We start from the raw sequence: 55009 nt of genomic DNA on the forward strand, positions 1-55009 counted from the left end.
CAAGAGCGGCGCAAACCTGGCCGGCCTGCAGGCGGTGAACATGATCCTGAAATTCACCGGCGACGGCCGCCCGGTCGAGATCCGGCAGGTCAAATACCTGAACAACATCCTTGAACAGGATCACCGCTTCATCAAGCGCATTGCCCGCACGATGATGGGCTTCAATGAGCTCTGATGATGTGACCGTCCGCCTTTGTGGATCATCGCAGACCCACCTTGGCACATCGATGCCGTCGGGGGGCGGTCACATCATCAGAGCTTCTGTCAGGGATCAACCGCTCTTGTGTGCTCGGCACCGGCAGCTTGGCCAGCGGCATCTTGCGCAGGTCGTCGAAATCACGCCGGGACCAGTCGCGGCCTGACATTTTCAGCGGAGCGGCGGCCTTGACGCGAAACTGGCTGAGGCTGAATTGCCCTGATCCCGCCGGATAAGTGTATAGGACGAGCATCCATGGTCTCCTGTATGTGTGATTGTGCAGACCCTATCCGTTCTTGATGACAAAAACTGACATCAAGCCTATGCTAGACAGCAGGATGTCCCGAACTGCGCGCCTCTTTCAGTTGATGCAATGTCTGCGCAGCGGTGCGCCGCCACACACGGCGCACTCTCTGGCGCAGGACCTGAATATTTCGCCGCGCACCGTGCACCGAGATATTGATACGCTGCGCGGTTTGGGTGCGGTGATCGATGGCGCCGCGGGGTTCGGGTTCACCCTGATCGAGGATGCCACCTTGCCACCGCTCGGGTTCGAAAATGACGAGCTGGAAGCGCTGGTGCTGGGCTTGCGCGAGGTTGAACAGATCGGCGATCCGGATCTGGTTGCTGCCGCACGGTCGGCATTGAACAAGCTCCAGGCGCGTTTGCCATCCCGCCAATCGCATCGGTTGGCCCACGCGGTTCTCGCGGCGCGTCGTTTTTCCCGACCGGAAGCGCCTGCAATTGCCGTTTCGGAATTACGGCGGGCGACATGGGATGAGACCGCTGTCGAGTTTGCCTATTGCGACGCGCAGGGGGCGAGAACGCGCCGGCGTGTCGATCCGCTCGGCATAACCTATCTGGATCGCTCGACGATGCTGGTTGCATGGTGCCATTTGCGCCAGGATTTTCGGGCGTTCCGGTTGGACCGGATGCGTGACCTCGTCGTGACCGAGCAGAGCTTTCGTCCGCGGCGCATTCCATTGTTGCGCGAGGCGATTGCGCGGTTCCAGCAGCAGGACCGGACCTGCCAGGAGGGTGTGACCGGCGCCTGACGCAGAGCGGTCTGTCTTGTCATCTGTCGGGATCGATCCCCCCGCCGGCGTGTTTTCGCGCATTGGCCATTTCCCGCAGGACGGGAGAATGCCCCTGTTCCGGTATCCGGATTCGCGATAGTATCGGGCCAGAGCAGAACAAGAAAACCGGGGCAAAAACGATGTGCAACTGGAGGATCGCCGGGGTTCTTACCCTGGCCATGACAGGCGGCGTTCACGCGGGAACACAACAGGAGAGCGTCCGACCGGAAGGCAGACCGCAGGCCGAGGTGACGCGACTGGCAACCGCGAGCCTGACCTATTCGCTGCGCCCGACGGCGCGGCCGCAGACCATCAAGGCAAAGGAAACCCCCGTGCAGGAGAACACGTCGAACGGGGATTTTCAGATTTGGTTGCGCGAGTTCCGTACGCGCGCAATCGCGCAGGGGATCACGCCGCATGTTCTTGACGCCGCGTTTGACGGCGTGACCTATGATGCCGACATCATCCGGCGCGACCGCAACCAATCCGAGTTTTCCAAGGCGATCTGGGAATATCTCGACAGTGCAGTATCGGACACACGGTTGCGCAACGGCAAATCGGCGCTGAACCAGCACCGTGCCACGCTCGAAGCCATCGAGGCGCGCTATGGAGTGGAGAAAGAAGTCGTGGTTGCGGTCTGGGGCCTTGAAAGCGCCTATGGCAGCTATCGCGGCAGCACAGATATCGTCCGCGCGCTGGCGACGCTGGCATATGACGCCCGCCGCAGCGCGTTTTTCGAAGAGCAATTGATTGCGGCGTTGAAAATCCTGCAATCGGGTGACACGACGGCGCGCAAGATGACCGGCAGCTGGGCAGGGGCGATGGGTCATACTCAGTTCATGCCGACATCCTATCTGGATTACGCGGTGGATTTCACCGGGGATGGCAAACGCGATATCTGGTCGGATGATCCCAGCGATGCGCTGGCGTCCACGGCGGCTTATCTCGCCCGGTTCGGCTGGACCAGTGGCCAACCCTGGGGCGTGGAAGTGACGCTTCCACAAGGGTTCGATTTCCGGCTGGCGGATCGCAAGATCAGGAAACCTGTTTCCCACTGGGCGCGCATGGGTGTGGCGGGCGTCAACGGCGCGATCGCGGATCACGGGCCGGCATCGCTGTTGCTGCCCGCAGGGGGCAAGGGCCCAGCATTTCTGATCTTCCAGAATTTCGCGGTGATCGAACGTTACAATTCCGCCGATGCCTACGTGATCGGTGTCGGACATCTGTCTGACCGTATCGCCGGGAGACCGCCCATTCAGGCGAACTGGCCGCGCAGCGATCGTGCGCTGACCCTGAGCGAACGCAAGGAAATGCAACAACGGCTGACCGACAAGGGGTTTGATACGCAGGGCGTGGATGGCCGCATCGGGCCGCTGACCATCGATGCGGTCCGGGCCTATCAGGTGGCTTCGGGGCTGACGCCTGATGGATATGCGTCAATGAACCTGCTGAAACGTCTGCGCTGACAGCCAAAGAAACAAATCGGGCCGCGCAATGCGGCCCGAAAAGCTATTGCGCAAGAGGTTCGGACCTCGTGTCAAACCGGACTCATCCCGCGCAGACGTTCCGAGCGGCGACGGAGCAGTTCAACAACCGTCAGCAGGGCGATCGACACCACCACGAGGATCGTCGCAACCGCGAGGATCGTCGGGCTGATCTGTTCGCGCAGACCCGTGAACATCTGCCAGGGCAGCGTCTTTTGCCCGGCAGAGCCGACAAAGAGCACGACGACGACTTCATCAAACGAAGTGATGAACGCAAAGAGCCCGCCCGAAATCACCCCCGGCAGGATGAGGGGCATCTGTACGCGGAAAAACGTCGTGACCGGGTTGGCCCCCATATTTGCCGCAGCCCGCGTCAGCGACCGGTCAAACCCGACCAGGGTGGCGGTGACGGTGATGATGACAAAGGGAATGCCCAGAGCGGCATGGGCCAGCACGACACCAAGATAGGTGCCCTGCAACCCGATGCGCGAGTAGAAGAAGTACATGCCGGCCGCCGAGATGATCAGCGGCACGATCATCGGTGAAATCAGGATCGCCATGATCGCGCGCCGGAACGGCACATGCGGTTGGCTGAGGCCGATAGCGGCGAGCGTGCCGAAGCTGACCGAGAGGAATGTCGCGACCGGCGCAATCAGCAACGAGTTGCGCAGCGCGTTCTGCCAATCGGAATTGGTAAAGAAGTCTTCGTAATGCTTGAGCGAATATCCCGCAGGATCAAAGCGCAGCATTTCCGGGGTGAAGGTAAAGAAGTTTTCGGCGTTGAAGCTGAGCGGTATGACCACGAGGATCGGCGTGATCAGGAAAACGAAGATCGCGCCGCAGATCACGCGGAAGGCAAAATGCCACAGGACCTGGCCGGGCGTGAGGTAGGGTGCGATCTTGGCGCGATAGCGTCCCTCGAATAGCCAGAAGGTAAACCATCCGAAGAACCAGCCGAACAGCGCCCCGATCACCGCGCCCGGGATGCCGCCAATCGCAAACCCGGCGAGAAGCATCAGTATGACGAGACCCCAACGGGATGCCTTTTCCTGCCCGATGACGCTGGTCATCAGGAAGGCGACCGCCGCCATCAGGGCCGCGCCCAGGACGATGCCGAGAAGCGAATTGTCCTGTGCCGTGCCCACCAGAAGCCCCGCGAACGCGCCGGTCAGCGCCACGACAGGGACATAGAAGGAGGCGGGGGTCCGTGAAATTGGTGTCAGAGCGGCCATCGCCTCAACCTCCCAGCTTGACGTTATCGATGCCGACGATCTTGTCGTAGACGTAATAGAGCAGCAGGACCACGGCCAGCAGGATCGCCCCGAGCGCCGCCGCCAGACCCCAGTTCAGCGAACTCGAGATGTGATAGGCGATACGGTTCGAAATGAACGTACCGGTATTGCCGCCCACGATTTCCGGCGTGATATAATATCCGATGGACAGGATGAAGACGAGGATCGAGCCGGCGCCGATGCCGGGCACCGATTGCGGGAAGTAGACCCGCCAGAACGCGGTCCAGTTGGTCGCCCCCATGGACTTGGCCGCGCGCAGATAGCTTGGCTGGATTGTCTGCATCACCGAATACATCGGCAGGATCATGAAGGGCAGCAGGATATGCGTCATCGCAACGATCGTGCCGAACTGGTTGTTGATCATCACCAGCCGCGCGTCATCTGCAACCAGCCCGAGCCACACCAGGGTGTCATTTATCACCCCCTGTTGCTGCAACATGACTTTCCACGCCGATGTCCGCACCAGCAGCGACGTCCAGAAGGGCAGCAACACGAGGATCATCAGCAGGTTCGATGTGCGCGTCGGAAGGTTGGCCAGAAGCCAGGCGACCGGGTATCCCAGTATGATGCAGGACATCGTGATCACCAGGCTCATGAACAGGGTGCGGCCGAACAGCATCATGTAAATCTGCTGGTTCTCCGGGCGCGCCTCGGGTCCGTCGGGGCCTTTGCGCATGTCAACGGCGTTCAGGAAATAACCGTTGGTATATTTGGGAGAGTAGGTCTGGATCGTCTCCCAGATCGCAACCTCGCCCCATTTCCGGTCGATATCGGAAAACGCTTCCTTGAACGACGTGTCGCTTTCCAAATCCATGCGCTTAACCTTGCGCCCGCTCTTGCGGAACAGCGAGGATGCGCCGGTCAATTCATAATTCAGGCGCGAACCCAGCCTGGTGTGCGTCTTGTCTTCGACCGCGACCTTCAGGTCGGCGGCGAGCGCCCTGTATACGGCTTCGTCGGGAGCCTCGCCGGTGGTCGGATCCCAGTCGGCGAGCGCCACGACAGTTTGCGGCAGGGTTTCGGAGACAATCTGGTTTTCGACCGAGCGGAACAGCATGTCCGCGATCGGGGCGATGAAGGTGATCAGAACGAACAGCAGCAAGGGCGCGATCAATGCAAGTGCGCGCATCTTCTGAAGTCTGAGCGCTCGTGCCAGGCTGCGTTTGAGGGGTGTGGCGTCAGCGGCGAGTACCGGACCGGAAGTCGATTGATCGCTCATGGTAATGTTCCTTGCTGGGCGGCCGTCGGGCGTGCGCGACACGCCAGGCACCGGTCCGAGGGCGGGATACCGCCCCCGGAAGAGGTTTCAGGTCAGCGGCTTACTTGGCCAGCCATGCCTGGAACTTGGCGTCGATGTCGTCGCGGTAGTCGGCCCAGAACTCATAGTTGTAGAGGAATGTGTTCTTGGCATTTGCCGGATCGGTCGGCATGTGCGGCGCCATGTCGATGCCGAGTTCGGCATGTTGCCCGACCAGCGGTGCCGAAGATGCGCGTGCGGGACCGTAGCTGATATACTTGGCCTGATCCGCGAGACGCTGCGTGTCTGTCGCGAACATGATGTAGTCCAGAGCCCGGGCCAGACGCTCTTCGGAAAGACCAGTGGGAATGATCCAGCCGTCAAGATCGAACACCTGCGCATCCCAGAGCATCGCAACCGGTTGCTTTTGCTCTTCGATCACGCTGAACAGGCGGCCGTTATAGGTCGAACCCATGACAACTTCGCCATCGGCGAGAAGCTGGGGCGTGTCGGCCCCCGCAGACCACCAGATCACGTCGTCCTTGATGGTGTCGAGCTTGGCAAGCGCCTGTTCCTGGCCTTCCGCGGTGGCGAGCACGTCATAGACGTCTTCCTTGGCTACGCCGTCACACAGCAGCGCCCATTCCATATTGTTGATCGGACGCTTTTCCAGCGAACGCTTGCCGGGATAGGTTTCGGTGTCGAAGACATCACAGATGTCATCCGGAGGCGTGTCACCGACAAGATCGGTGCGATAGCCAAAGGCCGTGGAATAGACGATCTGGGGGATGAAGCACTCGGAAACCAGCAGGTTGCCGAAATCATCCGCAGCGGACGTACCATCCGGCGCGGCGGCAAGTTGTGTGTCCGGGTCGATTTCCATCGCCAGGCCTTCATCGCAAAGACGGATGGCATCCGAGGCCACGACGTCGACGACATCCCATGTCACGTTACCCGCTTCGTTCATCGCGCGCAGCTTGGCCACCGCTTCGGCCGAGCTTTCGTCATTGATGATCTTGACGCCGGTCTTTTCCATGTAAGGCTCGTGATAGGCCTTTTGCTGCGAGTTGGAATAGGCTCCGCCCCAACTGACGATGGTCATCTCGTCGACCATGTCCTGAGCGCTCGCCATGCCGCCAGCAAGGGCCAGCGCCGTGGTCGCCATGAGTAGGTTCATAGGTTTCATTCGTGATTTCTCCCTGTGGTTTTCCTGTGGTTGGGGTGGATTGGGTCGGTGTAGCAAGCCCGCGCCCACCCGATTGCATCGCCACAATGATCACGGCGACGCCTCTGTCCGCTACGCATCAAGCGCACGGCAATCCTGGGGCAGCCAGCCGATTTCGATCTGGGTGCCCGGTTGGAGCCGGACCTGGTCCGGCGCGTTCCGGGTCTTGATGATGAACTCATCATTCCCGGCAACCTTGAGCCGGGTCCGGAAAATGTCACCCATATAGATGAACTCCATGACCTCGGCCTTGAGGGTGTGAACGCCTTCCTGAAGGCGCTCCTTGTTGTATTCCACACGTTCCGGTCGGATCGACACGCGGGTCCGCTCGCCCGGTTTGCTGACATTGACCGGTTTGCAGTCGATCAATTCGCCATCATCCAGCCGGACGAGTGCGACGTCGCCGTTGATCTCCTTGACGACACCTTCCAGAGTGTTGTTTTCGCCGATGAACTGCGCGACAAAGCTGTTTTCGGGCTGTTCATAAAGCGTGTCGGGCGGCGCGAGCTGCTGAATGCGCCCGTCATCGAAAACCGCTACGCGGTCAGACATCGTCAGTGCTTCGGTCTGATCGTGGGTCACGTAGACGACGGTGATCCCGAGATTGTCGGCAATCCGCTTGATTTCGAACTGCATGTGTTCGCGCAACTGCTTGTCGAGCGCGCCCAGCGGTTCGTCCATCAGGACCAGTTCGGCTTCGAAAACCAGCGCCCGCGCAAGCGCGATACGCTGTTGCTGTCCGCCCGAGAGCTGTGCGGGGCGACGGCCGCCAAACTCACCCATCTGTACCATGTCGAGCACGCGCTTGACCTTGGCTTCGCGCTCGGATTTTCCCATCTTGCGCACTTCCAGCGGAAAGCTCAGATTTTCGGCGACCGTCATATGCGGGAACAGGGCGTAATTCTGGAATACCATCCCGATGCCGCGTTTATGCGGCGGGATGTTGTTGATCGACTCACCGTCCAGCCGGATGTCGCCATGAGTGGCAGTTTCGAACCCGGCCAGCATCATGAGGCATGTCGTCTTGCCGGATCCCGACGGGCCGAGCATGGTCAGAAACTCACCCTTGGGCATGACAAGGTTCAAATCCTTGACGACGAGATTCTCGCCGTCATAGCTCTTTTGGACGCGTTCAAACTCAACGAACGCGTCAGACGAATGTGTGTTGGCCAAATTGGCTCCCCTTGGACTTCCCGCAGATTGTTCTGCTGTTTTCTGGAAAAAAGTTAAACACAGAGCATGCCGGTCATGCAACCAATTCGCCCAAGAATACGGTTTTGGTCGTAAATTCATGGGGAAGCGCAGCAACAATGAGCGCATTTGCGCGGGAATTGACCGGCAAATTGACTTGTTGTTCATATCTGTTTGGATAGGCTTGATTGAGACCGGAGCGCGCGATCATGACTGACATTACCGGCTTGGCGGTTGCCGCCGTACAGACCGTTTCGCCAGAATGCCGATGAAAAAGCATCTTGGGGAAACCCTCCGGTATCTGGAGCGGCTGGTATCCTATCCGACCGTTTCCTCCGACAGCAACCGCCTGATGGTCGCCGATCTCGCCGCACGGCTGGAGGATGCGGGTGCGCGGGTCGAACTGCTTGAAACACCGGACGGGAAAAAGGCAAATCTGTTCGCAACACTTGGCCCGGATGTACCCGGCGGTATCGTGTTGTCCGGTCATACCGATGTTGTTCCCGTGGCGGATCAGGACTGGACCAGCGATCCGTTCGAGTTGCGCGAAGTCGGCGGAGCGTTGTTTGGCCGCGGCACCTGCGACATGAAAGGTTTCATCGCAGCAGCGACTGTGCTGGCACCAGAGTTCGCGAAACAACAGTTGCGGCGACCGGTCCATTTCGCCTTTACCTATGACGAAGAGGTCGGTTGCCTGGGCGCGCGTGCCCTTGTCCCGGCGTTGCAGGAACGCGGCATCAGGCCGGCAATGGCGATCATCGGCGAGCCGACGGGCATGCAGGTGATCGAGGGGCACAAGGGATGTTGCGAATATACGGTGCGTTTCAGCGGCCTGGAAGGACATGGCTCTGCACCGCATCGCGGAGTCAACGCGGTGGAATACGCGGTGCGATATGTGGCCGAACTGATGCAGTTGCGCGGCGAACTGATGATGCGCGCCCCGGAGGACAGCCGGTTCGAGCCGCCCTGGACCACGATCAACGTTGGGCGGATCACAGGTGGCGTCGCCCATAACGTGATTGCGGGCAAGGCCGAGGTGGATTGGGAAATGCGCCCGGTTCAGGATGGCGATGCGGCGTTCGTCAAGACGGCGATGCAGCGGGTTGTCGATACCGAACTGCTGCCGATGATGCGCACGATCCGTCCGGAGGCAGATATCGTCACAGAGGTGGTGGGCGAGGTGGCCGGTCTGCAGGTGATGGCAGAGAACGCCGCGCGTGACCTGCTGGCGTCACTGCTCGGAGCCAACGGCGCGGATGTGGTTCCGTTCGGCACCGAAGCCGGTCTGTTTCAGCAGATGGGTATGTCGGTCGCGGTCTGTGGCCCCGGTTCAATCGAGCAGGCCCACAAACCGGATGAATTCCTGCGCATCGAGCAACTCGAGAAATGCCTGGACATGCTTCTCGGCCTCGCCCGTTCGCGGGTGCTGCTGCAGGACCCTCGGTGAAAGCAGGCAGTGGGGGCGACCCGATGATCCGCCCCCCGGAACCAGATCAGGACGCCGGTTTAAGCAGCCCCTGTTCCTTGATTTCGGCATGGCACTCATCCAGCGCGCGTTTCGCGCGCGTGATCAGCGTGTCAATTTCGTCCGGTGTGATGACCAGCGGCGGCGATACCACCATCCGATCGCCCACATGGCGCATCACCAGGTTATTGGCGAAACACCGTTCGCGACAGATCAGCCCGACGCTGCCCTCGTCCGCAGCGAACCTGGCCCGGCTCTCCTTGTTCGGGGTCAACGCGATAGAACCCATCAGCCCGACCATCCGGGCGTCGCCGACAATCGGGTGCTCTCCCAACGTGGCCCATTTCTCCTGCATGTAGGGTGCGGCCACGTCACGGACGTGTTCGATCAGGTTCTCCTCTTCGAGGATGCGCAGGTTCTCCAGCGCGATGGCGGATGCAACGGGATGCCCGGAATAGGTATAGCCGTGATTGAATTCGCCGCTGCCAATGACATTGGCCACCTCGTCGCTGACGATCGATCCGCCGATCGGCGCATAGCCCGAGCTCAACCCCTTGGCGACGGTCATGATGTCGGGACGAATGCCCAGCGTTTCGCTGCCGAACCAGTTGCCCGTGCGACCAAAACCGCAAATCACCTCGTCGGCGATGAGCAGGATCTCGTGTTTGTCGCAAATCCGCTGGATCTCGGGCCAATAGGTTTCGGGCGGAATGATCACGCCACCGGCGCCCTGGATCGGCTCGGCTATGAAGGCTGCGACGCGATCCTCGCCAAGTTCGTTGATGGCGCTTTCCAGCTCGCGGGCGCGGGCAAGGCCGAACTCTTCGGGCGTGCTGTCGCCGCCTTCCGCCCACCAGTGCGGCTGGTTTATATGGTGAATGTCGGGGATCGGCATGCCGCCCTGCGCGTGCATATATGTCATTCCGCCCAGGCTGCCGCTGCCCACCGACGAGCCGTGATAGGCGTTCTTGCGACTGATGATGATCGATTTCGACGGCTTCCCCTTCATTGCCCAGTAGGTGCGCACCATGCGGATGTTCGTGTCATTCGCTTCGGAACCGGACCCGGCAAAAAACACGTGGTTCAGATCGCCCGGTGCAAGCTCCGCCAGCTTGTTGGCGAGTGCGATGGCGGGCACATGGGTGGTTTGAAAAAACGTGTTGTAATAGGGCAATTCGCGGATTTGCCGCGCCGCCGCCTCGGCCAGTTCCTCGCGGCCATAGCCGACATTCACGCACCAGAGGCCAGCCATCCCGTCGAGGATCTCGTTGCCCTCGCTGTCGGTGAGAGTCACGCCCTTGGCCCGGGTGATGACCCTGGCGCCCTTTTCAGCCAGTTCGCCGCCGGCAGTGAACGGGTGCATGTGATGAGCGGCGTCAAGCGCCTGCAACTCGGCCGTTGGCAGATGATTCGTTATGGCGTTCATGGCGCTGTCTCCCGAAATTAGGTCTGAATTCAAAATATGATCAAATTTCGCGCTGTCAATCGAATCAGTTGTCTTCCGCCAGTACCGCGGCAACCTTTTCCATGCCCTGCGCGATGTCCTGAACCAATGCGTTCGCCACGTCATCGGCATCGCCACTGCGCAGCGCGGTCAGGATGTCCTTGTGTCGGTCCGGCAGACTCTGGGTGCCGAACCAGCCGCAGACCACGCGCAGCGAGGGCCCGAAACGCAGCCACAACCGGTCGGCGATCTCGGCCATGACAGGTGCGTCGGCAAAGGCATAGAGTGTCGAATGAAACTGGTAATTTCCCCGCAGGTAACCGGCGATGTCGCCACTGGAAATGGCATGGTCCAGGGCTGTATCAATGGCGGCCAGATGATTGATGTCTGCGACCGAAATATTCTTGACAGCCCGTCGTGATAGCTCTTTCTCTACTGTTTTTCTTACGAAAATTATCTGTTCCGCGTCTTCGGCCCTTAGCCTCGGAACACTTACCCGGCGATTTCCCTGAAACACGAGGGCGCCCTCGGAGATCAGCCTGCGAATCGCTTCTCGTACCGGCGTCATCCCGGCGCCAAGTGACGCCGTCAGCCCCTGAATGGTGACCGCCTGACCGGGAGCCATTTCGCCGAACAGGATCTGTTCGCGCAATTGCTGATAGACGAGCTCATGCGCCGGAATTTGCGCGGGTCTGACCGGCGCCCGGCTTGCTGTGTTTTTCACCATCGTTCCCCGCCCGTTTCATGTGCATGCCGGGAATTCTTGCACCTTTCATTGTGGCATGAAAGCATATCTATGATTGCCAAAGAAGGAAAAACTTGATCAAATGTTGCAGGTCGGAGGCAATCCGGCAGTCCAAGGGGAGATATTCATGATAATGCGAACGGTGACACTCACTGCGGTTCTGGCACTTGGCGCCAATGCGCTCATGGCCGACGAGGTCCGGGTCTACAACTGGTCAGACTATATCGACGAAGAACTGTTGACCAAGTTCGAGGAAGAAACCGGGATCGACCTGATCTACGACGTCTTTGACAGCAACGAGGTTCTGGAAACCAAGATGCTCGCGGGCGGCTCGGGCTATGATGTCGTGGTGCCATCGGGCACGTTCCTGCAGCGGCAGATCGCGGCGGGCGCGTTCCAGAAACTCGATCCGGAAAAGCTCCCCAATCTCGAAAACATGTGGAACGTGGTGTCCGAGCGGACCGAGCAATACGACCCCGAGAACGCCTATTCCATCAACTATATGTGGGGAACGACCGGAATTGGCGTGAATATCGGCAAGGTTCGCGAATTGCTTGGCGACGATGCGCCGGTGAATTCGCTGGAGCTGGTCTTCAACCCCGCGAACATGGAAAAGCTGTCGGAGTGCGGGGTGCACTTTCTCGATGCGCCGGCGGAAATGATTCCGATGGCGTTGAAATATCTGGGCGAGGACCCCGACAGCCATGACCCGGATGTGATCCAGCGCGCCGAAGAGGTATTTGCACCGGTTCGTCCCTACATCCAGAAATTCCACAGCTCGGAATACGTGAACGCGCTGGCCAATGGCGACATTTGCGTCGCGGTCGGCTGGTCCGGTGACATCCTTCAGTCGCGCGATCGGGCAGCCGAGGCGGATAACGGCGTTGAAATCGAATATCACGCGGCCAAGGAAGGCGCGCAGATGTGGTTCGACCAGATGGCGATCCCGGTGGACGCGCCGAATCCTGACGCTGCGCACGTCTTCCTGAACTTCATCATGGACGCCGAGAACATGGCGGCCGCGTCGAACTATGTTTACTACGCGAACGGCAACAAGGCGTCGCAGGACTTCCTGATCGAGGATGTGATCGGCGATCCGGCGATCTATCCGGACGAGGCGACCCTGTCGAACCTGTTCACCACCACGCCTTACCCCGCCAAGGTTCAGCGTGTGGTGACCCGCCTCTGGACCAAGATCAAGTCGGGCACCTGAATCCGATACCAGCGAGGCGGGTCATCTGACCCGCCTTTTTTGTGAACTCTCGATCCGGGGGAGGGCAACCTTGCAAGCCATCGAATTTGAACCGTGGGACGATCCGCAGCAGAAGCCGCTGATCCGCTTTCAGAATGTCACCAAACGTTTTGGCGATTTTACCGCCATTGACGATCTGTCACTTGATATCTTCGAGAAGGAATTCTTTGCGCTCCTTGGGCCGTCCGGATGTGGCAAGACCACGATGATGCGGATGCTGGGCGGGTTCGAGACCCCCACGAAGGGTCGCATCGAACTGGCGGGCAAGGATATCGGGCCGGTGCCGCCCAACAAGCGCGCGGTCAACATGATGTTCCAATCCTATGCGCTGTTTCCGCATCTCTCGATCTGGGACAACATCGCATTCGGGCTGCGGCGCGACAAGAAGCCCAAGGACGAGATAGACCGCCGCGTCGAAGAAATGCTCAAGTTGACGCGGCTGGAGAAATTCGCCCGTCGCAAACCGCACCAGATTTCGGGCGGCCAGCGCCAGCGCGTGGCGCTGGCCCGTTCGCTGGCCAAGGCGCCGAAATTGCTGCTGCTGGATGAACCGCTGGGCGCGCTCGACAAGAAGCTGCGACAGGACACCCAGTTCGAGCTGATGGACATTCAGGAAACCACCGGCACAACATTTGTCATCGTTACCCATGACCAGGAAGAGGCGATGACGGTGGCCAGCCGGGTTGCCGTGATGGACGAAGGCCGGTTGATCCAGGTTGAGACGCCCGCGCGGATCTATGAAACCCCGAACAGTGTCTATGTCGCGGATTTCATCGGTGATGTGAACATCATCAACGGCGAGGCAACCGCCATTGGCGAAGAGCGGTATCGTATCACATGGGGCGATGCTCTGCCGCCGCTGGTGGCGACCTCTGCCAAGCCGTTTTCCGATGGGCAGACCTGTCATCTGGCGATCCGCCCGGAAAAGGTGACGATTTCAACCGAGAAACCGCAAGAGGCGGATAACGCGGTTCAGGGCAAGGTGCTGGACATTGCCTATCTGGGCAACCTCTCGACATACCATGTCGAGTTGCCGACCGGCACAATCATCAAGGCGCAGACCGCGAATACCCGGCGGATTGCGCGGCGTAACATCACATGGGAAGACCCGGTCTGGCTGTCCTGGACGGCGACGGCCGGTGTCATGCTGGCGGAATGATGCGCCGGTTTGCCCTGATCGCGGTCCCGTACCTGTGGCTGTTGCTGCTGTTTCTGGTGCCCTTTGTCATCGTCCTGAAAATCTCGCTTTCGGACACTGCGCTGGCGATTCCGCCCTATACCCCGACGCTTGACTGGGCCGAGGGTCTTGGCACGTTCTTCAGCCAACTGGATGTCGAGAACTTCATCTGGCTGACCCAGGATGACCTGTATTGGCGGGCCTATCTGAGCAGCCTCGTGATTGCCGTGGTGTCGACGGCGCTGACCCTGATGATCGGCTATCCGATGGCCTATGGCATGGCCCGCGCGCCAGAGGAATGGCGTCCGACGCTGATGATGCTGGTGATCCTGCCGTTCTGGACCAGCTTTCTGATCCGGGTCTATGCTTGGATGGGTATCCTGAGCAACGAGGGATTCCTCAACCAGTTCCTGTTGTGGATCGGCATGATCGACACGCCGCTGACCATCCTGAACACCAATACCGCCGTCTATATCGGGATCGTCTATACCTATCTGCCGTTCATGATCCTGCCGATCTATGCGGCACTCGACCGGATGGACGGATCGCTGATCGAGGCGGCCGAGGATCTGGGATGTTCGCGCCTGTCGGCGTTCTGGCTGGTCACCGTGCCGCTGTCTCGCAACGGGATCATCGCGGGGTGCTTTCTGGTGTTCATCCCGGCGCTTGGCGAATTCGTGATCCCGTCGCTCCTGGGCGGTTCTGGCACGCTGATGATCGGCAAGGTTCTTTGGGAAGAGTTTTTCTCGAATCGTGACTGGCCGGTGGCGTCCGCGGTCGCGGTGGTGTTGCTGCTGATCCTCGTGGTGCCGATCGTGCTGTTCCAGCGCAACCAGCAAAAACAGTCGGAGGCAGAAACATGATGCGCCTTAGCTGGTTCAACGTGGTGTCGCTGACACTTGGCTTCGTTTTTCTCTACCTGCCGATGGTCATCCTCGTGATCTTCAGCTTCAACGAAAGCAAGCTGGTCACCGTCTGGGCGGGTTTCTCGACCAAGTGGTATGGCGAACTGTTGCAGAACGAAGCCTTTCTGAACGCCGCCTGGGTCACGCTCAAGGTGGCCGTGATGTCTTCCACACTTGCCACGGCGCTTGGAACGATGGCCGCCTATGTTCTTGTGCGGGGTGGGCGGTTCTTTGGGCGCACCCTGTTCTCTGGCATGATCTATGCGCCGCTCGTCATGCCCGAGGTCATCACCGGCCTGTCGCTTCTGCTGCTGTTCATCGGCATCGGGCTGGACAGGGGCGTCATGACCATCGTGCTCGCGCATACGACGTTTTCGATGTGCTATGTCTCGGTGGTGGTGTCCTCGCGGCTCGTCACCTTCGATCGTTCGCTCGAAGAGGCGGCGCTCGATCTCGGCTGTTCCCCTGCCGAGGCGTTTCGGCTGGTGACGCTGCCGATCATCGCTCCGGCTGTGATCTCCGGCTGGCTGCTGGCGTTCACCCTGTCGCTGGATGATCTGGTGATTGCCTCTTTCACATCCGGCCCGTCGGCGACAACGCTTCCGATCAAGATTTTCTCGGCTGTCCGGTTGGGAGTCAGTCCGGAGATCAACGCGCTGTCGACCCTGATGATCGGGATCGTCACCGTCGGTGTCATCGCGGCGTCGCTGGTTTCCAAGCAAAGCATGATCCGGCAAAAGCGTGAAGAGCAGCAGGCCGCGCGCGCACAATGAGGCGGATTTTTCCGGCTTTTACCTATGGTCCGGGCCCGCGAAACGGATGCTGGTGGGATGAAACCATCGCAGCGCCCGACTGGCCCGTGCTGGAGCAGGATGGAAGGGTCGATGTGGCGATTGTCGGCGGCGGGTTCACTGGCGTGTCGGCGGCCTATCATCTGGCGCGGGAGGGAGCCGCCGTTGCCGTTCTCGAAGCGGAAACCCCCGGATGGGGCGCCTCGGGGCGGAACGGCGGGTTCTGCTGTCTTGGCGGGGCGAAAACGTCGGACGCGGCGCTGACGCGGCAATTCGGAGAGCACGGCGCACGGAGCTACCGCGATGCAGAATACGCGGCTGTCAGATTGGTCGATCAACTGATCGAGACACTGGGCATCGACGTGGATCGGCATTCGCAGGGCGAGACCCTGCTGGCGCATCGCCCGCGCGACATGGAGCGCATGAAGCGCGAGGCCGGCGACCTGACGCGCGACGGCGATCCGGAACCCATCCTGATCGAAGCGGCCGATCTGGCCGATCACGGCATGAACGGGCCGTTTCACGGCGCGCTGACGACCCCGGTGGGTTTTGCCCTGAACCCGCGAAAATACCTGTTCGGGCTGGCGGATGCCGCGCAGAGGCAAGGGGCGCATCTGTATCAGAAAAGTCCGGTCACCGATTTGCGGCGCGAGGGCTCCGCGTGGCACGTGAAGACGCCGCGGGGCGTCCTTGCCGCCGATACGGTGATCGTCGCAACCAACGGATACTCCAGCGAGGACATACCGCACTGGATGACGGGCCGATACCTGCCCAGTCAGTCCAACGTGATCGTGACGCGCCCGCTCACCGACGCCGAACTTGCGGCACAAGGCTGGCACAGCGGCCAGATGGCCTATGACACGCGCAATCTGCTGCATTATTTCCGCCTGATGCCGGATCGGCGCTTTCTTTTTGGTCTGCGTGGCGGCCTGCGGTCTTCTCCATCGGCAGAGGCGCAGGCGCGGCGGCGCAACCGGCGTGATTTCGAGCGGATGTTTCCCGCGTGGAAAGAGGTGCCTTCGGTGCATCAATGGTCCGGTCTGGTCTGCCTGTCGCGCCGGCGTGTGCCGTTCGTCGGGGCGATTCCGGAACAGAGCGGGCTGCTCGCGGGATTTGCCTATCATGGCAACGGTGTCGCAATGGGCAGCTATGTGGGCCGCCTGCTGGCCGACCTCGCGCTGTCGAAGCGGTCCGAACTGCCATATTCCACTGCCATGTCCGCATTGCCACCGCGCTTTCCGCTGGGTGGGTTGCGACGGCTTCTGATGCCTGCCGCTTATCTGTATTACGGGATTTGCGATCTCTGAGAGGTGCGGGCAACGCGTTGACAGACGTGGCGGGAGTGTTCATGACCCGCACGATATCTGAATGGGGCGAGCTTCATGAAAATTGCGATGGTTGGAACCGGGTATGTCGGGCTGGTGTCCGGTGTCTGCCTGTCGGACTTTGGCCACGAGGTCGTTTGTGTCGACAAGGATCCCGCAAAGGTCGCGATCCTGAAGCAGGGCGAGGTTCCGATTTACGAGCCGGGACTGGCCGATCTCATGGCCAAGAATGTCGCGGCGGGCCGCCTGTCGTTTACCGATGATCTTGCCGGTGCGATCGACGGAGCGGCGGCGATTTTCATCGCCGTGGGCACCCCGACCCGGCGTGGCGACGGTCATGCCGACCTGCGGTATGTGATGGATGCGGCGCGCGAGATTGCCGGTGCCCTGACCGGATACGCCGTGGTGGTCACGAAATCGACCGTTCCGGTGGGGACAAACCGGCAGGTCAAACAGGTCATTGCCAAGGCCAACCCGGATGCCGAATTCGACGTGGCATCAAACCCGGAATTCCTGCGCGAGGGGGCCGCGATCGATGATTTCATGCGCCCGGACCGTGTCGTGGTCGGGGTTCAGCATGACAGGGCCGCCGAAGTGATGGCCGAGGTCTACCGCCCGCTTTACCTGCGCGATTTTCCAATTCTGACCACCGATCTGGAAAGCGCCGAGATGATCAAATACGCGGCCAATGCCTTTCTGGCGACCAAGATCACCTTTATCAACGAAATTGCGTCGCTCTGCGAGAGGACCGGGGCGGATATCAAGCATGTCAGCCACGGAATGGGTCTGGACGGGCGCATCGGAGCCAAGTTTCTGCACGCGGGGCCCGGCTTTGGCGGATCGTGTTTTCCCAAGGACACCAAGGCGCTGGCCCGGATCGGTCAGGAACACGGTCTGCCCATGCAGATCACCGAAACGGTGATCAAGGTGAATGACGAGCTGCGCCGGCGCATGGTCGAGAAGATCGTGGACATGCTGGACGGTGCGGTGGCGGGCAAGACCATCGCCGTGCTCGGGGTGACCTTCAAGCCGAACACCGATGACATGCGCGAAGCCCCCGCGCTGACCGTGGTGCCCGCCCTGATCGGCGCCGGAGCCAAGGTGCGCGTCGTCGATCCGCAGGGTCGCCGCGAGGGCGAGGATCTGTTGCCCGGTGTCCACTGGATCGACGATGCCTACAAGGCGGCGCGGAATGCCGACGCGGTCGTGATCCTGACGGAATGGAATGAATTCCGGGCGCTCGATTTGAAGCGGATTGCCAGGCACATGAACTTTCCGGCCATGGCCGACCTGCGCAATATCTACTCGCCACAGGATGCCCGGCGGGCGGGTTTTACGCGCTATGTCTCGGTCGGGCGCCGGGATCTCGATACCACCGAATAGGGGGCGTTCGGGATCTGAACGCTCGTCCGGGCGGCGGGCGCATATGCGTCGGCAACTCTCGAAATCGCGGTCGGTGGCGGGGAAACCGACGCGGCATCAACCGTTATAGACACATGAATGTGCTGCGGTTTCACTGGAACTCGTGTAGAATGCCCGGATAATGCCTGACCCATCGTCATACCGCGTGAACAAGGATAATCCGATGAGATTGACCCGAAGAAGCACTTTTATCCTGTGCGCAGGGGCTGCGGCGGGTGCGGGCCTGGGCTTTGGGTCCGCATCGGCATCCGCGCTTGCGGATGAAATCGAGCGGTTCACCGGCGGATCGGACGTGACAACAGGCCTGGTCAGCCTGACAGCGCCGGAAATCGCCGAGAATGGCAATACGGTTCCGATCAGGATCGCAGCCCCCGGGGCCTTGGCGGTTGCAGTATTCGCCGAGGGCAACCCGCTGCTCCGGGTCGCGACATTCCGTTTCGGCGCCCTGAACCCCAAAGGTGTTGCATCGACGCGTATACGTCTTGCCAAGACCCAGAACGTCATCGCGATTGCCGAAATGGCGGACGGCACGTTCCGCCAGGCATCGGCCTTCGTCAAGGTCACGGTCGGCGGGTGTGGTGGATAGTCAGGAGGACAAGGCATGACAACCGGCGTAAAACCCCGCGTAAAGGTTCCCAAGGCGGCCACTGTGGGCGAGGTGATCACGGTCAAGACCCTGATCAGCCACAGGATGGAAAGCGGGCTGCGCAAGGATGAGGTCGACACCATCATCCCGCGGTCGATCATCAATCGCTTTGTGGCCGAATTCAACGATCAGCTTGTGATCGAGGTGGCGATGGAGCCGGGCATATCCAGCAATCCGTATTTCCAGTTCGAGTCCGTGGTGCCCGAGGCCGGCACATTCAGGTTCACGTGGTATGACGACGATGGCTCGATCTATGAGACATCCAAAGAGATCACGATCGCGTCGTGACCGCGCGGGGTCGACGCATGATCTCGCGGCGTGACTTTCTGCAGATCGGAATGGCCGCGTCGTCGTTTGTCGGGGCGGGGGGCTTGGGAAACTGGTCGCGTCTTGCCGCGCAGCAACGCCTGACACAGGACCAACTCCTGCAGTTTGAAGCCTTTGGCAATGTGACCCTGATTCATGTGACCGATATTCACGCCCAGATGGTGCCGATCTTTTATCGTGAACCATCGGTGAATATCGGTGTTGGTGCCAACCGGGGTCTGGTGCCGCATCTCACCGGTGCCGATTTTCGCAAATTCTATGGCATCGCGGATGGCGGCCACAGCCATTATGCGCTCAGTTCTGACGACTTTAGCGCGCTTGCGCGTGCTTATGGCAAGGTGGGTGGGCTTGATCGTGTGGCCACCGTGGTCAATGCCATTCACGCCGACCGCCCCGATGCAATTCTGCTGGACGGTGGCGATACCTGGCACGGTTCCTATACCTGCCATCAGACCGCCGGGCAGGACATGGTCAACGTGATGAACGCCCTCAAGCCCGATGCGATGACATTCCATTGGGAATTCACGCTGGGCAGCGCGCGCGTGATGGAACTCGTCAGCCGGTTGCCCTATGCCGCCCTTGCCCAGAACGTCTTTGATGCCGAATGGGATGAGCCGAGCGACCTTTTCCAACCCTATCGCATGTTCGAACGGGGCGGGGCGCAGATCGCGGTGATCGGACAGGCCTTTCCCTACACGCCGATTGCAAACCCCGCGTGGATGTTTCCTGAATATGCGTTCGGGCTGCGCCTTGAACGGATGCAGCGGCTGGTCGAAGAGGTACGCGCGGCGGGGGCGGCTTGTGTCGTCCTGCTGTCGCATAACGGTTTTGACGTCGACAAGAAGATGGCTGGCCAGGTTTCGGGGCTTGATGTCATCCTGTCGGGGCATACGCATGACGCCTTGCCCGAACCTGTGCTGGTGGGCCAGACAATCATACTCGCCTCGGGGTCAAACGGCAAATTCGTCACCCGTGTCGATCTGGATGTCCGCGACGGGCGCGTGATGGGCTATCGCACGCGGTTGATCCCGATCCTGTCGGACGTGATTGCGCCCGATGCCGCGATGGCGGCCCTGATCGCACGCCAGCGTGCGCCGTATATGGCGCAGCTGACCGAGGTTGTCGGCGAGGCGGGTTCGCTTTTGTTTCGCAGGGGCAGTTTCAACGGCAGTTGGGATGACCTGATATGCGATGCGTTGCTGTCCTGGCATGACGCCGAGATTGCGTTGAGCCCGGGCGTGCGCTGGGGGCCCTCGCTGCTGCCGGGCCAGCAGATCACTCGCGAGGACATCTGGAATGTCACCGCGATGAGCTATGGTGCGACCTATCGTACGGAAATGAGCGGCGAGACGCTGTCGATGTTGCTCGAGGATGTCGCTGACAATATCTTCAACCCCGATCCCTATTATCAGCAGGGGGGCGACATGGTGCGCACTGGCGGGTTGAGCTATCGCATCGACCTGTCACAACCCCCGGGCCATCGGATCACTGACATGCGCCTTCTCGCCTCGGGAGAACGGATTGACCCTTCCAGAAGCTATGCGGTCGCCGGATGGGCTTCGGTCAGCGAAGGCGCGGATGGGCCGCCGATCTGGGACGTGGTCGAGCGCCATGTCCGCGAGCAAGGCACCGTCATGGTACCCCCGCGCGACCACGTTCGGGTCATTCTTCGATAGACATTACAGAAGCAGAGGCAGGCCGGTCTGGAACGAAAAGGTGGTGTACGGATGATCCTTTGCTGCGGTTCGATCCGGGTCGATGGGAAATCGGTATGCTTTGCGAGCGCCCAGCCTACGGATAACATGGGCCAAGTCGCTCCCTGTCCGGATCGGCAGGCAATCAGAACAGTCCGGCTTCGCGCGCAATCAGCGCCGCGCGTGTTCTGTTGGCTGCACCGATCTTGCGATAGAGGTTCTTCATATGCAGCTTTACCGTCGGTTCCTGAATGTTCAGGCCACGGGCGATTTCCTTGTTGGTCTTGCCCTCCGTCAGTCCCTTCAGCATCTGCAATTCGCGACGTGACAGTTTTTCTGCCAATGGATTGCTGGTAGAGAGCTCGGACGTGGTCATGAAATCGACTGGTGCATATTGTTCACCGCTGGCCATGAAGCGAACCGCGTTTACCATGGATTTCGCGGGCATCGATTTGGGGATGAACCCCGCCGCACCGGCATTCAGGGCCTGTTCCGCGATGTTGCGGGTTGCTTCGCCGGAAATCAGCGCGACCCGCTGCCCGCCGCCAAGATTCATCGTGCGCGTCAGCCCGGCCAGACCGTTCATACCCGGCATGTTGAAGTCGAGAATGATCAGATCATAGGGGTCATCTTTTTGGATACACGCGCAAACCTCGTCAACCGAACCAGCGGTTTTGACATCGATGTCTCCGGCATTTTGCAGGAACAGCACAAGCGCGTCGCGCATCAATTCGTGGTCATCTGCAATCAGAACGCGCACTGGGCAATCTCCATCTTTTAAAAACCTGATTATAAACCAAAGCTGTCATCTTTAAGGAATTTTTTTTGCGCATGGTCCTTCCCCGGCATCCGCAGGGCCAGTCTTTTCGCGCCGGAAACGAGCGGCCCTTCACGGTTGGGGGTAAAGGCTTGCAAATCTGCGAGATTTGTCACCGGCAGCAGCAACCAATTCCTTACGACTGACAAGGCGGCTTTGCCAGGGAGTGACGGGTCACGACCCTGGTCTCGATACAGATCGACCTCCCTTCCGATTTACCTTCTACGATGGCTGTAAGTTCACATGCTGCCTTGCGTCCCATTTCACGGTGAGGAACATGAACGGTGGTCAGGGTCGGGGTGACGATCTCGGCCAGTTCAATATCGTCGAACCCGGTTACCGAAACCTGCTCCGGCACCCGAATACCCTGTCTGTGTGCTTCGCGCAGAGCGCCCGCTGCCAGCACATCGTTGCCGCACATCACAACTGTCGGGCGCGGTGTCAAGGCCATCAGCCGCCCAAAGGCCTCGGCGCCCTTTTCGATTTCGTAAGCGGTCTCGATCAGCGTCAGGCTGCCGGAGTTCAGTCCGCTTGCCTCCATCGCCTGCCTGACGCCCTTCACCCGGCTTTGCGCCCGGTCGTTGCCCTGTGTCGTGCCGGAGATCATGGCAATCCGCCGATGGCCGGCCGAAATCACGTGGTGCGCCAGTTCGCACATGGCATCTGCGTTTCTGAAACCGACAGACGGCCGCTGCGCCGCCGGGTCATACGACCAGGCTACCAGCGAGGGAACCTGATGGCGGTCCAGATACTCGTAGATTTCCGCATCGCGCGCGTGCCCGATCAGCAGCAGGCCGTCGGCACCGCGTGCAACGAGGGTGCGGATTTGTTCGCGTTCCGCTTCCGGACTGTAGGCAGAGCTGGAGACCAGCAGCGTAAAGCCGTTCTCATGCAGCTGATCCTGGAAAGCCTGTAAACCGCGCGCAAAAATCGCGTTGTCCATGGTTGGAATAATGGCGCCGATGGTAAAGCTGCGCCTGGCTGCCATGACCCTGGCCGCAAAATTCGGCGTATAGCCGAGCGATTCGACTGCCTGCAAGACCCGCCGCCGTGTGGTTTCGATCACTCGATCGGGCGAGTTCAGACAGCGCGACACCGTGGCCGTCGAAACGCCTGCTGCCTTTGCAACATCGTTAAGTGTCGGAGCTGAACGGGTTTTTCCCATGTGATGCCTGCGATGTCCCTGTCCCTTCTCATAACACAAAACACGGCCTTTGCCATCCACCAATGTAAGCGCTTGCATTTATGATGTAAGCGCTTACAAATGGGTTTGAGATCGTAATCCGGGATCGTGCAATGTTTCTCTATGCTGCTGTTGCCGTTTTTGCCGTGTTCTTCGCCAATGTTGCCCTGGGCGCGTTCGGCGGCGGTGGATTCCTGAGCGATGTCGGAGAAATGCTCGTCCTGTTTGCCGCCTCGATCCTGTTTGTGGCGGCGATTCTCAAGCGCGAGGCTAAACACAAGAACAAGAACGGCAGATGACGAATTTCCAAGGGAGGAAGACGATGACGCATGGCAAGAATGGCCTCGAATCTGCAGAGCGCCGGAATTTTATGAAACTGGCCTCGGCCGGCTCTTTCACCGCGGCGCTGGTCGCGGGCGCTGGCGGGATGTTGTGGTCGTCGGAGGCCGCCGCACAGACCGCCAGGGAAGAGAAAGAGCGCGAGCGTGCGGCAGAGCATATCATGACGGTCGCCACGGCCTATGTGTTGGGGGCGTCACGCAGTTATCCGATCATGCAACTGGACCTGAAAGAGAACATCCAGAACGCCACCAACGGCAAGATCTATGTCAAGCTTGCGCCCGGCGGTCAGTTGGGCGCGGGCGGCGCTCTGGTGCAGAAGGTGCAGGGCGGCACCATTCAGGCTGCGCAGCATTCGCTGTCGAATTTCGCCCCCTTCGCATCCACCGTCGATCTTATCAACATGCCCTATCTTTGCGGTTCCAACCAGAGGTTCACAAACCTGGTGAATTCCGATTTCTGGAAATCCGAAGTGCATCCCAAGGTAGAGGCCAACGGTTTCAAGGCGCTGCTATACGTGAACATCGATCCCCGCGTGGTGGCCGTTCGCAAGGGCGGCAACGCGGTGATGTCGCCGGGCGATATGGCTGGTGTGAAATTCCGGGTCCCGGGTTCGAAGATGCTGCAGCAGTATTACCGCATGGTTGGTGCCAACCCGACGCCGGTGGCCTGGGGCGAAACGCCGTCGGCGATCAAGCAGGGCGTGGCGGATGCGCTCGATCCCTCCGTCGGGGCGCTTTATGTCTTTGGCTTCAAGGATATTCTCAGCCACGTGACCTTTACCCAGGCGGTCCCGGACAGCCAAGTTTACTCCTGCAATCTGGAGTGGTTCAATTCACTGCCTGCCGACGTGCAGGAGGGTGTGATGTGGGGGGCGGAGATGACCGCGCACCAGAACCTGTCCAAGGTGCCTTCTGCCCGCGCCTACGCGATGGCCGAACTGACCAAGGCCGGGGTCGAATTCCATGCGCTGAATGATGATCAGCTGGATGAGTGGAAAGAGGCCGGCGGCTACCAGCGCAGCGAATGGGATGCCTTCAAGACAGAACTGGCAGGGTCGATGGACAGCTTTGCAAAGTTGGAAGAGGCTGCGGGCACTCAGGGCAAATACTTCGTCCACGACGCCTGAGGCGCGATAGGCCGGAGCATGACAGACTGGCGCCCGGCCTTTTTTCAACAGCCATCTTCGCAACAGCCCTCGGGGGTGTGCCTGAGATATGGGAGCGGTTATGAACATCCTGCGAACCATCGACAAGAATGCAGAGCGCTGGCTGCTCCTGGTATTCTATGTGATGTTGGTTATCACCATGGCAATCGAGGTGATCCGGCGCGAGCTTTTCGCCTTTTCCTCGATCTGGGGCGAGGAGATCGTCCGCTATTCCTTCATCTACCTGGCCTGGATTGGCGCTGCCGCAGCGGTCAAGGAGCGCGCCCATATCCGTATCGACGTGATCCTGCACTACCTCGGCCCGCGGGCCAAGGCGCTGATCTACATGTTCGGCGATCTGGTGATGTTCATCGTGGCGCTGGTGGCGTTGTACTGGTCTTTCGAGACCGTGCTGGTCTCGGCCAAGTTCGGATCGGTCAGCCACGGGCTGAGGGTGTCGATGGTCTGGTTCCTGATGGCGGTGCCGGCAGGGTTCGCGCTGATGATCTGGCGCCTGCTGCAATCCTTTCTGAGAGATTACCGAAGCCTTCGCGACGGCACCCCCGTCTTTGAAGGCGACAAGCTGTTTGATTGAGGAAGGCGAGACATGCTGTGGAATTCACTCAATCAAACGGTCGAACTGGGCTGGGATTTCTACCTGCCGGTGATCATGTTCGTGGCTTTGATCGCGCTGGCGGTGCCGGTCTGGGCGGCCATCGGTGCCGCAGCCATCACCATGCTGGTGATGTCGGGCGATCTCCCGCTCAGCGCCATCGGCGAGAGCCTGTTCACCGGCATCGACGCTTTCGCGCTGACTGCGGTGCCGCTGTTCATATTGACCGGCGATGTGCTGGTGCGAACCGGGCTCAGCAAGAAATTTCTGGATGTGGCAGAGGCGCTGACCCGCTGGACACGCGGTGGCTTCGGATCGGCCACGGTGCTGGTGTGCGGCATGTTCGCGGCAATCTCCGGCTCTGACGCCGCCGGCGCTGCGGCGGTCGGCCGCATGACCATCGCCCGGCTGGTCGAAAGCGGCTATCCGCGCCCTTATGCCTGCGCGCTGGTGGCTGCGGGTGCCTGTACCGGCATCCTGATCCCGCCTTCCATCGCCTATATCATCATCGGCCTGGTGCTGGGTATTTCCGCCTCCACCCTGTTTCTGGCGGCACTTGTTCCGGGGCTCGCAATCCTGGTTTCTATCCTGATCACCAATATCATCATGAACCGGCTCTACACCTATGAAAGCGGAGGCAATATGGGCCTGCGTGAGTGGCTGGGCAACCTCGGGCAAGCACTGAAATCCGGCTGGTACGCTTTCATCGTGCCGGGCATCATTTTCTACGGTATCTTCTCCGGTCGCCTGACCCCGACCGAGGCCGGCGCAACCGCCGTGGTGGTGACTATCCTGATGGGGTTCATTCTGGGCACACTGAAACTGTCCGATTTTCCGGCGATGCTGGTCAGCTCCGCCAAGGTGAACGGTGTCATCCTGCCGATCATCGCCTTCTCCGCGCCGCTGGCCGAAGCGCTGGCGATCATGGGCGTGCCGCAGGGGTTTGTCACCGCTGTCACCGGGCTGACCGATGATCCGTCTCTGCTGATCCTGCTGATGATCTGCATCCTCATCGCTGCGGGTTGCGTGATGGAAACGACCCCCAATATCGTGATCCTTGCGCCGATCCTGAAACCGCTCGCCGATAACATCGGCATGAACGAGATTCAGTTCTGCATCATGATGATCACCGCGCTCGGGGTTGGCTTCATCACGCCGCCGCTGGGACTCAACCTGTTTGTCGTCTCCGGCATCACCGGCGAGTCCATACTCAAGATCGCCGCCCGCGCCGTTCCCTTCGTACTGACCATGCTGATCGTGGTGCTGATGATCGCCTACATCCCGTCGATCTCGACCTCGTTGCTTCCTGATATCTACAAGTAGGATTCCCTGAAATGACCCGAGAATACCTGAAAAAGGCTACCCTGACCTCCAAGTCGGATGCCTCCGAGACGCACCGGATCGTGCAGGGCATCCTTGACGACATCGAGGCTGGCGGCGATGCCAAGGCGCTGGAATATGCGGCCAGGTTCGATCGTTACGAGGGCAATGTGCTGCTGACGGCAGAGGAGATCGAGGCGGCCTGCGCGCTGGTGCCGGAGAAGCTCAAGGCGGATATCCGGTTTGCCCACGACAATGTGCGCCGTTTTGCCGAGTTGCAGAAAAGCACGATGCAAAATGTCGAAACCGAAATCTCACCGGGCTTCATAACCGGGCAGAAGGTGATCCCGGTCGACGCGGCTGGCTGCTATGTGCCCGGCGGGCGTTACAGCCATATTGCCAGCGCCATCATGACGGTAACCACCGCCAAGGTGGCAGGCTGCAAACACATCACCGCCTGTTCTCCGCCGCGTCCGGGCACCGGCGTGGCCCCCGCCATTGTCTATGCCGCCCACATCTGCGGGGCTGACAAGATCATGGCAATGGGCGGCGTGCAGGGGGTCGCGGCGATGACCTTTGGTCTTTTCGGTCTGCCGAGGGCGAATATCCTGGTCGGTCCCGGCAACCAGTTCGTGGCCGAGGCCAAGCGCATCCTGTTCGGGCGCGTCGGCATCGACATGATCGCAGGTCCCACCGACAGCCTGATCCTCGCCGACAGCACTGCGGATGCGCATATCGTTGCCACCGATCTCGTGAGCCAGGCAGAACATGGATACAACTCTCCGGTCTGGCTGGTCACGGATGACCGCGCGCTGGCGGATGAGGTGATGCGGCTGGTGCCCGGTTACATCGATGACCTGCCCGAGGTGAACCGCGAGAACGCGACTGCGGCCTGGCGTGACTATGCCGAAGTGATCCTGTGTGCGGACCGCGAGGACATGGCGGCCTGTTCCGACGAATACGCGCCCGAGCATTTGACGGTGCAGGCGGAGGATCTCGACTGGTGGCTGGAGAAGCTCACCTGCTATGGCTCGTTGTTCCTGGGCGAAGAGACCACGGTTTCCTATGGCGACAAGGCGGCGGGCACCAACCACGTGCTGCCCACCTCGCGTGCCGCCAGCTATACCGGTGGCCTCAGCGTCCACAAATACATGAAGATCGTGACCTGGCAGCGCACGACGCGCGAGGGTTCCAGACCGGTGGCCGAGGCCACCGCGAGAATTGCCCGGCTTGAGGGGATGGAAGGCCACGCCCGCGCCGCCGACGTACGACTGGCCAAGTATTTTCCGGACGAAACCTTCGACCTGACCGCCAATGGCTGACCCGCGCGCCCTGTTCGATCTGACAGGCCGCATCGCCTGCATCACCGGTGCCAGCTCCGGCCTCGGGCGGCGGGCAGCCATCACGCTGGCTGCGGCCGGGGCCCGGGTCGTCGCGGTGGCTCGCCGGGCCGACGCGCTGCAAAACCTCTGCGCCGGGATCGGAGCAAACGCCGCCTATGTGGTGGCGGATGTGGCGGACCGCGGCGCGCAGGAGGCACTGCGCGATACCGTCGCCGCCCCCTTCGGCGCGCCGGACATTCTGATTCATGCGGCTGGCGTCAACACGCGGCAACCCGCCGATGACGTGACGGCCGAGGGTTGGGATCAGACTCTGGCGCTGAACCTTTCCGCTCCGTTTTTCCTGAGCCAGGCGCTGGTGCCCGCAATGAAAGCGCGCGGCTGGGGGCGGATCGTCAATTTCGCCTCGCTCCAGACCACCCGTGCCTTTCCCGGCGGCATCGCTTACGGTGCGAGCAAGGGCGGCATCGGCCAGTTGACACGCGCCATGGCAGAGGCCTGGTCACCCTTCGGCATTACGGCCAATGCCATCGGGCCGGGGTTTTTCCCGACCGAGCTGACACAGGCGGTGTTCCGGGATGACGCCCGCGCCGCCCGCAACGCGGCACAGACCTGTATCGGACGCAATGGCCGGCTGGAGGATATCGACGGGCCGCTGTTGTTCCTGTGCTCGGAGGCATCGTGTTATGTTACCGGGCAGATCCTGATGGTGGACGGGGGGTTCACGGCGAAATGAAAGCCTTAGTTTATGAAGGGGTCGAGACGCTGGCGTTCCGTGATGTGCCGATGGCGGCGCCTCGTGAAGATGAACATCTGATCCGCATCCGCGCATCCGGTATCTGCGGATCCGATATGCACGCCTATCTGGGCCACGACGACCGCAGGCCCGCAGCGCTGATCCTGGGGCACGAGGCCGCAGGTGTGATCGAAGACGGGGAGCATGCGGGCCGCCGGGTCACCATCAACCCGCTGGTGGTCTGCGGCATCTGCGCGGCCTGCACATCGGGTCGCGAAAACCTCTGCACCCGTCGTCAGATCATTTCGATGCCCCCGCGCGAGGGTGCCTTTGCGCAGTTCGTGGCGATGCCGGATCGCAACCTCGTAACGGTACCGGACGACGTGCCGCTTCAAAAGGCGGCATTGGCCGAGCCGCTGGCGGTCAGCTGGCACGCCGCCCGGCTCGCGCTGGAGGCGCTGCATCCGGCAATGGAGCGCCATGCGCTGGTCATCGGCGGCGGTGCCATCGGGCTGGCAGCCGCGCTGGCGTTGCAGGCCATGGGGGTGGCCGAGGTCACTATCCAGGAGCCGAACGAGATGCGCCGGGCCTTCCTGAACGACCGATGCGGCCAGAACGCGGTGGCAGAGTTTCAGGGGATGGTGCCGCTGGTCGTGGACGCCGTGGGCCATGCCGCCACCCGCGCTGTCGCCTCGGCCGTCGCCGCGCCCGGTGGGGTGATCGCTCATGTCGGGCTGGGAGAGGATGCCGGCGGTCTGGATATCCGGCGCATGACGCTCCAGGAGATCACATTCATCGGCACCTACACCTACACCGCTCAGGATTTTCGCGACACCGCACACGCAATCTTTGACGGTCGCCTCGGCCCGCTGGACTGGCCTGAACATCGACCGTTATCGGACGGTGCCGCCGCCTTCGGCGACCTGCGCAGCGGCGTGGTCGCGGCGCCCAAGATCATCCTGGACCCCTGGTCCTGAGCCCGCGCCCCGAACAAACGGAGAGTAACGATGTACGACAATATCCTGGTTCCCATGGCCCTGGATCACGGGGTGTCCGGCACGACGCTGAAGGTCGCCACCACCCTGAGAAGCCCGGGCGGGCAGATCACCGCGCTGCATGTCCATGAGCCGCCGCACAGTTCGGTCAATGCCTACCTTGACGCGGACACCGTGCGCGAAGGTTTTGACAGGGCCCGCCAGGCGCTGACGGAAAAAATCGCAGGCCATGCCGATGTCACGGCAAGAATCGTCAGGGGCCGGTCCTACCGCGCCATTGTCGAATACGCCCAGCAGCACGGCATGGACTGCATTGTCGTCGGTTCCCACAAACCGGGCCTCAGCGACTTCCTGCTCGGTTCGACGGCGGCGCGTGTCGTCCGCCACGCCCCCTGCGCGGTCCACGTCTGTCGTCCCGCATGATCCCGAAGCACGACATCCGAAACAAAGGCTACGAATAATGAACATAGACAAGAGGATCGCCGACGATCTGGTCGCCAACGGCGTTTCGTTCGTCACGACCGTGCCCTGCAAGCAGCTGGCGGGTGTGATAGAAGAGATCGACCGGCGCGACGACATCTTTCACATTCCCTCGAACAAGGAGGACGAAGGAATGGGGCTCTGCGCCGGCGCCTGGATGGGCGGCAAGCGCCCGGCCATCATCATGCAGAACACCGCCATCGGGGTTACCATCAACACGCTGGCGACGTTGATTCAGTATTACCGGATTCCGCTGCCGATGCTGATCTCCTACCGCGGCGAACTGCGCGAACCGGTGGCCTGCCAGGTGGAAATGGCGGTGCATACCAAGGCGCTCCTCGCCCAGCTCAATATCCCCACCTACCACTTCCACTGGCAACGGGATGTCGAGGAGATGGACAACATCCTCAAATACACCTTCATGTGCAACAAGCCCGTTGCCATTCTGACCGACGCCAATTTCTGGGGAGGCTATGGCGACCAATGATCCGTTCCGAAATCCTGAAAGAAATCGCGCCCATCCTGCGGGACCAACTGGTGGTCTGCAACATTGGCATACCGTCACAGGAGCTGCATGCGATCGACGACCAGCCCAGCAATTTCTACATGCTCGGCACCATGGGGCTTGCGTCCTCCATCGGGCTGGGTCTGGCGCTGGCGCAGCCGAAACCGGTGATCGTGATCGACGGCGACGGCTCGATCCTGACCAATCTCGGAACGCTGCCCACCATCGGCAACAACGCGCCCGCAAACTATATTCTCATGATCGTCGACAACGGCGCCTACGGCTCCACCGGCGATCAGCCGACCTATACCAGCCAGCGCACCGATCTGGCCGGCATGGCGCGCGCCGCAGGCTGCGCCCACGTGGTGGAGGTGCAGGACAAGGACACCGGACCCGCGCTGGAGGAGGCGCTGGCCAGCGGCGAAGCCACGGTTCTGGTTGTCAAATGCGACAGCGGCAATGCGAGGATGCCGGTGATCACGATGGACCCGGTGGTGATCCGTGATCGCTTCATGAAAGCCGTGTCCGCCTGATGGCCGCGCGTGCCATTCATTCGGCTGAGGACGCCCGTCGCCTGGCCCGGCGGCGGCTTCCCTGGATGGTGTTCGACTATATCGACGGTGCCGCCGGGCAGGAAAAGGGTGCGGCGCGCAATCGTGCCGCCCTGGATGCAATAACCCTGCAGCCCCGTATCCTGCGCGATGTCAGCCAGCGCTCGCTTGCCACACGGATTTTCGGTGCCGAGGCAGATCGCCCCTTCGGGATCGCCCCGATGGGCATGTGTAACCTCTCCGCCCCCGGCGCCGATCTGATGCTGGCCCGTCTGGCCGCGCGCTACCGGGTGCCGCACGGGGTGTCCACCGTCGCCTCAACCCCCCTGGAGACCATTCTGGAGGTGGCAGAGGGCCACGCATGGTTCCAGCTCTACTTCAGCGGCGACGGCAGCGGCACCTTCAAGCTCGCCGAACGCGCCCGAGCGGCGGGGTATCAAACGCTGGTGCTGACCGCGGATGTGCCCGAAGTCGGTCGCCGCCCGCGTGAACTGCGCCACGGCTTCAAGATGCCGTTCCGCATCGGCCCGAGGCAATTCATGGATTTTGCCCTGCATCCGCGCTGGTCGCTCACCACTCTGCTCGGGGGGCGGCCGGTGATGGCAAATTTCGAAAGGGAGGGCTACGACTTCGACCGTACCGAAAGCCGGGCGCGCGCCACCTGGGACACGCTGGCCCGGCTGCGCGATCTCTGGCCGGGAAACCTGGTGGTAAAGGGCGTGCTGGACGTCGAAGATGCCCGTGCGCTGGCGACCGCGGGAGTCGATGCCATTCAGGTCTCCAGCCACGGTGCGCGGCAACTCGAGGCGGCACCGGCCCCGATCGAAATGCTTGCGAAAATCCGTGCTGACCTCGGGCCGGATTTCCCACTGTTCTACGACAGCGGACTCCGGTCAGGCGAAGATGTTCTCAAGGCTCTGTCCCTCGGCGCAGATTTCGCTTTCATTGGAAGAATTCTGCAATATGCGATCGCAGCGTCTGGAGAGCGGGGCCTGGAGCAGCTATGGGATACGCTGAGCGCAGAATTGAGTATCGCCATGGCACAAACCGGCCGAACGTCTCTGATGAAAGACAGTTCGCAGGCTGGGCGCGCACACAGAACCCTCGCATCTCCCTCTGCTCGCGCGCCTTCCCTATAAATCTGGCTGAGACTACGCGTATCATTCTCAGACTTCGTCCCCGCTGCCAACAATGAACCAGACGCATCTGACGCAGTTTCAAGCTCGCGCGTGTGAGGTTGAGTTTGTCTCCCGTGAGCACCTTTCCGGCAACATCTCGTCGGAATGGGGAAATTCGATCAAGAATACACGCTAGTGCAATGACCCTTTCTCGCCCCGAATGCGTGCGCTGTCATACTGTCTCGCGAGAATGCCAAGCCGCGCGAACTGGCCGCCACTTCGACCGAATCTCTCCGCCTGACAAAGGAGGCTTAAGGCCACACGCTGCTGCTGGATCATTGCCTTTATGCCCTTTAGCCATCGGTGCCGCATTTGATCCGGTCAGCGCTTCATTGGTGACTTCAGCGATGCGCCATTGTGGTGACATTGGTTCGCGCCCAATGGCGAGCGGCATCCAGTTCGCCGGGCAGTCAAGGAACAGCAACGTCGCTTATTCCAGCCAATGCGGTTTGAAATGATCTGCAAAGCCAATGGGATCGATCACAGCCTGACCGAACCGAACCATCCGTGGACAAATGGCCAGGTCGAGCAGATGAACGAATGATCAAGGATGCCACCGTCAAACGCTTCCACTGCGACAGCCATGATCAACTTCGGGCGCACGCCCTATGAATATATCCACAAAATCTGGACTGCACAGTCAGATCGTTTCATCTTAGATCCAATCTACCGGATGTCGAAACTGAACAATCAGCTTCCAGGTCCGCGTCCCTTGCGCGCCATCCCACGCGCCGGGTCATATCCGATCAGGCTGCCGATCATGAAAACGAGGAATGCCAGGACCACCCATAGCAGGGCCATACCGTTCACGCTGCCATAAAGGGCAAAGCGAATGAGTTCGACCGCATGGGTGAACGGGTTTATCGCGCAGATGTCATGCAGAAGAGCCGAACTCTCTGCCATCCGCCACAGCGGGTAGAGCGCCGTCGACATGAAGAACATCGGGAAGATCACGAAATTCATCACCCCGGCAAAATTCTCCAACTGCCGGATCGTCGAGGAAATCAACAAGCCAAGCGCACCGAGCATCAGCCCGCTGATCACCAGGGCGGGAAGGACATAGAGATACCCGCTCCAGGGCATCGTGATGCCGAAGGCGGCGGCAATCGCGAGGAAAACATAGACCTGAAGGATCGATACCGCGACCCCCGCCAGCAGCTTCGAGAACAGCAACCACCATCGTGGCAGCGGGCTGGTCAGCAAGAGGCGCATTGATCCCATCTCGCGATCATAGACCAGTGACAGCGACGATTGCATCCCGTTGAACAACTGGATCATACCACAGAGCCCCGGAACGATATAAACCTCGTAGGTGATATAGGTCTGATACGGTGGAATGATCGACAGGCCCAGCGCGGCGCGAAATCCGGCGGCGAACACGACCAGCCACACCAGAGGTCGCACCAGGGCCGCGACAAAGCGGCTGCGCTGGTTTATGAACCGCATGGCCTCGCGCAGCACGATGGCCCGAAGCGCGACCAGCCAGCGCATCATGCCGGTTCGCCCTGAGCGGTCATCTGGATAAATGCATCGATCAGCGCCTGATCACCCGCGATCGCGGCGGCGGTATCGTGGCGCAGAACCCGCCCCTGATGCAGCACGACCACATCATCCTGATCGCGGATTTCATCCACCAGATGGGTTGCCCAGAACACCAGCAACCCGGTTTCGGCCAGATCATGAACATGCGCGGTGATCGCCTTGCGGCTGCCCGTGTCCAGTCCGACCGTCGGCTCATCCAGCATCAGCACCTTGGGATCGTGAATGAGCGCGCGAGCGATTTCCATCCTGCGCCGGTGCCCGCCATTGAGAGCGCGCGCCTTTTCGCCGGCCCGCTCGCGCATGTCGAGACGCTCGAGCGCGCTATCGATGCTGCGCTGTGCCGCAGCACCCGAGAGACCTTGCAGAGCTGCAAAATATCGCAGGTTTTGCAGAACCGTCATGTCCAGATCGAGGGTTTGTTGCTGAAAGACCACGCCGATGCGCGCCAATGCAGCGCGAGGATTGCGCGCCAGATCATGGCCTGCAACGGAAATCGTGCCTTGCCGCGTCACCAAAAGACGCGTCATCAAAGAGAACAGGGTAGATTTCCCCGCCCCGTTCGGCCCCAGCAGAGCGCAAAAGCGCCCTGCAGGGAGATCGAAGCTCACATGATCGAGGGCTCGCTTGGCGCCGTAACTATACGATACATCCCGAACCGCGAGCATGCTCATGGCCGGCTATTCGATAATGATTTCGACCCGCTGACTTTCACCGGTGGACCCTGGCTGTTTCAACTCGTAGCGCCCGGGCTTGATCGCGACGAACTCGATTTCCATCGTGCCCGCCTCGTCGAATTCCAGACTGTGGATGCCAAACGGCCGGATCTCGAGGCCATTTACAACCACTTCGTTCACCCAGATTGCACGGAAAAAGCCCGATCCCTCAAGGGCGAGTTCACCGGTTCCGTCCGCTTCGATTTCCAGTTCGTACGCGGTGCCGGATTTCAGGGTGATCGGACCATCGGCAATCGGCTTGCCAACCGAAAGCGTCAGTTCCGGCAAATCTTCCTTGTTGGATTTTGATAGAATGCCCGCAAAGCCGAATTCATGCGCCGTGGCCGCTCCACCCAGCAGCGCCGCCGCGCAGGTGATCGAAATAAACCTTTTCATGTCAAGCTTCTCCATATCGACACCTCGTTGCGGCCCATCATCATGGCCCGGTTCGGGGGAACCAGATCATGATGATGGGCCAGTGCAGATGTGCGGTCTGCCCGGTCAGAATTTCACATGAGTCCCAGAGGTCAACCGCCACCAAAGGCGTAAATCATGCACATGCGTAATGATTGCCTGGCAAGAAAGACGCAGCGGCTGGGAGGCGGACTGGTACCGTTTGACCCGTCGCGAAAAAAATTTGTGCGGCAAGATGGATCCGCGGAGTTGATGCAACAGACCGGAAATACCGCCTATGCGCTCACCATCTGAAATCATAGTTTCCAGCGCGTCAGATGAACTGGGCGCTTCGCGACAAACGCGAAGGAACCTAGATCTCGATCGGCTGGTTGCGACCGATCGGGACGGCGTTTTCACCGACGAGGGCATCTATTTTCTCGCGCGGCCAGACGACCTCGACAATTGCGCCGCGGCGCTCGCTCCTGACAGTGCCACTGTGATAGGGGTCCGAGCCGTTTGCGAAACTCAATTCGGCGCCCGAACGCTCCAGCAGCGTCTTGGCTATGAAAAGGCCCAGCCCCATACCTTCATATTCCGGGCGAGCCTTGCGGTCGGATTCGCTCCGGCGTCGCCGCATGAAGGGATCGCCGATGCGCCCGATCATCTGCGGTGGATAGCCGCGCCCGTCATCCATGATACGAACCGAAATCATGTTCTGGCTCCAGGTCGACTCGATCCACACATTCGCGCGGGCGAAATCCACCGCGTTCTGAATGAGGTTGCGCAATCCGTGGATCATCTCGGGTTTGCGCAAGACCGACGGCTGCGGCAGGTCGTCGTCAAGATCGAGTCCCTCTTCGAAATGCACCAGCTTGCCGCGATGCATGTGGGGCTCGGCCGCTTCGTTGATCACTGCCGACAGGGGGGCCTGTCGCAAATGCAGATCGTCCTTGCCCGCACGGCCCATGTCACGCAGAATGTCGCGGCACCGGTCCGCCTGTTCCCGGATCAGATCGGCATCTTCGCGCAGGCTGGGGTGACCCTCCAGCTCTTCGACCAGTTCGCTGCTCGCCAGCTTGATGGTTGCCAGCGGCGTCCCGAGTTCATGCGCCGCCGCTGCAACCACGCCGCCGAGATCGGTCAGTTTCTGTTCCCGCGACAGCGCCATCTGGGTCGCGACAAGCGCGTCGTTCATGGACTGGATTTCCGAACTGATGCGCCGCGAATACGCCCCCATGAAAATGATCGCGATTATGATCGCAGCCCAGTTCCCAAAGACAAAGAAATCCGGAATGCGCAGGATCAGCCCCTGATCGGTCCGCAGGGGAATGTTGAACATCGCCAGGAACGTCACCAGGATGATCGCGGTGCTGCCGATCACAACGGTTGCGCGCAGGCCCAGCACCGTCGCCGAAATCGTAACCGGCCCCAGCAGGAGGAGCGCGAACGGATTGCTCAATCCTCCGGTAAGGTAGAGCAGAAACGCCAGTTGCAGCAGGTCGAACAGCACCATCATGAAATTCTCGAATTCGGAAAGGCGCTTACTTTTGGGAAACACGAAGATCGCGACAAGGTTCCCGATCACCGAAATGCCCACGGTCAGTAAACACAGGCCGATCTCGAGCTGCAGGCCAAAAATCTGCGTTGCGATGGTGATGGCCGCCAATTGTCCCGCGATGGCAACCCATCGCAACAGGATCATCGTACGTAGCCTAATCCAGCTGCCACGTGGCTGACCATGCAAGAGGCCGACTTCGGATGCGATCATCATGCCCTCTGGTTGGTTGCAACGGCTGACCAAGTTGATAGGAGTCCGGCTCGAAACGTCAACCACCTCAGTTCCGGAGTCGCCTCACCATGTCACGTCAATATGCGATTATCGCTGCCGTCGTTCTTGCGGCGCTCGTCGGCGGCGTCTGGGTCGCGACCATGATCGGCGGGCGCTCGGAAGATCAGTTCGCCCAGTGTCGCGCCAGCCAGATCGCGGGCGGTGCCGACCAGATCGGCGGTCCTTTCGAACTGATCGACTCGCGCGGCGTGACTGTCACCGACAAGGATGTCATCACCGAACCCGCGCTGCTCTATTTCGGGTATACGTTCTGCCCGGATGTCTGCCCGTTCGATGTGGCGCGGAACGCCGATGCCGTCGACATCCTGCAGGAACGTGGCAAAATGGTCACTCCTGTTTTCATCTCGATCGACCCCGAACGCGACACGCCAGAGGTGGTTGGCGATTTTGCCGCGAACCTGCACGAACGAATGATCGGTCTGACCGGATCGCCGGAACAGGTCAAGGCCGCGAGCAAGGCCTACAAGACCTATTACAAGGCTCAGCCGGCCGAGGATAACTATTACCTCGTCGATCACTCGACCTTCAGCTACCTGGTGCTGCCCGAACAGGGGTTCGTCGAGTTTTTTCGGCGCGACATGGCATCAGAGGATATGGCGGATGCCATCGAGTGCTTTGTCGATAATATGTAATTCTGATACAGCGTTTGACCTTTGGCAGACCGCTGTTAATACTCGCCGGACACAATAAGAAAAACTGTCCGGGGGAGGAACCGTATGGCGGAACCAGCACAGCATGAGATCGGACCGGACAAGTCGTTGTTGCTCGTGGATGACGACGAACCGTTTCTCAGGCGGCTGGCAAAAGCCATGGAGAAACGCGGCTTTGACATCGAAATGGCCTCTTCGGTCGCTGCCGGACGTGCGATTGCCACCGCAAGGCCGCCAGCCTATGCGGTTGTCGACCTGCGGCTCGAGGATGGCAACGGACTCGATGTCGTGGAAGTCCTGCGTGAAAAGCGGCCGGACAGCCGGGTGGTCGTGCTGACCGGATACGGTGCAATCGCCACCGCCGTCGCCGCCGTCAAGATCGGTGCGACCGACTATCTGTCCAAGCCTGCGGATGCCACCGACATCACCAACGCCCTGCTTGCCAAGGCCGATGAGTTACCTCCACCGCCGGAAAATCCGATGAGCGCGGATCGGGTCCGCTGGGAACATATCCAACGGGTTTACGAACTATGCGACCGTAATGTCAGCGAAACCGCGCGCCGCCTCAACATGCACAGGCGCACATTACAGCGTATTCTGGCCAAGCGCAGCCCGCGATAGCGATGACGGCGACGGCAGATACTCAGCCCTTGCCCGAAGGCGGCTGGTCGGAAGAGATCAGGTATCTTTCGGACGCGACCGTACTGCCCCCGACCGAAAGCGGGTTCGTGCAGGCCGCCGGCATTCTGGACCGCGATGGCACCTATTGCGCCCATGGCGCGTTGTGGCGCAAATTTCGCCCCCTGACGACCGAGCCGGAACCGCCCGAAGGGCCGGTGGGTCGGCTGACCGGTCGATGGCTGTGGGGCGGGGTGCTATGGGCGCATTTCGGTCATTTCCTCGTTGAAAGCACGTCACGCCTCTGGGCGCTGGCACATCTTGAGAAGCCGGTCGATGGTATTCTCTTCATCCCAAAGCGACCGCGTTCCGGCGAGAAAATGCACGGGTTTCAGACCGGTTTTATCGAGCTGATGGCTCCCGGACTTCAAACGCGCGTTGCGGCCGAACCTACGCAGGTCGACGAACTTGTCGTTCCGGGACAGGGCTTTGGGCTTGGCAAGATCACTGCGGGAACCGAGCGGTTCCGGGCCGCAATCCACGCCCGTTTTGCGTGCGACATCGCACCGGACGGACCGGAGAAGATCTATCTGTCGCGCTCGGCCCTTGGGCTTGGCAAGGGCGGTCTGCTGGGCGAAGAGTATATGGAAGACCTTTTGCGGGCAGAAGGCTATGAGATCTTTCATCCGCAACACCACGACCTTGCCACCCAGATCGCCCGTTACAAGGCAGCCAGGCAAGTGATCGCCGCCGATGGATCCGCAGTCCATCTCTATGCGATGGTGGGCAGGGCCGACCAATCGGTCGCCATGATCATGCGACGCCAGTCGCGGTTCACCAACCTTCTGGCGGAAAATGTACAACATTTCTGCGAGACGACACCAACTGTCATCTCGGCACTGCGCACCGAATGGGTGCGCAAAAGCAAGGGCAAGTCGAACCGCCTTTCATTTGGGGAACTCGACCATGCGATCATTGGCGCGGCCCTCGCAAGGAACGGGTTCATCCGGGAAGGGACGGTTTGGCCGGCGCTGACCGAAGAGGATCGGCAGCAGATCTTTGTCGACAAGGGACTGAACAGATCGGGCGACTTTGTCGAAAGCCCGTATTTCGTGCGCCAGCGCATGCGGGCCGCCCGGCAGGCCCGGCGCGCAGGTTAGTGCCACCTCACCTCAGCCCAGCTGCCGCAAAAGAGCGTTGTGGCGTTCGATGAAGTCGCGTCGTACCTCGACCGGAGGGCGCAGGCGGATCTCGAGGTCGGCAATCAGGGCCCGGTCGGGTTCGCCAAAGAACCTGTTGGCCTCGGTTTCGGAAAAACCGGCAACCTGTGTCGCCTCCATCCAGGCGCTTATGCGATCGGCCTTCTTGATTTGGCGTTTGATCGTAAGCGGCAGCGTCGCGGGCAGGCCAAAGCGGATGTGAATGGCCGCCGCAAGCCGGGTATCGAGATCGCCATAGCCCGGCCCCACCGAATTCTTGACCGGAGAGATCATGTCGCCGATCACGTATTCGGGCGCGTCGTGCAGCAGCGCCGCCAGCCGCCACTTCACCGGAACCTTTGGCGCGAGACGGACGAACAGTTCTTCAACCAGCAGCGAATGCTCTGCCACGGAATAGGCAAAATCACCGATCGTCTGACCGTTCCATCGGGCGACGAAGGCAAGACCGTGCGCGATATCGTCGATCTCGATATCCACCGGCGTCGGATCCAGCAAATCAAGCCTGCGACCAGAGAGCATGCGTTGCCAAGCGCGTTTTTGCACAGCCATATATCGGCCCCTCCTATGGCCCGGCGGGTGATCGGCATCAGATGTCGACCGGGCCGGTTGCGTAGACGTGATTGCCATGGACCTTGCCAACCACGCGGTATTTCAGGTTGCGGAAGGTTCGGCTGATCCAGCGGGCCTGTTCGAAATACTCCAGAACCAGGATCGGTTGCCATATGTTGATAATGTGATAGGCGCCTAGCAACGCGCTTTTCTCGTGGCCTTCCACATCCAGTTGCAGAATCGAGACCTTGCGCTCGGTCGGCACCGCATAGTCGAGCATAACCGACCGGACAGCGCCGACCCCCTCACCCGGTGCCTCGACCACACGGCTGACCCCGCCCATCTGGGACCCATCCTTGCGGTGGGTCTGAAAAAGCAGCTCGCCTGCCCGGTCGGACAAGGCGGCGTTACGCAATTCGACATTGCCAAGATCATTCAAGGCCACCGTCTGCCGCGCGGCGGCAAAGCTGCCTGGGTTGGGTTCGAATGCCCAGACCTTTGCTCCCTTTGCCATGTTGCCAGACAGGCCCGGAAGGAAATCGCCAAAGAAGGTTCCGGCATGGATGATGTCGCCATCGCCGCAATTGGCTCGCATGAATTCGATCGTGTCCGGCTCGTATACCCGCCCGGCCAGAACCGCCCTGGCCGCCGGTCGCGACTGGACGGCTGCGGGGATGTGATAGAGGCCGAACCTGTTGTGGCCGATCAGCGCTTCGTCTGCCATATGCTGCCTTTGCCACCTTTTACCCGTACCCACGGGTTTTGGTCGATGTTGCCGGGACTATCAAGAGATGTTAGGGCCAAGCCAATCGACGCAATCAAATTGGAGAGCCCGGGCCAATGTCCGAAGATTATCTCGTCAAAGACATCTCGCTGGCCGAATTCGGCCGCAAGGAACTGGACATCGCGGAAACCGAAATGCCCGGCCTGATGGCGCTGCGCAAGGAATATGGCGACAGCAAGCCGCTCAAGGGTGCGCGCATCGCCGGCAGCCTTCACATGACCATCCAGACTGCGGTCCTGATCGAAACCCTGGTGCATCTCGGGGCGGATGTGCGGTGGGCCTCGTGCAACATATTTTCAACGCAGGACCATGCCGCCGCCGCGATCGCGGCCACCGGAACGCCTGTCTTTGCGGTGAAGGGTGAAACGCTGCCGGAATACTGGGACTATGCGGACCGGATCTTCCAGTTCGAAGAGGGTGGCGCCAACATGATCCTGGACGATGGCGGCGATGCGACGCTGTACATCCTGATGGGTGCGCGCGTCGAAGAGGGCGAAGACGACCTGATCGCGACGCCGACCTCGGAGGAAGAGGAGGCGCTGTTCGCGCAAATCAAAAAGCGCATCGCCGAGACACCGGGCTGGTTCGTCAAGCAACGCCACATGATCCGGGGCGTGACCGAAGAAACCACCACCGGCGTCCATCGGCTTTATCAGATGATGGAGAAAGGCCACCTGCCGTTCCCGGCGATCAACGTGAATGACAGCGTGACCAAGTCGAAATTCGACAACAAGTACGGGTGCAAGGAATCGCTCGTGGACGGCATCCGCCGCGCGACCGATACGATGATGGCGGGCAAGGTCGCCGTGGTCTGCGGCTATGGCGATGTGGGCAAGGGCTCGGCAGCGTCCCTGAGCGGCGCCGGCGCGCGTGTGAAAGTGACCGAGGTCGATCCCATATGCGCCCTTCAGGCGGCGATGGACGGATACGAGGTCGTGACTCTGGAAGACGCGCTGAGCACCGCCGATATCTTCATCACCACCACCGGCAACAAGGACGTGATCCGCATCGAGCATATGCGCGAGATGAAGGACATGGCGATCGTCGGCAACATCGGTCATTTCGACAACGAAATTCAGGTGGCCTCGCTCAAGAACCACAAATGGACCAACATCAAGGACCAGGTGGACATGATCGAAATGCCGAATGGCAACCGGCTGATCCTGCTGTCCGAAGGCCGGCTGCTGAACCTTGGCAACGCCACCGGCCACCCATCCTTCGTGATGTCGGCCTCGTTCACCAACCAGACGCTTGCACAGATCGAACTGTGGACACAGGGCGACAAGTACAAGAACGAAGTCTACGTCCTTCCCAAGCATCTGGATGAAAAGGTTGCGCGTCTGCATCTGGAGCGTATCGGCGTGAAGCTCTCTTCGCTCAGCAAGGAACAGGCGGATTATATCGGGGTGTCGACCGAAGGCCCGTTCAAGCCCGAACACTACCGCTACTGAACACGCAAACTGGAAAACGCGTTTGGGCAGCATTCGACGGAATGCTGCCCATTGTGTTTTGGGGATGCAAAACACGCGCCTGCCCTGAAAAACGGGCATTTGACGCCCGGGCAGTATCTCGGAATTCCGGATTGTTGCCGACGGGAAGCCATGTCGATATTTCCCCTTTGTTTACCCTGCACCCGCCGCTAACCTTCCACCGAGCCGATTTGGCTGGTTTGCAAAGCGGGAGTTATTTGATGGGCAAACGTGACGATTTGATTGCACAATATGCGGACGATCTTAAGAACAAGTGCGGTATGACGCCGGATATGGACCTTCTGACCAAGGTGACCATAGGATGCGGGCCGGCGATCTACGATGCCGATGCATCGACCGTCGCAGGGTCTCAGCCGGCCGAACTCGAAACGGTAAAGAAGAATTTCCTCATCAAGAAACTCGGCCTCGAAGACGGCCCGGCCCTGTCGGAAGCCATCCACACGGCGATCGAGACCTACGGCAAATCCGAGCGCAACAAGTATCGCGCCGTACTCTACTACATGCTGACCAAGCATTTTGGAAAAGAGTCGGTTTACGGCTGATTTCGATCACAGTCTGACGTTGAAACGCCCGCGCCCAGTGCCGGGCGTTTTGCATTTTAGACAGATCTTTAAGGCTTTGCATTTGCGGAATCGGTGCCTGACAGGTTAGCAAGAGACACGGCCAGGACGGTCGGGACCTGAGATTTCAATACGCGTGTGGTGAGTAGGGAACACGCGGGGTGAGAGGGAGGGTCCGACTGCGTTCGGGCCCTCCCTGAGTTTTCGGCATTGTATGATCGGCCTGCCACCCGTGGTGTTGGTTAACGCTCGAAACAGGGTCAGCACCGTACCCAGAACAATGGAGCTTGCGGCGGCGTTCGCTTTCGGACACTTCAGGACGCGCTGCGCCGGTTGCTACCAAACGGAACATCTCTCAATCAATCGGGCTTTGTGTGCCCCATCTCGCATATGATGCGCCATTCGCTTTCGGTTACCGGCTGCACCGAAAGGCGCGAATTCCTGACCAGAACCATCTCGGAGAGCCGGTCCTCTGCCTTGATCTGATCCAGAGTCACCGGTTCGGCAACGGGGCGCACGGCCTTGATATCGACACAGTCCCAACGCGGGTCATCCGTGGTGCTGTCCGGATGTGCTTCTGCACAGACCTCGACGATCCCGACAATCTTGCGGTCCTTCTGCGACAGGTAAAAGAATCCCCGGTCACCAAGCTGCATCTCACGCATGAAATTGCGTGCCTGGTAATTGCGCACGCCATCCCATTCCTCGCCGCTCTCGCCCTTGGCAACCTGCTGTTCCCAGCTCCAGGTCGACGCTTCGGATTTGAAAAGCCAGTACGCCATCAGCCGATAACCTTCTTCCAGGGGATCAGATCGACACTCTCGAACAACCCGGCCTTGGCATAAGGATCGTTCGCCGCCCAGTCGCGCGCGGCCGCAAGGTCGGCAACATCGAGAATGACAAGCGATCCGATCATCGCGTCGTCATCGCCCAGCAGCGGACCCGCCTGGCTCACGACGCCGGTTTGCTCGATATAGGCAAGATGCGCGGCGCGGTTGTCGAGCCGTGTTTGCAGCGCATCTTTCTTGTCTCGGGCGATCAGGGCAACCAGCATGTCATTCTTCCTTTAGGGGACGCGCGAGCAATTCCGCCATCGCGTCGGTTAATGTCAATTTACCATCCAGCAGGCCGACGACCGCGCGGGTGATCGGCATGTCCAGTTCCATCGCCTGCGCCTTGCTCTCGACCGCACGGGCCGTCGCCGCCCCTTCGACGGTCACCGAAGGATCGAACCGCTCGCCCCGGCCCAGCGAAAGACCCAGCCGATAGTTCCGCGATTGCTCGGAGGTACAGGTCAGCATGAGATCACCGAACCCCGACAGTCCGGCCAGCGTCTCGGGCTGCGCGCCAAGCTTCAGTGCCATGCGCTGCATCTCGGCATATCCACGTGTCATCAGCGCCGCACGCGCACTGTCACCCAGCCCGGCACCGATCACCGCGCCGCAGGCAATCGCCACGACATTCTTGAGCGCGCCGCCCAGTTCCGCACCGATGACATCGCGCGTGCGGTAAAGCCGCAGGTTTGCGGTGGTCAGCCGTTGCTGCAGCGTGCTCCCCAGCATCGCGTCCTGACAGGCGAGTGTAAGCGCGGTGGGAAGGCCGCGCGCGATGTCGTGGGCGAAACTCGGACCGGTCAACAATGCGGTGCGCGTGTTCGGCAGAACTTGCGCCATCACCGCGACAGGGCCGATACCGGTGTTCAATTCGACACCCTTGCAACAGGCGACCAGGATGCGTTCGGCGAACAGCCCCGCATGCTCCGCCAGCACCCCGCGCAATTGCTGCATCGGAACCGCAAGCAACAGCGTATCATGCTGCGTGCCCTGCCCGAGATCCGCTGTCACGCTCAGCTGATCGGGGAGCGTGACGCCCGGCAGGCGGCTTTGGTTCACCCGCTCGCTCTGGATCATCCTCGCCTGTTCAGCGGATCGCGCCCACATGGTCACCGGACCGTGCTGCGCCAGCGACACCGCAAGCGCGGTGCCGAATGCACCCGAGCCGATCACACCGACGCTCATGCCTTGGCGCCTTTCCTGCCGCTGCCCAGCAGGGCGGGACTGCTCTGGTCCAGCGGCCAGCGCGGACGCGCGGCGAGATCCATGCCGTCCCTGGCTCCGCCGCGAAACCGCTCGATCCCCGCATAGGCAATCATCGCCGCGTTGTCGGTGCAGAGGCTGAGTGGCGGCGCGAGGAACACGACCCCGGCCTCTTGGGCCACGGCCTGCAACGCGGCGCGGATCGCGGTGTTCGCCGCAACACCACCGGCAACGGCAAGCGTCGGCTCAACCGGGTTTTCGGCAAGATACAATCGCAGGGCGCGGCGCGTCTTGGCTGCCAGGACATCGGCCACCGCCTGCTGGAACCCCGCGCACATGTCTGCCCGGTCCTGCCGCGTGATGCCGTTTTTCTCGGCGACGATCTGATCGCGTTGCCGCAAAAGCGCGGTCTTGAGGCCGGAAAAGGACATGTTGCAGTCGTCGCGATCCAGCAATGGTCGCGGGAAACGGAACCGCGCCGGATCGCCGCCCGCCGCTTCGGCCTGCACCGCCGGGCCACCGGGTTGCGACAGACCCAGCAGGCGCGCGGTCTTGTCAAAGGCTTCGCCCGGCGCATCGTCGATTGTACCGCCAAGGCGGATGAAATCCTCGATTCCCCGAACCAGCAGGTACTGGCAATGACCGCCCGACACCAGCAGCATCAGATAAGGAAACGGTATCCCGTCGGTGAGTCGCGGCGTCAGCGCGTGGCCCGCCAGATGATTGACCCCGACAAGCGGCAAACCGGTCGCCGCACAAATCCCCTTGGCGCACATCACCCCGGACATGACCCCGCCGATCAGCCCCGGACCGGCAGTCACCGCCACCGCATCCAGGTCGGCCAGTGTCAGATTTGCGGTCGCAAGCGCCTCGCGCACGCATTGATCCAGCTTTTCCGCATGGGCGCGCGCCGCGAGTTCCGGCACGACACCGCCATAGGCGCTGTGCAGTTCGTTCTGTCCGAACACGATCGACGACAGGATATCGGCAGGATCGACCGCGCGTTGGCGCACCACTGCGGCGGCGGTATCGTCACAGCTGCTCTCCAGCCCCAGTACGGTAAGTGTCTGTGTCATAGGCCCGATCATTGCACCCGGTCTCGTCGGGAGGTATCACCCTATGCGGTGCCAAACAATCCCGGTGCGTGTCGATGGATGAACCGACGGTAACTTTGCTGATGACCCGTCCGCGCCCCGAGGCCGAGCGGTTTCTGCGGCAATTGCCTCACGATGTATTGCGTCGCGTCACGCCGGTTGTCGCGCCGCTGCTGGACATCGAGACATGCGATGCCGCTGTCGCTCTCGATGGTTTCACCGGGGTGATCTTTTCCTCGGGAAATGCCGTCCGCGCGGTATCGTGCGACACGCAACAGGTTCCGGCCCATTGCGTCGGTGCGGCCACTGCGCGGCTCGCCCGGCAACGCGGCTGGCATACCGGTGAGATCGGGATCGATGCCGACGCTCTGGTTTCGGCGCTGATCCGGGCGAAGGCGACGGGTCCGCTGCTGCATCTGTGCGGGAGTCACACGCGCGGCGGGATTGCGGAGCGGCTCAGTGCAGCCGGCTGCGCCACGAAGCGGCAAAAGGTCTATGCGCAGAAGCTGCGGCACTTCGACGAAAAAACACGTGCGATTCTGCGTGACGGTGCCTGCGTCATCGCCCCGATCTTCTCGCCCCGCACCGCGCGGCAATTTGTCGACCAATGTCCGAAAACCCGTGATTTGCACCTTGTCGCGATGAGCGCCGCCGTCGCAGAACCCCTTTCTGACATGGCCCATTCCACTCTAACGGTTGCGTCGCAGCCGAATAACGCCAGTATGGCGTTGGTCGTGGAAAAACTTGTGCATCGACACTGCCGGGTTGAGAGTGGCGGGGGCGCACAGTAACATCCGCGAGGGCTTTGGTATGATTGATGTGAGAATCGAAGGGGTAAATTACGTTGGCTGACAAAAAATCGCCCGAGAACGACCAAGACACCAACGGCCAGACCGAACCAGACAAGATTGATGTCCAAGCGGCATCCCCGGACAGCAACGGGAACACCGCCCGTGGCAATCGCGTGATCGAAAAGGAAAAGGTCATCGAGACCCGCAGCGGGTTCGGCTCAGCATTGTTCGGCGGGATTGTTGCGGCGTCGCTCGGATTCATCGCCGCACGGTCGGAGATCATCGAACCTTACCTGCCCGATTTCCTGCGATCCCAGGACCTGTCGGCCGAGATCGCCGATCTGCAATCCGGCCTCGCGGCGCAGGCCGAGAGCATTTCTTCGGTCAGCGGCAAGGTCGATGCCATCAAAATCCCCGACCTCACGCCGGTAGAAGCCAGCATCTCGGACCTGACCGCTCAGGTTGCGCCGCTCAGCGATCGGATTGACGCCGTGCGCAGTGACGTGAGCGCCATGGACAAGCGCCTGACAGAAGTCGCGAAACGCCCGATCGACGAGGGCGTATCCAAGGCCGCGATCGCAGCCTACGAAAAGGAACTCGCCGACCTGCAGAAGGCGATGGCCACACAGCGCAAGGAAGTCGAGGGGCTGATCGCCGATGCACGCGCCATCAAGGCCCAGGCCAGCGAGATGGAAGCGAACGCCGCCAAGGCCGCGCAACAGGCCGCCAACCGGGCCACGATGGCGCAACTGCGCGCCGCTCTGGATGCCGGCGCGCCGTTCTCCGCGCAAGCGGAAGACCTCAAGGCGGCCGGGGTCGATGTTCCCGCCGATCTGGACCGATATGCAGCCGAAGGCATCGCGACGCTCACCGCGCTGAACAACAGCTTCCCTCCGGCGGCCCGTGAGGCGCTCGCTGCGGCACGTTCCAGGAACAAGGGCGAAGATCGCGGATTTCGCTCGTTTCTCGAGCGCCAGCTCGGTGCCCGATCGGTCGAGCCGCGCGAGGGCGACGACCCGGATGCAATCCTGTCCCGTGCCGAAGCCGCCGTTGCAGACGGGCGTCTGGATGCGGCGCTTTCGGATATCGCCATGTTGCCTGACAACGCCCAGGCGGCGATGGGCAACTGGGTCGACCGGGCGCGCGCACGGCAGGTTGCGGTCACTGCCGCCGACTCTCTGGCCGCCAGCCTGAACTCCAACTGAAGGACCCGCCATGCTCTGGTCACTATTGAAGATCCTGATCTTTGTCGCGGTCATCGCGCTCCTCGCCATGGGCGCGGTATACCTGATGGAATCCGACGGTGGGATGCAGATCACGATCGCAGGAACGGAATACACCTTTGGCCCGCTTCAATCGGTGATCGCCGCCGCGATTCTTGTCGTGTTGGTCTGGATCGGTCTGAAACTGCTGTCGCTTCTTGTCGCGACCCTGCATTTCCTCAATGGCGACGAAACCGCCCTGTCGCGCTACTTTGATCGAAACCGCGAGAAAAAAGGGTTCGAAGCCTTGTCTGACGGGTTCGTGGCGCTGGCTTCGGGCGAAGCAAAGCAGGCCATGTCCAAGGCCGCAAAGGCCGAGAAATATCTGCAAAAGCCCGAGTTGACCAACCTTCTGACTGCGCAGGCCGCCGAAATGGCAGGCGACACGCGCAAGGCGACAGAGACCTACAAGAAGCTGATTGAGAACGAAAACACCCGGTTTGTGGGCGTGTGCGGGATCATGAAACAGAAACTGTCCGAGGGCGACACGAAAACCGCCCGCAAGCTCGCGGAAAAAGCGTTTCAGCTCAAGCCGCGGCACGAGGAGACGCAGGACGTTCTGCTCAAACTTCAAGCCCAGGCGCATGATTGGGCCGGCGCACGCAACACCCTGAACGCAAAACTGAAATCCGGCAGCCTGCCGCGTGACGTCGTGACCCGGCGCGAGGCCGTTCTGGCCCTGTCCGAGGCGCAGGACATCATCGCCGAAGGTGCCAGCATCGACGGGCAGGAACAGGCCATAGAAGCCAATCGCCTGTCACCCGATCTGGTGCCAGCGGCAGCAATGGCGGCGCGGTCCTATATCGCCGCCGGCAAGACACGCAAGGCGATCCGCGTCCTGAAAAAGGCATGGGATGCGCAGCCCCACCCGGATCTGGCCGCCGCATTTGCCGCGATCAACCCGACCGAGACCGCCGAGGAACGGGTCAAGCGGTTTACCACGCTGACCAATATTCACCCGCAGCATCCCGAAACCCGCCTGGTGCGGACCGAATTGCACATCGTGGCCGAGGATTTCCCCGAAGCACGCCGGGCGCTTGGTGATCTGGCCGAAACCGCGGCGGACGCCCGCGCGCTCACGCTGATGGCGGCGATCGAACGCGGTGAGGGCGCGCCGGATTCCGTGGTGCAGGGTTGGCTCGCCAAGGCTCTGAACGCTCCGCGCGGTCCGCAATGGGTCTGCGAAAACTGCAACCACATCCATGCAAACTGGTTGCCCGTCTGCGAGAATTGCGAAAGCTTCGACACGCTGGCATGGAAATCGCCGCAGGCGAACGAAGTCGGCAGCGCCACAGGCGCAAATATCCTGCCACTGCTCGCCAACTCGCCAGAGACGACAAGCATCGTTTCCGATCAGGAATTCATCGACGCGGACACCGACGGGCCGGAATCTACGGAAACAGCGGATCCGGAAGATGGTCCTGCGGCTGATGACGCAAAAAAGGAAAAGCCGGCCGGTTGAAAGGGCGGGCAGACCAGAGGTTCAGGGCGCTGAGCGATCTATTGACCGCCAGCGCCCGATTTCTTTCTGGTGCGTCCGGGCCGCTCCGGCCTGTCAGGTGTCGGAAAATGACTGCATGACCTCGGCGGTTATTTCAAGCGACCGCAATCTGGCGGCGTGGTCGTGGATCGGAGCGCTGACGATCACCTCGTCGGGCTGATAGCGTTGCAACAGCGTCGCCATCGAGTCACGTATCTGCGCAGGCGTGCCAGAGACCGAGCATGTCAATGCGTGGTTGACTATCCTGATCAAACCGGCATCGAGAATCTCGGAAATGTCCTCGACCGGTCGCGGCAAGGGACCGGGGCGACCGGTTCTCAGCCGCGCGAAGGCCTGCTGCATCGAGGTCATCAGATAGCTTCCGGTTCCTTCGTCATCCGCGGCAAAGGCATTGACCGCCAGCATGAAACGGGGTGCATCCGAGAATTGCGAGGGTTGAAAACGGTTTCGATAGATTTCGACCGCTTCGGCAAGGGCGGCGGGCGCGAAATGCGAAGCAAAGGCATAGGGCAACCCCAGCTGCGCCGCCAGTTGCGCGCCATAAAGGCTCGACCCCAGTATCCACACCGGCACATGCGTGCCCGCTCCCGGAACCGCGCGGACCGGCTGATCCGGCGTCACATCCCCCAGATAACCGAGCAATTCGATCACATCCTGCGGAAAACTGTCGGTCTGGTCCATTCCGCGACGAAGGGCGCGTGCGGTCTGCATGTCGGTGCCGGGTGCCCGCCCGACGCCCAGATCGATCCGGTTGGGGTAAAGCGTCGCCAGCGTCCCGAATTGTTCGGCGACGATCAACGGGGCGTGGTTCGGCAGCATCACGCCACCCGATCCGACCCGTATGGTTTTGGTTCCCGCCGCCACATGGCCGATCACGACGGATGTTGCCGCGCTCGCGATGCCGGGCATGTTGTGGTGTTCGGCCAACCAATAGCGGGAATAGCCCCAGCGCTCGGCATGTTGCGCGAGATCCAGGGTGTTTCGCAGAGATTGTTCTGCCGAGCCGCCTTCGACAATCGGAGACAGGTCGAGCACGGAGTATCGGGTCACGAGAGTTTCCTTGACTGTATCGTGGGGCAGATCGTGTATGAGACTAGCCGTCCTTGCCTAATACGTTTTCGGCAAATGCAGTTTTGAACGCCTCCTGCTTTTCGGGGCTGGCGTCGGTCTGGTAATTGGACTTCCACTCGTCCATCGTCATGCCGTAAAAGATTTCGCGGGCCTGCATCTTGTCCATCTCGATGCCTTTTTCATTGGCCGCTTCCTGATACCAGCGCGACAGGCAGTTCCGGCAAAATCCGGCAAGATTCATCAGGTCGATGTTCTGCACATCCGTGCGATCCTGCATCAGGTGTTGCTGCAACCGGCGAAAAGCGGCGGCCTGAAGTTCGATTTCCGTCTGTTTGTCCATGGCTGAACCCTCTTGATGCTTCGGTTGCGTACCACGTCCATATGGGACCCGGCGCGCGCGCCAGCAAGCACCCCGCCGTCAGGTTTTCCGCTCACAGCCCCGATTTTTCGAGCGCATGCCCAAGGATCGGCGCCAGCCGTTCGGCCCAGGCGCGCTGCCCCGCGTGATCGGCGATCAGATCGTTGCGCAGTTCGATCAGAACATTCGGTCTCCCCGGACCGATGGCGTGCTTGTCGATCGAATCGCCGGGCAGATGCCCCGAGTATGGCGCGTTGTCACCGACACAGAGACCGTCCTCGGCCAGCAATTCAATCAGCGGGCGTGCCAGCCGGTCGTCATCGGCATAGAGCACGCCAACCTCCCACGGGCGCGGCGGACGCCCGCGCAACTGCCGGGTGAAACTGTGTATCGAAAGGATGACGGCGTGCGGCAGGGCCGCCATGCGCGCCAGTTCATCATGGTAGGGCCGATAACACAGATCGAGCCGCCGCGCGCGCTCGGCCGCATCTGCATTCCGGTTGGCGGGAATGATGGATCCATCATAGAGTTTCATCAGCAACGTCGGATCGTCTTCGCCCCGGTTCGGGTCGATCACCAAGCGCGAGAAATTGGACGCGATCACCGGCCCGTCCAGAAGCTGCCCCAGATGCTGCGCCAGATCGTAAGCCCCGACATCATAGGCGATATGCCGCTCCATGTCCTCGCGCGGCAAACCGAGATCGCCGCCATTGATCTGCGGCGGAACGGTATTGGTGGCATGATCGCAAGTGATAAGCCAGCGCGACGGGCGCGTTTCGCCCAGCAGATAGAACGGGGTATATGTCATGTGCCTGTCATCTCTTTGACGCCAGCTATAGGCGTGGCACAGCTTGCCCGCAAATGGGAAATGCGGCATAACGCCGACCAGATGTTTGCGGTAACAGACTTGAAACAAAGGATTCTGACAGAATGAAGCGCCTGCGCAATGTGAAAATCGTGGCCACACTTGGCCCCGCCTCGGAAACCTACGACGTGATCCGGGCGCTGCATGAAGCGGGTGTTGACGTGTTCCGCCTGAACATGAGCCACGGCACGCAGGACGAAATCCGCGAAAAGCACAAGCATATCCGCCAGGTGGAAAAGGATCTGGACAGCCCGATCGCCATTCTTGCCGATCTTCAGGGGCCCAAGCTGCGCGTCGGCAAGTTCGCCAATGACAGCGAAGAGCTCAGCCCCGATGACAAGTTCCGGATGGACCTTGATCCCGCAGCCGGCGATGCAACCCGCGTCTGCCTGCCACATCCCGAGATTTTCCAGGCCCTGGTTCCGGGCGTCACGCTGTTGGTCAATGATGGCAAGATTCGACTCAGGGTCGATGAATGCGGTCCCGAGTTTGCCAATTGCACCGTGATTGCCGGGGGCACCATTTCGAACCACAAGGGCGTGAATGTGCCGGACGTGGAGCTGCCGCTCGCCGCGCTCTCCGAAAAGGATCTCAGCGATCTGGAATTCGCCTGCGAGCTGGGCGTCGACTGGCTGGCGCTGTCTTTCGTGCAACGGGTGCAGGATGTCGAAGAGGCGCGCGCACTCGTCAAGGGGCGCGCTTCGATCATGTGCAAGATCGAAAAGCCCAAGGCGGTGGACCGGTTCGACGACATTCTCGGCGCCTGTGACGGTGTCATGGTCGCGCGCGGCGACCTTGGGGTCGAATTGCCGGTTCAGGCGGTACCGCCGATCCAGAAACGGCTGGTGCGCCGGTGCCGCGCCGCGGCCAAGCCGGTCATTGTCGCCACCCAGATGCTCGAAAGCATGATCGAAAGCCCGATGCCGACCCGCGCCGAGGTCAGTGACGTCGCGACGGCGATTTATGAAGGGGCCGACGCCGTCATGCTGAGCGCGGAATCCGCCGCCGGACAGTTTCCGGTCGAAGCCGTGACAACCATGGATCGTGTCGCCATCGAGGTCGAAGCCGATCCGACCTATGCGCAGATCATCGCCGCGTCGCGTAACGTCAAGGGCAGCAGCGTCGCCGACGGCATCGTCGCCGCGGCGCGCGAGATCGCGGAAACCGCCGACATCAAGGCGATCTGTTGCTATACCCAGAGCGGTACGACCGCCTTGCTGACCGCGCGGGAACGGCCCGGCGTGCCGATCATCGCCATGACCAGTCAGTTGCGAACCGCGCGTCGCCTGGCGCTCAGCTGGGGATGCACCTGCCTGATGACTCCGGAACTCGAACGGTTCAAGGGCGCGGTGGTCAACGCTGCCAAAGCCGCGCGTGCAGTAGGATATGCAACGGAAAAAGACCAGATCGTGATCACTGCGGGCGTGCCGTTCAATGTGCCGGGCACCACGAATATCCTGCGCATTGCCCCCTGCGACGAGCGGTTGATCTACAATACCGATCCGGAATAGACACGGCTGCGACGTGTTCGCCCCTGTTTCGGCCCGACAAAAAGGATTTGCGATGCGCCGCTGGCTTTCTGGATTATTTCTCGCTGGTGCCCTGACCGCGCAGGCGACACAGGCCAGGCAACTCTGTGAAATGATCATGGTGCCGGACACGGGCGACATACTGCTTGAGACGGGCGATTGCGACAGCCGGGTCACGCCCGCTTCGACCTTCAAGGTGGCACTGGCGCTGATGGGATTTGACAGCGGCGCTCTTGTGGATGCCCATACGCCCGTCCTGCCCTATCAGCCCGACTATGTGGATTGGGGTGGCGATGCGTGGCGGCAGGAAACCGATCCGACCCATTGGATGACCTATTCCGTGGTCTGGTATTCGCAGCTCATCGCGCAGGAGCTTGGCGAAAAGACGCTGCACGACTATGCGACCGCCTTCGAATATGGCAACGCCGATTTTTCCGGCGATCCGGGCAAGAACAACGGCCTGGAGCGCGCATGGATCAGTTCGTCGCTTATGATCTCCCCGCGCGAGCAGGCCGAATTCCTGTCACGTATGCTGATGGGTCGGCTCCCGGTGAGCGATTCGGCGCTGACGCATACAATCGACGTGATCGCGACACACGACCTGCCGGGCGGGTGGGTCGTGCATGGCAAGACGGGTGGCGCCTATCCTCGCCTCGCCGATGACAGTCTCGACTTCGAACGCGGCTGGGGATGGTTCGTAGGCTGGGCCGAGCGCGATGACGCGCGCGTGGTTTTTGTGCGTCTGGATCAGGATGAATCGCGTCAGGAAGAATCGGCGGGCTTGCGCGCCCGCGCGGCATTCCTTCGCGATTTTCCGGACCTGATGACGGGCATCGCGCAGTAATCGCATAAAAATCGCCGGAATTGCACCGATGCCCCTTGCCAGCCGGGTCCGTCTTTCGTAGAGGACGCCTCTGATCGCGCGACCGGCCAACAGTGGCATGCCGAGTCGCGCTTGCAACCGACCCGAAGACAAGGAGACGGAAATGCCCAAGATGAAGACGAAATCGAGCGCCAAGAAACGCTTCAAGGTGACAGCGACCGGCAAGGTCCTGGCCGGACAGGCCGGCAAGCGCCACGGCATGATCAAGCGCACCCGGAAATTCATTCGCGACGCGCGCGGAACCACCACGCTGAGCGCCCCCGACGCCAAGATCGTCAAGGGCTTCATGCCCTACGACCGCTGATAGGAGGCTGATCACATGGCACGAGTAAAAGGTGGGACCGTCACCCACGCACGTCACAAGAAAATCGTCAAGGCCGCCAAGGGTTACTATGGCCGTCGCAAGAACACCTTCAAGGTGGCGACACAGGCCGTCGACAAGGCAAACCAGTACGCAACCCGCGACCGCAAGGCCCGCAAGCGCAATTTCCGCGCCCTGTGGATTCAGCGGATCAATGCGGCGGTCCGCAACCATGATGAGGCGCTGACATACAGCCGCTTCATCAACGGTTTGACACTGGCCGGTATCGAGGTCGACCGCAAGGTTCTGGCCGATCTGGCCGTGCATGAACCCGATGCGTTCGGTGCGATCGTCGCCAAGGCACAGGCGGCGCTGGCTGCCTGATCCCGGCAAAGACCCGATTTTCCAAAGGACCCGTCTGGCAACAGGCGGGTCTTTTCCTTTGCGATACCATTTTGAATATTGACGCTGCCGTTTTCGTGCGCCCGTAGCCGTCTATAGCATTTCGCGATAAACCTGAATCACCTAACGCTGCCTGAAATCGAAGATTTCAACGCGTTAGCTGATGCGAGATGTTTCAAGTTAATCGCGAAACGCTTTAGCCGGTCAGCATTCGCAATCCCTGCGTCACGTCGGACCGCACGGCAAGCCGTAGCCCCGGTTCATCCCCGGCCTTGAGCGCCGCGATGATGAGCTTGTGAAAATGCGGCGGCTCGGTGCGCCGCAACCGCCCATAGAGCGCGCGCATCGTCGGCCCCAGTTGCAGCCAGACGGTTTCGGCCATCGCCAGCATCGCCGGGGCCTGTGCACGCAGGTACAGCGTGCGGTGAAATTCCAGATTGGTGCGAA

60 protein-coding genes and 2 pseudogenes (1 of these 62 cut by a window edge) are annotated in these 55009 nt (G+C 60.9%); 37 read left to right on the forward strand and 25 right to left on the reverse strand.

The window, feature by feature from the left end:
• A pseudogene (locus AB9K34_RS02340) lies at positions 1-163 on the forward strand (IS6 family transposase); the annotation flags it as partial.
• Between the two features lie 37 nt (positions 164-200).
• Here AB9K34_RS02340 and AB9K34_RS02345 read toward each other — a convergent pair.
• Entirely contained in the window at positions 201-449 is a 249-nt protein-coding gene (locus AB9K34_RS02345) for a hypothetical protein (protein WP_369952837.1), read from the reverse strand.
• Between the two features lie 85 nt (positions 450-534).
• Here AB9K34_RS02345 and AB9K34_RS02350 point away from each other — a divergent pair, with 85 nt between their 5' ends.
• Positions 535-1251 (forward strand): helix-turn-helix transcriptional regulator, encoded by a 717-nt coding sequence (locus AB9K34_RS02350; RefSeq protein ID WP_369952838.1) that lies wholly within the window; start codon positions 535-537, stop codon positions 1249-1251.
• Positions 1252-1451: 200 nt separating this feature from the next.
• Positions 1452-2738, forward strand: coding sequence for a lytic murein transglycosylase (locus AB9K34_RS02355; protein ID WP_369952901.1), 1287 nt, complete (start codon positions 1452-1454; stop codon positions 2736-2738).
• Between the two features lie 71 nt (positions 2739-2809).
• On the opposite strand, the gene AB9K34_RS02360 is transcribed toward AB9K34_RS02355, so the two are convergent.
• The 5 genes from AB9K34_RS02360 to AB9K34_RS02380 form a co-directional block, all read right to left on the reverse strand.
• Positions 2810-3988 carry an ABC transporter permease gene (locus AB9K34_RS02360; protein WP_369952839.1) on the reverse strand — a complete coding sequence of 393 codons (1179 nt, stop codon included), beginning with the start codon at positions 3986-3988 and terminating at the stop codon, positions 2810-2812.
• 4 nt (positions 3989-3992) lie between these two features.
• Positions 3993-5267 carry an ABC transporter permease gene (locus tag AB9K34_RS02365; RefSeq protein ID WP_369952840.1) on the reverse strand — a complete coding sequence of 425 codons (1275 nt, stop codon included), beginning with the start codon at positions 5265-5267 and terminating at the stop codon, positions 3993-3995.
• Positions 5268-5367: 100 nt separating this feature from the next.
• The gene (locus AB9K34_RS02370) at positions 5368-6471 is read right to left on the reverse strand and encodes an extracellular solute-binding protein (RefSeq protein WP_369952841.1); all 1104 of its coding nucleotides are present in this window, start codon (positions 6469-6471) and stop codon (positions 5368-5370) included.
• Positions 6472-6582: 111 nt separating this feature from the next.
• Positions 6583-7683 (reverse strand): ABC transporter ATP-binding protein, encoded by a 1101-nt coding sequence (locus AB9K34_RS02375; RefSeq protein ID WP_369952842.1) that lies wholly within the window; start codon positions 7681-7683, stop codon positions 6583-6585.
• Positions 7684-7756: 73 nt separating this feature from the next.
• Positions 7757-7981: a hypothetical protein gene (locus AB9K34_RS02380; RefSeq protein WP_369952844.1), complete on the reverse strand. Its 225-nt coding sequence runs from the start codon at positions 7979-7981 to the stop codon at positions 7757-7759.
• Between AB9K34_RS02380 and argE the strand changes: the two genes are divergently transcribed.
• A complete protein-coding gene (gene argE, locus AB9K34_RS02385) occupies positions 7970-9148 on the forward strand; it encodes an acetylornithine deacetylase (RefSeq protein WP_369952845.1) in 1179 nt (392 codons plus the stop codon). The genes AB9K34_RS02380 and argE overlap by 12 nt on opposite strands.
• 46 nt (positions 9149-9194) lie before the next feature.
• Here the strand turns inward: argE and AB9K34_RS02390 are convergent, their stop codons facing one another.
• A complete protein-coding gene (locus AB9K34_RS02390; RefSeq protein ID WP_369952846.1) occupies positions 9195-10592 on the reverse strand; it encodes an aspartate aminotransferase family protein in 1398 nt (465 codons plus the stop codon).
• Positions 10593-10656: 64 nt separating this feature from the next.
• Positions 10657-11337 carry a GntR family transcriptional regulator gene (locus AB9K34_RS02395; protein WP_369952847.1) on the reverse strand — a complete coding sequence of 227 codons (681 nt, stop codon included), beginning with the start codon at positions 11335-11337 and terminating at the stop codon, positions 10657-10659.
• A 145-nt stretch (positions 11338-11482) separates the two neighbouring features.
• Between AB9K34_RS02395 and AB9K34_RS02400 the strand changes: the two genes are divergently transcribed.
• From AB9K34_RS02400 to soxB, 9 genes are all read left to right on the forward strand, one after another.
• A complete protein-coding gene (locus AB9K34_RS02400; protein WP_369952848.1) occupies positions 11483-12568 on the forward strand; it encodes a polyamine ABC transporter substrate-binding protein in 1086 nt (361 codons plus the stop codon).
• A gap of 70 nt (positions 12569-12638) precedes the next feature.
• Positions 12639-13766, forward strand: a complete 1128-nt coding sequence (locus AB9K34_RS02405) for an ABC transporter ATP-binding protein (protein WP_369952849.1) — start codon at positions 12639-12641, stop codon at positions 13764-13766.
• Positions 13766-14647 carry an ABC transporter permease subunit gene (locus AB9K34_RS02410; RefSeq protein WP_369952902.1) on the forward strand — a complete coding sequence of 294 codons (882 nt, stop codon included), beginning with the start codon at positions 13766-13768 and terminating at the stop codon, positions 14645-14647. The genes AB9K34_RS02405 and AB9K34_RS02410 overlap by 1 nt, the downstream gene beginning before the upstream one ends.
• Positions 14644-15462, forward strand: coding sequence for an ABC transporter permease (locus AB9K34_RS02415; protein ID WP_369952850.1), 819 nt, complete (start codon positions 14644-14646; stop codon positions 15460-15462). The genes AB9K34_RS02410 and AB9K34_RS02415 overlap by 4 nt, the downstream gene beginning before the upstream one ends.
• Positions 15459-16787: an NAD(P)/FAD-dependent oxidoreductase gene (locus tag AB9K34_RS02420; RefSeq protein ID WP_369952851.1), complete on the forward strand. Its 1329-nt coding sequence runs from the start codon at positions 15459-15461 to the stop codon at positions 16785-16787. Before AB9K34_RS02415 ends, AB9K34_RS02420 begins: the two co-directional genes overlap by 4 nt.
• Positions 16788-16862: 75 nt before the next feature.
• Positions 16863-18188 (forward strand): UDP-glucose/GDP-mannose dehydrogenase family protein, encoded by a 1326-nt coding sequence (locus AB9K34_RS02425; RefSeq protein ID WP_369952852.1) that lies wholly within the window; start codon positions 16863-16865, stop codon positions 18186-18188.
• Between the two features lie 202 nt (positions 18189-18390).
• The gene (soxY, locus tag AB9K34_RS02430) at positions 18391-18813 is read left to right on the forward strand and encodes a thiosulfate oxidation carrier protein SoxY (protein WP_369952853.1); all 423 of its coding nucleotides are present in this window, start codon (positions 18391-18393) and stop codon (positions 18811-18813) included.
• Between the two features lie 15 nt (positions 18814-18828).
• The gene (gene soxZ, locus AB9K34_RS02435) at positions 18829-19161 is read left to right on the forward strand and encodes a thiosulfate oxidation carrier complex protein SoxZ (protein WP_369952854.1); all 333 of its coding nucleotides are present in this window, start codon (positions 18829-18831) and stop codon (positions 19159-19161) included.
• Between the two features lie 17 nt (positions 19162-19178).
• Positions 19179-20876 (forward strand): thiosulfohydrolase SoxB, encoded by a 1698-nt coding sequence (gene soxB / locus AB9K34_RS02440; RefSeq protein ID WP_369952855.1) that lies wholly within the window; start codon positions 19179-19181, stop codon positions 20874-20876.
• A 163-nt stretch (positions 20877-21039) separates the two neighbouring features.
• Here the strand turns inward: soxB and AB9K34_RS02445 are convergent, their stop codons facing one another.
• Genes AB9K34_RS02445 through AB9K34_RS02455 form a run of 3 tightly spaced genes read right to left on the reverse strand, consistent with a single transcriptional unit; the run spans position 21040 to position 22876 of the window.
• Positions 21040-21654 (reverse strand): response regulator transcription factor, encoded by a 615-nt coding sequence (locus tag AB9K34_RS02445; RefSeq protein ID WP_369952856.1) that lies wholly within the window; start codon positions 21652-21654, stop codon positions 21040-21042.
• A gap of 29 nt (positions 21655-21683) precedes the next feature.
• The gene (locus AB9K34_RS02450) at positions 21684-21839 is read right to left on the reverse strand and encodes a hypothetical protein (protein WP_369952857.1); all 156 of its coding nucleotides are present in this window, start codon (positions 21837-21839) and stop codon (positions 21684-21686) included.
• Positions 21840-21847: 8 nt separating this feature from the next.
• Complete coding sequence (locus AB9K34_RS02455; RefSeq protein WP_369952903.1) at positions 21848-22876, reverse strand: LacI family DNA-binding transcriptional regulator; 1029 nt, start codon at positions 22874-22876, stop codon at positions 21848-21850.
• Positions 22877-23007: 131 nt separating this feature from the next.
• Between AB9K34_RS02455 and AB9K34_RS02460 the strand changes: the two genes are divergently transcribed.
• From AB9K34_RS02460 to AB9K34_RS02515, 12 genes and pseudogenes are all read left to right on the forward strand, one after another.
• On the forward strand, positions 23008-23193 hold the full coding sequence (locus AB9K34_RS02460; RefSeq protein WP_369952858.1) for a hypothetical protein: 186 nt from the start codon (positions 23008-23010) through the stop codon (positions 23191-23193).
• Between the two features lie 23 nt (positions 23194-23216).
• Positions 23217-24362: a TRAP transporter substrate-binding protein gene (locus AB9K34_RS02465; RefSeq protein ID WP_369952859.1), complete on the forward strand. Its 1146-nt coding sequence runs from the start codon at positions 23217-23219 to the stop codon at positions 24360-24362.
• Between the two features lie 100 nt (positions 24363-24462).
• Complete coding sequence (locus AB9K34_RS02470; RefSeq protein ID WP_369952860.1) at positions 24463-24975, forward strand: TRAP transporter small permease; 513 nt, start codon at positions 24463-24465, stop codon at positions 24973-24975.
• Between the two features lie 12 nt (positions 24976-24987).
• Positions 24988-26316, forward strand: a complete 1329-nt coding sequence (locus AB9K34_RS02475) for a TRAP transporter large permease (protein ID WP_369952861.1) — start codon at positions 24988-24990, stop codon at positions 26314-26316.
• Between the two features lie 11 nt (positions 26317-26327).
• The gene (gene hisD, locus AB9K34_RS02480; protein WP_369952862.1) at positions 26328-27635 is read left to right on the forward strand and encodes a histidinol dehydrogenase; all 1308 of its coding nucleotides are present in this window, start codon (positions 26328-26330) and stop codon (positions 27633-27635) included.
• Complete coding sequence (locus tag AB9K34_RS02485; RefSeq protein WP_369952863.1) at positions 27628-28389, forward strand: SDR family NAD(P)-dependent oxidoreductase; 762 nt, start codon at positions 27628-27630, stop codon at positions 28387-28389. The genes hisD and AB9K34_RS02485 overlap by 8 nt, the downstream gene beginning before the upstream one ends.
• Positions 28386-29366: a zinc-binding dehydrogenase gene (locus AB9K34_RS02490; RefSeq protein ID WP_369952864.1), complete on the forward strand. Its 981-nt coding sequence runs from the start codon at positions 28386-28388 to the stop codon at positions 29364-29366. Before AB9K34_RS02485 ends, AB9K34_RS02490 begins: the two co-directional genes overlap by 4 nt.
• A gap of 30 nt (positions 29367-29396) precedes the next feature.
• Positions 29397-29807, forward strand: coding sequence for a universal stress protein (locus AB9K34_RS02495; RefSeq protein WP_369952865.1), 411 nt, complete (start codon positions 29397-29399; stop codon positions 29805-29807).
• 37 nt (positions 29808-29844) lie between these two features.
• Positions 29845-30351 carry a sulfopyruvate decarboxylase subunit alpha gene (gene comD, locus AB9K34_RS02500; RefSeq protein WP_369952866.1) on the forward strand — a complete coding sequence of 169 codons (507 nt, stop codon included), beginning with the start codon at positions 29845-29847 and terminating at the stop codon, positions 30349-30351.
• A complete protein-coding gene (gene comE, locus AB9K34_RS02505; RefSeq protein WP_369952867.1) occupies positions 30348-30902 on the forward strand; it encodes a sulfopyruvate decarboxylase subunit beta in 555 nt (184 codons plus the stop codon). The genes comD and comE overlap by 4 nt, the downstream gene beginning before the upstream one ends.
• A complete protein-coding gene (locus AB9K34_RS02510; RefSeq protein WP_369952868.1) occupies positions 30902-32059 on the forward strand; it encodes an alpha-hydroxy acid oxidase in 1158 nt (385 codons plus the stop codon). The genes comE and AB9K34_RS02510 overlap by 1 nt, the downstream gene beginning before the upstream one ends.
• A gap of 499 nt (positions 32060-32558) precedes the next feature.
• Positions 32559-32701 (forward strand): annotated as a pseudogene (locus AB9K34_RS02515) (integrase core domain-containing protein); the annotation flags it as partial.
• 87 nt (positions 32702-32788) lie between these two features.
• Here the strand turns inward: AB9K34_RS02515 and AB9K34_RS02520 are convergent.
• From AB9K34_RS02520 to regB, 4 genes are all read right to left on the reverse strand, one after another.
• Positions 32789-33592, reverse strand: coding sequence for an ABC transporter permease (locus AB9K34_RS02520; protein WP_369952869.1), 804 nt, complete (start codon positions 33590-33592; stop codon positions 32789-32791).
• On the reverse strand, positions 33589-34311 hold the full coding sequence (locus tag AB9K34_RS02525) for an ABC transporter ATP-binding protein (protein ID WP_369952870.1): 723 nt from the start codon (positions 34309-34311) through the stop codon (positions 33589-33591). The genes AB9K34_RS02520 and AB9K34_RS02525 overlap by 4 nt, the downstream gene beginning before the upstream one ends.
• Positions 34312-34317: 6 nt before the next feature.
• Complete coding sequence (locus tag AB9K34_RS02530) at positions 34318-34749, reverse strand: hypothetical protein (protein WP_369952871.1); 432 nt, start codon at positions 34747-34749, stop codon at positions 34318-34320.
• Between the two features lie 370 nt (positions 34750-35119).
• Positions 35120-36517 (reverse strand): sensor histidine kinase RegB, encoded by a 1398-nt coding sequence (gene regB, locus AB9K34_RS02535; protein WP_369952904.1) that lies wholly within the window; start codon positions 36515-36517, stop codon positions 35120-35122.
• Positions 36518-36606: 89 nt separating this feature from the next.
• Between regB and AB9K34_RS02540 the strand changes: the two genes are divergently transcribed.
• The 3 genes from AB9K34_RS02540 to AB9K34_RS02550 all read left to right on the forward strand — a co-directional run bounded on the left by AB9K34_RS02540 (position 36607) and on the right by AB9K34_RS02550 (position 39026).
• Positions 36607-37230 (forward strand): SCO family protein, encoded by a 624-nt coding sequence (locus tag AB9K34_RS02540; RefSeq protein WP_369952872.1) that lies wholly within the window; start codon positions 36607-36609, stop codon positions 37228-37230.
• 84 nt (positions 37231-37314) lie between these two features.
• Positions 37315-37869: an ActR/PrrA/RegA family redox response regulator transcription factor gene (locus AB9K34_RS02545; RefSeq protein WP_369952873.1), complete on the forward strand. Its 555-nt coding sequence runs from the start codon at positions 37315-37317 to the stop codon at positions 37867-37869.
• 2 nt (positions 37870-37871) lie between these two features.
• Entirely contained in the window at positions 37872-39026 is a 1155-nt protein-coding gene (locus AB9K34_RS02550; protein WP_369952874.1) for a glycosyltransferase 61 family protein, read from the forward strand.
• Positions 39027-39038: 12 nt separating this feature from the next.
• On the opposite strand, the gene AB9K34_RS02555 is transcribed toward AB9K34_RS02550, so the two are convergent.
• Together AB9K34_RS02555 and AB9K34_RS02560 are read right to left on the reverse strand one after the other, a co-directional pair.
• The gene (locus AB9K34_RS02555) at positions 39039-39635 is read right to left on the reverse strand and encodes an HD domain-containing protein (protein ID WP_369952875.1); all 597 of its coding nucleotides are present in this window, start codon (positions 39633-39635) and stop codon (positions 39039-39041) included.
• A gap of 37 nt (positions 39636-39672) precedes the next feature.
• Positions 39673-40359 carry an FkbM family methyltransferase gene (locus AB9K34_RS02560; RefSeq protein ID WP_369952876.1) on the reverse strand — a complete coding sequence of 229 codons (687 nt, stop codon included), beginning with the start codon at positions 40357-40359 and terminating at the stop codon, positions 39673-39675.
• Between the two features lie 116 nt (positions 40360-40475).
• Here AB9K34_RS02560 and ahcY point away from each other — a divergent pair, with 116 nt between their 5' ends.
• Positions 40476-41870 carry an adenosylhomocysteinase gene (gene ahcY, locus AB9K34_RS02565; protein WP_369952877.1) on the forward strand — a complete coding sequence of 465 codons (1395 nt, stop codon included), beginning with the start codon at positions 40476-40478 and terminating at the stop codon, positions 41868-41870.
• A gap of 239 nt (positions 41871-42109) precedes the next feature.
• Positions 42110-42451 carry a DUF2853 family protein gene (locus AB9K34_RS02570; protein WP_369952905.1) on the forward strand — a complete coding sequence of 114 codons (342 nt, stop codon included), beginning with the start codon at positions 42110-42112 and terminating at the stop codon, positions 42449-42451.
• Positions 42452-42828: 377 nt separating this feature from the next.
• Here the strand turns inward: AB9K34_RS02570 and AB9K34_RS02575 are convergent, their stop codons facing one another.
• Genes AB9K34_RS02575 through tsaD form a run of 4 tightly spaced genes read right to left on the reverse strand, consistent with a single transcriptional unit; the run spans position 42829 to position 45581 of the window.
• Entirely contained in the window at positions 42829-43251 is a 423-nt protein-coding gene (locus AB9K34_RS02575) for an EVE domain-containing protein (protein WP_369952878.1), read from the reverse strand.
• A complete protein-coding gene (locus AB9K34_RS02580) occupies positions 43251-43523 on the reverse strand; it encodes a YciI family protein (protein ID WP_369952880.1) in 273 nt (90 codons plus the stop codon). Before AB9K34_RS02580 ends, AB9K34_RS02575 begins: the two co-directional genes overlap by 1 nt.
• Position 43524: 1 nt before the next feature.
• A complete protein-coding gene (locus AB9K34_RS02585) occupies positions 43525-44487 on the reverse strand; it encodes an NAD(P)H-dependent glycerol-3-phosphate dehydrogenase (protein WP_369952881.1) in 963 nt (320 codons plus the stop codon).
• A complete protein-coding gene (gene tsaD / locus AB9K34_RS02590; protein ID WP_369952882.1) occupies positions 44484-45581 on the reverse strand; it encodes a tRNA (adenosine(37)-N6)-threonylcarbamoyltransferase complex transferase subunit TsaD in 1098 nt (365 codons plus the stop codon). The genes AB9K34_RS02585 and tsaD overlap by 4 nt, the downstream gene beginning before the upstream one ends.
• A gap of 74 nt (positions 45582-45655) precedes the next feature.
• Here tsaD and AB9K34_RS02595 point away from each other — a divergent pair, with 74 nt between their 5' ends.
• From AB9K34_RS02595 to AB9K34_RS02605, 3 genes are read left to right on the forward strand one after another with little or no spacing between them, the layout of a single operon-like run.
• Complete coding sequence (locus AB9K34_RS02595) at positions 45656-46390, forward strand: uroporphyrinogen-III synthase (RefSeq protein ID WP_369952883.1); 735 nt, start codon at positions 45656-45658, stop codon at positions 46388-46390.
• Positions 46391-46443: 53 nt separating this feature from the next.
• Positions 46444-47595, forward strand: a complete 1152-nt coding sequence (locus tag AB9K34_RS02600) for a COG4223 family protein (RefSeq protein ID WP_369952884.1) — start codon at positions 46444-46446, stop codon at positions 47593-47595.
• A gap of 10 nt (positions 47596-47605) precedes the next feature.
• Positions 47606-49114 carry a heme biosynthesis protein HemY gene (locus AB9K34_RS02605; RefSeq protein ID WP_369952885.1) on the forward strand — a complete coding sequence of 503 codons (1509 nt, stop codon included), beginning with the start codon at positions 47606-47608 and terminating at the stop codon, positions 49112-49114.
• 93 nt (positions 49115-49207) lie between these two features.
• On the opposite strand, the gene AB9K34_RS02610 is transcribed toward AB9K34_RS02605, so the two are convergent.
• The 3 genes from AB9K34_RS02610 to AB9K34_RS02620 form a co-directional block, all read right to left on the reverse strand.
• Positions 49208-50203 carry an LLM class flavin-dependent oxidoreductase gene (locus tag AB9K34_RS02610; RefSeq protein WP_369952886.1) on the reverse strand — a complete coding sequence of 332 codons (996 nt, stop codon included), beginning with the start codon at positions 50201-50203 and terminating at the stop codon, positions 49208-49210.
• Between the two features lie 43 nt (positions 50204-50246).
• Positions 50247-50564, reverse strand: coding sequence for a DUF1244 domain-containing protein (locus AB9K34_RS02615; RefSeq protein ID WP_369952887.1), 318 nt, complete (start codon positions 50562-50564; stop codon positions 50247-50249).
• Positions 50565-50655: 91 nt separating this feature from the next.
• On the reverse strand, positions 50656-51390 hold the full coding sequence (locus tag AB9K34_RS02620; RefSeq protein ID WP_369952888.1) for an N-formylglutamate amidohydrolase: 735 nt from the start codon (positions 51388-51390) through the stop codon (positions 50656-50658).
• 122 nt (positions 51391-51512) lie between these two features.
• On the opposite strand from AB9K34_RS02620, the gene pyk reads away from it, so the two are divergent.
• The 4 genes from pyk (at position 51513) to rplT (ending at position 54544) form a co-directional block, all read left to right on the forward strand.
• The gene (gene pyk / locus AB9K34_RS02625) at positions 51513-52958 is read left to right on the forward strand and encodes a pyruvate kinase (RefSeq protein ID WP_369952889.1); all 1446 of its coding nucleotides are present in this window, start codon (positions 51513-51515) and stop codon (positions 52956-52958) included.
• Between the two features lie 52 nt (positions 52959-53010).
• Complete coding sequence (gene blaOXA / locus AB9K34_RS02630) at positions 53011-53820, forward strand: class D beta-lactamase (protein ID WP_369952890.1); 810 nt, start codon at positions 53011-53013, stop codon at positions 53818-53820.
• Between the two features lie 142 nt (positions 53821-53962).
• Entirely contained in the window at positions 53963-54163 is a 201-nt protein-coding gene (gene rpmI, locus AB9K34_RS02635) for a 50S ribosomal protein L35 (protein WP_014873788.1), read from the forward strand.
• A 15-nt stretch (positions 54164-54178) separates the two neighbouring features.
• The gene (gene rplT, locus AB9K34_RS02640) at positions 54179-54544 is read left to right on the forward strand and encodes a 50S ribosomal protein L20 (RefSeq protein WP_369952891.1); all 366 of its coding nucleotides are present in this window, start codon (positions 54179-54181) and stop codon (positions 54542-54544) included.
• A gap of 214 nt (positions 54545-54758) precedes the next feature.
• On the opposite strand, the gene AB9K34_RS02645 is transcribed toward rplT, so the two are convergent.
• Positions 54759-55009, reverse strand: the 3' portion of a protein-coding gene (locus AB9K34_RS02645) for a GntR family transcriptional regulator (protein ID WP_369952892.1). 400 nt of this gene lie beyond the right edge of the window; 251 of the gene's 651 nt are visible here — the last part of the coding sequence; its start codon lies beyond the right edge, outside the window; the stop codon is at positions 54759-54761.

It is taken from the genome of Sedimentitalea sp. XS_ASV28, assembly GCF_041224545.1.
GTDB lineage: Bacteria > Pseudomonadota > Alphaproteobacteria > Rhodobacterales > Rhodobacteraceae > Sedimentitalea.

Coding starts and splice junctions, on each gene's coding strand:
- AB9K34_RS02345 (WP_369952837.1), bottom strand. CDS start 449: ATGCTCGTCCTATACACTTATCCGGCGGGATCAGGGCAATTCAGCCTC.
- AB9K34_RS02350 (WP_369952838.1), top strand. CDS start 535: ATGTCCCGAACTGCGCGCCTCTTTCAGTTGATGCAATGTCTGCGCAGC.
- AB9K34_RS02355 (WP_369952901.1), top strand. CDS start 1,452: ATGACAGGCGGCGTTCACGCGGGAACACAACAGGAGAGCGTCCGACCG.
- AB9K34_RS02360 (WP_369952839.1), bottom strand. CDS start 3,988: ATGGCCGCTCTGACACCAATTTCACGGACCCCCGCCTCCTTCTATGTC.
- AB9K34_RS02365 (WP_369952840.1), bottom strand. CDS start 5,267: ATGAGCGATCAATCGACTTCCGGTCCGGTACTCGCCGCTGACGCCACA.
- AB9K34_RS02370 (WP_369952841.1), bottom strand. CDS start 6,471: ATGAAACCTATGAACCTACTCATGGCGACCACGGCGCTGGCCCTTGCT.
- argE (WP_369952845.1), top strand. CDS start 7,970: ATGAAAAAGCATCTTGGGGAAACCCTCCGGTATCTGGAGCGGCTGGTA.
- AB9K34_RS02380 (WP_369952844.1), bottom strand. CDS start 7,981: ATGCTTTTTCATCGGCATTCTGGCGAAACGGTCTGTACGGCGGCAACC.
- AB9K34_RS02390 (WP_369952846.1), bottom strand. CDS start 10,592: ATGAACGCCATAACGAATCATCTGCCAACGGCCGAGTTGCAGGCGCTT.
- AB9K34_RS02395 (WP_369952847.1), bottom strand. CDS start 11,337: ATGGTGAAAAACACAGCAAGCCGGGCGCCGGTCAGACCCGCGCAAATT.
- AB9K34_RS02400 (WP_369952848.1), top strand. CDS start 11,483: ATGATAATGCGAACGGTGACACTCACTGCGGTTCTGGCACTTGGCGCC.
- AB9K34_RS02410 (WP_369952902.1), top strand. CDS start 13,766: ATGCGCCGGTTTGCCCTGATCGCGGTCCCGTACCTGTGGCTGTTGCTG.
- AB9K34_RS02415 (WP_369952850.1), top strand. CDS start 14,644: ATGATGCGCCTTAGCTGGTTCAACGTGGTGTCGCTGACACTTGGCTTC.
- AB9K34_RS02420 (WP_369952851.1), top strand. CDS start 15,459: ATGAGGCGGATTTTTCCGGCTTTTACCTATGGTCCGGGCCCGCGAAAC.
- AB9K34_RS02425 (WP_369952852.1), top strand. CDS start 16,863: ATGAAAATTGCGATGGTTGGAACCGGGTATGTCGGGCTGGTGTCCGGT.
- soxY (WP_369952853.1), top strand. CDS start 18,391: ATGAGATTGACCCGAAGAAGCACTTTTATCCTGTGCGCAGGGGCTGCG.
- soxZ (WP_369952854.1), top strand. CDS start 18,829: ATGACAACCGGCGTAAAACCCCGCGTAAAGGTTCCCAAGGCGGCCACT.
- soxB (WP_369952855.1), top strand. CDS start 19,179: ATGATCTCGCGGCGTGACTTTCTGCAGATCGGAATGGCCGCGTCGTCG.
- AB9K34_RS02455 (WP_369952903.1), bottom strand. CDS start 22,876: ATGGGAAAAACCCGTTCAGCTCCGACACTTAACGATGTTGCAAAGGCA.
- AB9K34_RS02460 (WP_369952858.1), top strand. CDS start 23,008: ATGTTTCTCTATGCTGCTGTTGCCGTTTTTGCCGTGTTCTTCGCCAAT.
- AB9K34_RS02465 (WP_369952859.1), top strand. CDS start 23,217: ATGACGCATGGCAAGAATGGCCTCGAATCTGCAGAGCGCCGGAATTTT.
- AB9K34_RS02470 (WP_369952860.1), top strand. CDS start 24,463: ATGAACATCCTGCGAACCATCGACAAGAATGCAGAGCGCTGGCTGCTC.
- AB9K34_RS02475 (WP_369952861.1), top strand. CDS start 24,988: ATGCTGTGGAATTCACTCAATCAAACGGTCGAACTGGGCTGGGATTTC.
- hisD (WP_369952862.1), top strand. CDS start 26,328: ATGACCCGAGAATACCTGAAAAAGGCTACCCTGACCTCCAAGTCGGAT.
- AB9K34_RS02485 (WP_369952863.1), top strand. CDS start 27,628: ATGGCTGACCCGCGCGCCCTGTTCGATCTGACAGGCCGCATCGCCTGC.
- AB9K34_RS02490 (WP_369952864.1), top strand. CDS start 28,386: ATGAAAGCCTTAGTTTATGAAGGGGTCGAGACGCTGGCGTTCCGTGAT.
- AB9K34_RS02495 (WP_369952865.1), top strand. CDS start 29,397: ATGTACGACAATATCCTGGTTCCCATGGCCCTGGATCACGGGGTGTCC.
- comD (WP_369952866.1), top strand. CDS start 29,845: ATGAACATAGACAAGAGGATCGCCGACGATCTGGTCGCCAACGGCGTT.
- comE (WP_369952867.1), top strand. CDS start 30,348: ATGATCCGTTCCGAAATCCTGAAAGAAATCGCGCCCATCCTGCGGGAC.
- AB9K34_RS02510 (WP_369952868.1), top strand. CDS start 30,902: ATGGCCGCGCGTGCCATTCATTCGGCTGAGGACGCCCGTCGCCTGGCC.
- AB9K34_RS02520 (WP_369952869.1), bottom strand. CDS start 33,592: ATGATGCGCTGGCTGGTCGCGCTTCGGGCCATCGTGCTGCGCGAGGCC.
- AB9K34_RS02525 (WP_369952870.1), bottom strand. CDS start 34,311: ATGAGCATGCTCGCGGTTCGGGATGTATCGTATAGTTACGGCGCCAAG.
- AB9K34_RS02530 (WP_369952871.1), bottom strand. CDS start 34,749: ATGAAAAGGTTTATTTCGATCACCTGCGCGGCGGCGCTGCTGGGTGGA.
- regB (WP_369952904.1), bottom strand. CDS start 36,517: ATGATCGCATCCGAAGTCGGCCTCTTGCATGGTCAGCCACGTGGCAGC.
- AB9K34_RS02540 (WP_369952872.1), top strand. CDS start 36,607: ATGTCACGTCAATATGCGATTATCGCTGCCGTCGTTCTTGCGGCGCTC.
- AB9K34_RS02545 (WP_369952873.1), top strand. CDS start 37,315: ATGGCGGAACCAGCACAGCATGAGATCGGACCGGACAAGTCGTTGTTG.
- AB9K34_RS02550 (WP_369952874.1), top strand. CDS start 37,872: ATGACGGCGACGGCAGATACTCAGCCCTTGCCCGAAGGCGGCTGGTCG.
- AB9K34_RS02555 (WP_369952875.1), bottom strand. CDS start 39,635: ATGGCTGTGCAAAAACGCGCTTGGCAACGCATGCTCTCTGGTCGCAGG.
- AB9K34_RS02560 (WP_369952876.1), bottom strand. CDS start 40,359: ATGGCAGACGAAGCGCTGATCGGCCACAACAGGTTCGGCCTCTATCAC.
- ahcY (WP_369952877.1), top strand. CDS start 40,476: ATGTCCGAAGATTATCTCGTCAAAGACATCTCGCTGGCCGAATTCGGC.
- AB9K34_RS02570 (WP_369952905.1), top strand. CDS start 42,110: ATGGGCAAACGTGACGATTTGATTGCACAATATGCGGACGATCTTAAG.
- AB9K34_RS02575 (WP_369952878.1), bottom strand. CDS start 43,251: ATGGCGTACTGGCTTTTCAAATCCGAAGCGTCGACCTGGAGCTGGGAA.
- AB9K34_RS02580 (WP_369952880.1), bottom strand. CDS start 43,523: ATGCTGGTTGCCCTGATCGCCCGAGACAAGAAAGATGCGCTGCAAACA.
- AB9K34_RS02585 (WP_369952881.1), bottom strand. CDS start 44,487: ATGAGCGTCGGTGTGATCGGCTCGGGTGCATTCGGCACCGCGCTTGCG.
- tsaD (WP_369952882.1), bottom strand. CDS start 45,581: ATGACACAGACACTTACCGTACTGGGGCTGGAGAGCAGCTGTGACGAT.
- AB9K34_RS02595 (WP_369952883.1), top strand. CDS start 45,656: ATGGATGAACCGACGGTAACTTTGCTGATGACCCGTCCGCGCCCCGAG.
- AB9K34_RS02605 (WP_369952885.1), top strand. CDS start 47,606: ATGCTCTGGTCACTATTGAAGATCCTGATCTTTGTCGCGGTCATCGCG.
- AB9K34_RS02615 (WP_369952887.1), bottom strand. CDS start 50,564: ATGGACAAACAGACGGAAATCGAACTTCAGGCCGCCGCTTTTCGCCGG.
- AB9K34_RS02620 (WP_369952888.1), bottom strand. CDS start 51,390: ATGACATATACCCCGTTCTATCTGCTGGGCGAAACGCGCCCGTCGCGC.
- pyk (WP_369952889.1), top strand. CDS start 51,513: ATGAAGCGCCTGCGCAATGTGAAAATCGTGGCCACACTTGGCCCCGCC.
- blaOXA (WP_369952890.1), top strand. CDS start 53,011: ATGCGCCGCTGGCTTTCTGGATTATTTCTCGCTGGTGCCCTGACCGCG.
- rpmI (WP_014873788.1), top strand. CDS start 53,963: ATGCCCAAGATGAAGACGAAATCGAGCGCCAAGAAACGCTTCAAGGTG.
- rplT (WP_369952891.1), top strand. CDS start 54,179: ATGGCACGAGTAAAAGGTGGGACCGTCACCCACGCACGTCACAAGAAA.